This window comes from Paenibacillus sp. J31R30 (genome assembly GCF_059692115.1).
In genome coordinates, this window is record NZ_JCAUAV010000007.1 from 1 (window position 1) to 57,671 (window position 57,671).

General features: G+C 43.8%; 52 protein-coding genes, 1 pseudogene, 1 riboswitch and 1 other annotated feature (1 of these 55 running past the window's edge). Of the genes and pseudogenes, 38 read left to right on the forward strand and 15 right to left on the reverse strand.

Features of this window, described 5'->3' with window-relative positions:
- Nucleotides 1-194, forward strand: a 194-nt coding sequence (locus AC58QO_RS21850) for a hypothetical protein (protein ID WP_497269201.1), incomplete at its 5' end; no start/stop codon positions are given.
- 481 nt (nt 195-675) lie between these two features.
- On the opposite strand, the gene AC58QO_RS21855 is transcribed toward AC58QO_RS21850, so the two are convergent.
- A complete protein-coding gene (locus AC58QO_RS21855) occupies nt 676-3,441 on the reverse strand; it encodes a discoidin domain-containing protein (protein WP_497269203.1) in 2,766 nt (921 codons plus the stop codon).
- A gap of 231 nt (nt 3,442-3,672) precedes the next feature.
- Between AC58QO_RS21855 and AC58QO_RS21860 the strand changes: the two genes are divergently transcribed.
- From AC58QO_RS21860 to AC58QO_RS21885, 6 genes are all read left to right on the forward strand, one after another.
- Complete coding sequence (locus AC58QO_RS21860; protein ID WP_497269205.1) at nt 3,673-5,454, forward strand: cache domain-containing sensor histidine kinase; 1,782 nt, start codon at nt 3,673-3,675, stop codon at nt 5,452-5,454.
- A gap of 1 nt (nt 5,455) precedes the next feature.
- Nucleotides 5,456-6,964: a response regulator gene (locus AC58QO_RS21865; RefSeq protein ID WP_497269206.1), complete on the forward strand. Its 1,509-nt coding sequence runs from the start codon at nt 5,456-5,458 to the stop codon at nt 6,962-6,964.
- Between the two features lie 139 nt (nt 6,965-7,103).
- The gene (locus AC58QO_RS21870; protein ID WP_497269208.1) at nt 7,104-8,420 is read left to right on the forward strand and encodes an ABC transporter substrate-binding protein; all 1,317 of its coding nucleotides are present in this window, start codon (nt 7,104-7,106) and stop codon (nt 8,418-8,420) included.
- A gap of 12 nt (nt 8,421-8,432) precedes the next feature.
- Nucleotides 8,433-9,326: a carbohydrate ABC transporter permease gene (locus AC58QO_RS21875; RefSeq protein WP_497269210.1), complete on the forward strand. Its 894-nt coding sequence runs from the start codon at nt 8,433-8,435 to the stop codon at nt 9,324-9,326.
- Complete coding sequence (locus AC58QO_RS21880; RefSeq protein ID WP_497269212.1) at nt 9,323-10,162, forward strand: carbohydrate ABC transporter permease; 840 nt, start codon at nt 9,323-9,325, stop codon at nt 10,160-10,162. Before AC58QO_RS21875 ends, AC58QO_RS21880 begins: the two co-directional genes overlap by 4 nt.
- A gap of 16 nt (nt 10,163-10,178) precedes the next feature.
- Entirely contained in the window at nt 10,179-13,406 is a 3,228-nt protein-coding gene (locus AC58QO_RS21885) for a glycosyl hydrolase (protein ID WP_497269213.1), read from the forward strand.
- A gap of 75 nt (nt 13,407-13,481) precedes the next feature.
- On the opposite strand, the gene AC58QO_RS21890 is transcribed toward AC58QO_RS21885, so the two are convergent.
- Complete coding sequence (locus AC58QO_RS21890; protein WP_497269215.1) at nt 13,482-14,414, reverse strand: AraC family transcriptional regulator; 933 nt, start codon at nt 14,412-14,414, stop codon at nt 13,482-13,484.
- 196 nt (nt 14,415-14,610) lie between these two features.
- Here AC58QO_RS21890 and AC58QO_RS21895 point away from each other — a divergent pair, with 196 nt between their 5' ends.
- Complete coding sequence (locus AC58QO_RS21895) at nt 14,611-15,408, forward strand: phytanoyl-CoA dioxygenase family protein (protein WP_497269216.1); 798 nt, start codon at nt 14,611-14,613, stop codon at nt 15,406-15,408.
- 404 nt (nt 15,409-15,812) lie between these two features.
- On the opposite strand, the gene AC58QO_RS21900 is transcribed toward AC58QO_RS21895, so the two are convergent.
- A complete protein-coding gene (locus AC58QO_RS21900) occupies nt 15,813-17,873 on the reverse strand; it encodes a beta-galactosidase (RefSeq protein WP_497269218.1) in 2,061 nt (686 codons plus the stop codon).
- A 142-nt stretch (nt 17,874-18,015) separates the two neighbouring features.
- Here AC58QO_RS21900 and AC58QO_RS21905 point away from each other — a divergent pair, with 142 nt between their 5' ends.
- The 4 genes from AC58QO_RS21905 to AC58QO_RS21920 all read left to right on the forward strand — a co-directional run bounded on the left by AC58QO_RS21905 (nt 18,016) and on the right by AC58QO_RS21920 (nt 21,778).
- Entirely contained in the window at nt 18,016-18,846 is an 831-nt protein-coding gene (locus AC58QO_RS21905) for an AraC family transcriptional regulator (protein WP_497269220.1), read from the forward strand.
- 153 nt (nt 18,847-18,999) lie between these two features.
- Nucleotides 19,000-19,164: riboswitch (cyclic di-AMP (ydaO/yuaA leader) on the forward strand.
- A gap of 103 nt (nt 19,165-19,267) precedes the next feature.
- Complete coding sequence (locus tag AC58QO_RS21910) at nt 19,268-20,152, forward strand: ABC transporter ATP-binding protein (RefSeq protein ID WP_497269222.1); 885 nt, start codon at nt 19,268-19,270, stop codon at nt 20,150-20,152.
- Nucleotides 20,153-20,158: 6 nt separating this feature from the next.
- Complete coding sequence (locus AC58QO_RS21915) at nt 20,159-20,956, forward strand: ABC transporter permease subunit (protein WP_497269224.1); 798 nt, start codon at nt 20,159-20,161, stop codon at nt 20,954-20,956.
- 27 nt (nt 20,957-20,983) lie between these two features.
- Entirely contained in the window at nt 20,984-21,778 is a 795-nt protein-coding gene (locus AC58QO_RS21920) for an ABC transporter permease subunit (protein WP_497269225.1), read from the forward strand.
- A 163-nt stretch (nt 21,779-21,941) separates the two neighbouring features.
- On the opposite strand, the gene AC58QO_RS21925 is transcribed toward AC58QO_RS21920, so the two are convergent.
- Together AC58QO_RS21925 and AC58QO_RS21930 are read right to left on the reverse strand one after the other, a co-directional pair.
- Entirely contained in the window at nt 21,942-22,376 is a 435-nt protein-coding gene (locus AC58QO_RS21925) for an SRPBCC family protein (RefSeq protein ID WP_497269226.1), read from the reverse strand.
- A gap of 5 nt (nt 22,377-22,381) precedes the next feature.
- The gene (locus AC58QO_RS21930) at nt 22,382-22,879 is read right to left on the reverse strand and encodes a MerR family transcriptional regulator (protein ID WP_497269228.1); all 498 of its coding nucleotides are present in this window, start codon (nt 22,877-22,879) and stop codon (nt 22,382-22,384) included.
- Nucleotides 22,880-23,063: 184 nt separating this feature from the next.
- Here AC58QO_RS21930 and AC58QO_RS21935 point away from each other — a divergent pair, with 184 nt between their 5' ends.
- The 4 genes from AC58QO_RS21935 (at nt 23,064) to AC58QO_RS21950 (ending at nt 27,021) form a co-directional block, all read left to right on the forward strand.
- Nucleotides 23,064-23,930: an MBL fold metallo-hydrolase gene (locus AC58QO_RS21935; protein WP_497269230.1), complete on the forward strand. Its 867-nt coding sequence runs from the start codon at nt 23,064-23,066 to the stop codon at nt 23,928-23,930.
- Between the two features lie 131 nt (nt 23,931-24,061).
- Entirely contained in the window at nt 24,062-24,934 is an 873-nt protein-coding gene (locus tag AC58QO_RS21940; protein ID WP_497269232.1) for a phosphotransferase, read from the forward strand.
- A 275-nt stretch (nt 24,935-25,209) separates the two neighbouring features.
- Nucleotides 25,210-26,256: a MerR family transcriptional regulator gene (locus AC58QO_RS21945; protein WP_497269234.1), complete on the forward strand. Its 1,047-nt coding sequence runs from the start codon at nt 25,210-25,212 to the stop codon at nt 26,254-26,256.
- A gap of 78 nt (nt 26,257-26,334) precedes the next feature.
- Nucleotides 26,335-27,021 (forward strand): class I SAM-dependent methyltransferase, encoded by a 687-nt coding sequence (locus AC58QO_RS21950; RefSeq protein WP_497269236.1) that lies wholly within the window; start codon nt 26,335-26,337, stop codon nt 27,019-27,021.
- A gap of 34 nt (nt 27,022-27,055) precedes the next feature.
- Here the strand turns inward: AC58QO_RS21950 and AC58QO_RS21955 are convergent, their stop codons facing one another.
- Nucleotides 27,056-27,748: a Dph6-related ATP pyrophosphatase gene (locus AC58QO_RS21955; protein WP_497269238.1), complete on the reverse strand. Its 693-nt coding sequence runs from the start codon at nt 27,746-27,748 to the stop codon at nt 27,056-27,058.
- 174 nt (nt 27,749-27,922) lie between these two features.
- Nucleotides 27,923-28,179, forward strand: a binding site (T-box leader).
- Nucleotides 28,180-28,260: 81 nt separating this feature from the next.
- On the opposite strand from AC58QO_RS21955, the gene ileS reads away from it, so the two are divergent.
- Both ileS and AC58QO_RS21965 read left to right on the forward strand, forming a co-directional pair.
- Nucleotides 28,261-31,341, forward strand: a complete 3,081-nt coding sequence (ileS, locus tag AC58QO_RS21960) for an isoleucine--tRNA ligase (protein WP_497269609.1) — start codon at nt 28,261-28,263, stop codon at nt 31,339-31,341.
- Between the two features lie 180 nt (nt 31,342-31,521).
- Nucleotides 31,522-31,767, forward strand: coding sequence for a hypothetical protein (locus AC58QO_RS21965; protein ID WP_497269240.1), 246 nt, complete (start codon nt 31,522-31,524; stop codon nt 31,765-31,767).
- A gap of 121 nt (nt 31,768-31,888) precedes the next feature.
- On the opposite strand, the gene AC58QO_RS21970 is transcribed toward AC58QO_RS21965, so the two are convergent.
- A complete protein-coding gene (locus tag AC58QO_RS21970) occupies nt 31,889-32,713 on the reverse strand; it encodes an AraC family transcriptional regulator (protein WP_497269611.1) in 825 nt (274 codons plus the stop codon).
- A 162-nt stretch (nt 32,714-32,875) separates the two neighbouring features.
- Between AC58QO_RS21970 and AC58QO_RS21975 the strand changes: the two genes are divergently transcribed.
- The 7 genes from AC58QO_RS21975 to AC58QO_RS22005 all read left to right on the forward strand — a co-directional run bounded on the left by AC58QO_RS21975 (nt 32,876) and on the right by AC58QO_RS22005 (nt 38,624).
- A complete protein-coding gene (locus tag AC58QO_RS21975; RefSeq protein ID WP_497269242.1) occupies nt 32,876-33,730 on the forward strand; it encodes a phytanoyl-CoA dioxygenase family protein in 855 nt (284 codons plus the stop codon).
- A gap of 678 nt (nt 33,731-34,408) precedes the next feature.
- Nucleotides 34,409-34,795 carry a hotdog fold thioesterase gene (locus AC58QO_RS21980; protein WP_497269613.1) on the forward strand — a complete coding sequence of 129 codons (387 nt, stop codon included), beginning with the start codon at nt 34,409-34,411 and terminating at the stop codon, nt 34,793-34,795.
- A 329-nt stretch (nt 34,796-35,124) separates the two neighbouring features.
- The gene (locus AC58QO_RS21985; RefSeq protein ID WP_497269615.1) at nt 35,125-35,670 is read left to right on the forward strand and encodes an O-acetyl-ADP-ribose deacetylase; all 546 of its coding nucleotides are present in this window, start codon (nt 35,125-35,127) and stop codon (nt 35,668-35,670) included.
- A gap of 266 nt (nt 35,671-35,936) precedes the next feature.
- Nucleotides 35,937-36,275 carry a hypothetical protein gene (locus AC58QO_RS21990; protein WP_497269244.1) on the forward strand — a complete coding sequence of 113 codons (339 nt, stop codon included), beginning with the start codon at nt 35,937-35,939 and terminating at the stop codon, nt 36,273-36,275.
- Complete coding sequence (locus AC58QO_RS21995) at nt 36,257-36,586, forward strand: GNAT family N-acetyltransferase (protein ID WP_497269246.1); 330 nt, start codon at nt 36,257-36,259, stop codon at nt 36,584-36,586. The genes AC58QO_RS21990 and AC58QO_RS21995 overlap by 19 nt, the downstream gene beginning before the upstream one ends.
- A 175-nt stretch (nt 36,587-36,761) precedes the next feature.
- Entirely contained in the window at nt 36,762-38,015 is a 1,254-nt protein-coding gene (locus AC58QO_RS22000) for an S-layer homology domain-containing protein (RefSeq protein ID WP_497269248.1), read from the forward strand.
- 123 nt (nt 38,016-38,138) lie between these two features.
- Nucleotides 38,139-38,624 carry a hypothetical protein gene (locus tag AC58QO_RS22005; RefSeq protein ID WP_497269250.1) on the forward strand — a complete coding sequence of 162 codons (486 nt, stop codon included), beginning with the start codon at nt 38,139-38,141 and terminating at the stop codon, nt 38,622-38,624.
- A 62-nt stretch (nt 38,625-38,686) separates the two neighbouring features.
- On the opposite strand, the gene AC58QO_RS22010 is transcribed toward AC58QO_RS22005, so the two are convergent.
- A complete protein-coding gene (locus AC58QO_RS22010) occupies nt 38,687-39,295 on the reverse strand; it encodes a hypothetical protein (RefSeq protein ID WP_497269252.1) in 609 nt (202 codons plus the stop codon).
- Between the two features lie 379 nt (nt 39,296-39,674).
- Here AC58QO_RS22010 and AC58QO_RS22015 point away from each other — a divergent pair.
- Nucleotides 39,675-39,803: pseudogene (locus tag AC58QO_RS22015) on the forward strand (IS3 family transposase); the annotation flags it as partial.
- Between the two features lie 163 nt (nt 39,804-39,966).
- Here AC58QO_RS22015 and AC58QO_RS22020 read toward each other — a convergent pair.
- The 3 genes from AC58QO_RS22020 to AC58QO_RS22030 all read right to left on the reverse strand — a co-directional run bounded on the left by AC58QO_RS22020 (nt 39,967) and on the right by AC58QO_RS22030 (nt 43,120).
- Nucleotides 39,967-40,908, reverse strand: coding sequence for a hypothetical protein (locus tag AC58QO_RS22020; protein WP_497269253.1), 942 nt, complete (start codon nt 40,906-40,908; stop codon nt 39,967-39,969).
- A gap of 178 nt (nt 40,909-41,086) precedes the next feature.
- A complete protein-coding gene (locus AC58QO_RS22025; protein ID WP_497269255.1) occupies nt 41,087-41,317 on the reverse strand; it encodes a hypothetical protein in 231 nt (76 codons plus the stop codon).
- Nucleotides 41,318-41,650: 333 nt separating this feature from the next.
- Nucleotides 41,651-43,120, reverse strand: coding sequence for an aminotransferase-like domain-containing protein (locus AC58QO_RS22030; RefSeq protein ID WP_497269257.1), 1,470 nt, complete (start codon nt 43,118-43,120; stop codon nt 41,651-41,653).
- Nucleotides 43,121-43,224: 104 nt separating this feature from the next.
- Here AC58QO_RS22030 and AC58QO_RS22035 point away from each other — a divergent pair, with 104 nt between their 5' ends.
- The 4 genes from AC58QO_RS22035 to AC58QO_RS22050 all read left to right on the forward strand — a co-directional run bounded on the left by AC58QO_RS22035 (nt 43,225) and on the right by AC58QO_RS22050 (nt 47,436).
- On the forward strand, nt 43,225-44,148 hold the full coding sequence (locus AC58QO_RS22035) for a DMT family transporter (RefSeq protein ID WP_497269258.1): 924 nt from the start codon (nt 43,225-43,227) through the stop codon (nt 44,146-44,148).
- A 364-nt stretch (nt 44,149-44,512) separates the two neighbouring features.
- Nucleotides 44,513-45,538 (forward strand): hypothetical protein, encoded by a 1,026-nt coding sequence (locus AC58QO_RS22040; protein ID WP_497269260.1) that lies wholly within the window; start codon nt 44,513-44,515, stop codon nt 45,536-45,538.
- 153 nt (nt 45,539-45,691) lie between these two features.
- Nucleotides 45,692-46,633, forward strand: a complete 942-nt coding sequence (locus AC58QO_RS22045; protein WP_497269262.1) for a DUF3221 domain-containing protein — start codon at nt 45,692-45,694, stop codon at nt 46,631-46,633.
- A gap of 209 nt (nt 46,634-46,842) precedes the next feature.
- Nucleotides 46,843-47,436: a chloramphenicol phosphotransferase CPT family protein gene (locus AC58QO_RS22050; RefSeq protein WP_497269264.1), complete on the forward strand. Its 594-nt coding sequence runs from the start codon at nt 46,843-46,845 to the stop codon at nt 47,434-47,436.
- A gap of 173 nt (nt 47,437-47,609) precedes the next feature.
- Here AC58QO_RS22050 and AC58QO_RS22055 read toward each other — a convergent pair whose 3' ends face one another.
- Together AC58QO_RS22055 and AC58QO_RS22060 are read right to left on the reverse strand one after the other, a co-directional pair.
- Complete coding sequence (locus AC58QO_RS22055; RefSeq protein WP_497269266.1) at nt 47,610-48,536, reverse strand: SPFH domain-containing protein; 927 nt, start codon at nt 48,534-48,536, stop codon at nt 47,610-47,612.
- Nucleotides 48,536-48,970, reverse strand: coding sequence for an NfeD family protein (locus AC58QO_RS22060; RefSeq protein ID WP_497269268.1), 435 nt, complete (start codon nt 48,968-48,970; stop codon nt 48,536-48,538). The genes AC58QO_RS22055 and AC58QO_RS22060 overlap by 1 nt, the downstream gene beginning before the upstream one ends.
- A gap of 318 nt (nt 48,971-49,288) precedes the next feature.
- Between AC58QO_RS22060 and AC58QO_RS22065 the strand changes: the two genes are divergently transcribed.
- The 6 genes from AC58QO_RS22065 to AC58QO_RS22090 all read left to right on the forward strand — a co-directional run bounded on the left by AC58QO_RS22065 (nt 49,289) and on the right by AC58QO_RS22090 (nt 54,867).
- Nucleotides 49,289-50,320, forward strand: coding sequence for an NADH:flavin oxidoreductase/NADH oxidase (locus tag AC58QO_RS22065; protein WP_497269269.1), 1,032 nt, complete (start codon nt 49,289-49,291; stop codon nt 50,318-50,320).
- A 207-nt stretch (nt 50,321-50,527) separates the two neighbouring features.
- The gene (locus AC58QO_RS22070) at nt 50,528-50,863 is read left to right on the forward strand and encodes a cyclic nucleotide-binding domain-containing protein (RefSeq protein WP_497269271.1); all 336 of its coding nucleotides are present in this window, start codon (nt 50,528-50,530) and stop codon (nt 50,861-50,863) included.
- A gap of 37 nt (nt 50,864-50,900) precedes the next feature.
- Nucleotides 50,901-51,029, forward strand: coding sequence for a helix-turn-helix domain-containing protein (locus AC58QO_RS22075; protein ID WP_497269272.1), 129 nt, complete (start codon nt 50,901-50,903; stop codon nt 51,027-51,029).
- A 110-nt stretch (nt 51,030-51,139) separates the two neighbouring features.
- Entirely contained in the window at nt 51,140-52,621 is a 1,482-nt protein-coding gene (locus AC58QO_RS22080; RefSeq protein WP_497269274.1) for a spore germination protein, read from the forward strand.
- 31 nt (nt 52,622-52,652) lie between these two features.
- Nucleotides 52,653-53,738, forward strand: coding sequence for a Ger(x)C family spore germination protein (locus AC58QO_RS22085; RefSeq protein ID WP_497269276.1), 1,086 nt, complete (start codon nt 52,653-52,655; stop codon nt 53,736-53,738).
- A 37-nt stretch (nt 53,739-53,775) separates the two neighbouring features.
- Nucleotides 53,776-54,867 (forward strand): GerAB/ArcD/ProY family transporter, encoded by a 1,092-nt coding sequence (locus tag AC58QO_RS22090; RefSeq protein WP_497269278.1) that lies wholly within the window; start codon nt 53,776-53,778, stop codon nt 54,865-54,867.
- Nucleotides 54,868-55,022: 155 nt separating this feature from the next.
- Here AC58QO_RS22090 and AC58QO_RS22095 read toward each other — a convergent pair whose 3' ends face one another.
- Together AC58QO_RS22095 and AC58QO_RS22100 are read right to left on the reverse strand one after the other, a co-directional pair.
- Nucleotides 55,023-55,499, reverse strand: coding sequence for a GyrI-like domain-containing protein (locus tag AC58QO_RS22095; protein ID WP_497269280.1), 477 nt, complete (start codon nt 55,497-55,499; stop codon nt 55,023-55,025).
- Between the two features lie 11 nt (nt 55,500-55,510).
- Nucleotides 55,511-55,990 carry a hypothetical protein gene (locus AC58QO_RS22100; RefSeq protein ID WP_497269282.1) on the reverse strand — a complete coding sequence of 160 codons (480 nt, stop codon included), beginning with the start codon at nt 55,988-55,990 and terminating at the stop codon, nt 55,511-55,513.
- Between the two features lie 146 nt (nt 55,991-56,136).
- On the opposite strand from AC58QO_RS22100, the gene AC58QO_RS22105 reads away from it, so the two are divergent.
- Nucleotides 56,137-57,105: a helix-turn-helix transcriptional regulator gene (locus AC58QO_RS22105; RefSeq protein ID WP_497269284.1), complete on the forward strand. Its 969-nt coding sequence runs from the start codon at nt 56,137-56,139 to the stop codon at nt 57,103-57,105.
- Nucleotides 57,106-57,382: 277 nt separating this feature from the next.
- A protein-coding gene (locus AC58QO_RS22110; RefSeq protein ID WP_497269286.1) for a GNAT family N-acetyltransferase crosses the window boundary here: on the forward strand, nt 57,383-57,671 show its start. It continues 440 nt past the right edge of the window; 289 of the gene's 729 nt are visible here — the first part of the coding sequence; its start codon is at nt 57,383-57,385; the stop codon falls past the right edge of the window.

A 57,671-nucleotide genomic window follows, 5' to 3' on the forward strand; every position in this document is an offset into this window, starting at 1 on the left:
GTTGCTTGCTAGCGCACAAAAATTGTGCGCAGGGTCTCGTCGCAGCTGGCAGTTGCTTGCTAGCGCACAAAAATTGTGCGCAGGGTCCTAGTCGCAGCTGGCAGTTGCTTGCTAGCGCACAAAAATTGTGCGCAGGGTCTCGTCGCAGCTGGCAGTTGCTTGCTAGCGCACAAAAATTGTGCGCAGGGTCCTAGTCGCAGCTGGCAGTTGCTTGATAGCGCACAAAATTGTGCGCAGGGTCTCGTCGCAGCTGACAGTTGCTTGCTAGCGCACAAAAATTGAGCGCAAGGTCCTAGAGGCAGCTGACAGTTGCTTGATAGCGCACGATATCCCCAATTGGTTGTATAAGGTATTTATGATAATTAGTAATTAGTTAATCGACAGTCGAATTTGCCGAACTAATCTCAGCGTCCGCGCTGATAAATCTCGAATAGTACGAATTAACCTAACTAAATCGCCTAAATTCAACCACACGTAGGGAAAACGGGCGAATAGTTCGGCAGAATCGAACTATTGGACTGCCGCCGAGGGAAAACCTAGATTTAGTTCGGCAGAATCCAACTAACGCCGGTTTCGCACCGACCTGGGGACGATCTGGACAACGTAAGTGCCAAAAGCAAGGAGCTAAGCGTGAAAATCGCTTAGCTCCTTTGTTTGTAATGCGCGTTAGAATCCTTAGTGTACTTCAACCTCAGCGAATTGCATGCGGTATGGCTGTCCGGCTTCCGTTGTGATTTGCCGAAGCGAAGTGCCTTCGACCTTGACATAACGGGCCGTCAGCGGCGTGAAAGAGAAGCTTTGCGCTAGGTGGTTCGGCATTGCGTAGCTTGTTTGTGTCACGACTGTCGTCCAAGGACCGCCTGCTGCAGACGCAACTTGAACAGTGAAGTTGAGGGGGAAGCCGGAACCAATATTTCCGAAATCACTGCGTGGATAGAGATCGACCCTTCCGACAGCGCGGTTTGTTCCCAAATCGAACGTAACAGACTCCGTATGATTAGACGTTAGGTTGTTGTTACTGGTCCAGCCCATTCGCCCAGGGACGGACTTTCGCAAGCCATCCTTCACTTTATCTGCTCCCCAATCCGCGTTTTCAATGGAGCTTGTAGCAGAAATTGATGCGCCCTTCGCAAAGTCAGGCGAAGCATAGATTTCTACTTCGGCGAGCTGCATGCGATAAGGCTGGCCAGCCTCCGTCGTCACTCTGCGCAGGTTCGTGCCTTCGACTTTGACATAACGCGCTGACACGGGTGTAAAGGCGAACCATTGGCCGGTATTGCTAGGCATGGCATAACCGGTTTTGGTGACAGCCGTCGTCCAAGGACCTCCCGGGTTGGTTGCCGTTTGGATCGTGAAATCGTTCGGGAACCCTTGCCCGACATTCCCAGCGTCGTTGCGAGGGAACAGGTTGACTTCGCCGACGGTCTGAGTGGCTCCGAGATCGAACGTAATCGACTCGTTGTGGTTGCTTCCTGTATTGCTGAAACTCGACCAACCTGCGGATTTGAAAATAACGGAATCGCGTTGATCGTCGTTCGTCTTCGACTTGCCCCAGCCATCTTTGGTGCTCTCGTAAGAGCTGGTTGCAGTGACGACTGCTTCCGCAGCCAAATTATCGTAAGGCACGAATCCGGCAGGAAGCGCGAATAGTCGCCCTTCACCTGGGTTAAGCGTCAGATTAAGTACGCCAGTCGTTGTGTTGTAACCTGGAACACTGACCTCCGCACCCGTTGTTTTGGATATTTCCGTCAAGGATGATGGTTTCGGACTGAAATTGAAATCAAGCGTTCGCGAGCTGCCATAATCCCGGTTCGTCAGCATCATATATTTCCGTCCAGCCGCGTTTGTAAAATAACCGATAATCATCGGTTGAGCGGGATCAGCAGGCTTGACGAAGAAATTGGCTGGTGGGGCAGTGGTGCCAGGCCATAACGAAGATCCTGAATGATAGACCCTTACGGAAGTCAAATCCTTCATAACGGTTCCGAGCTTCTGCATTTCAGCGCTTAGCGCTTGAACGTTTGCATAGCGGGAAAGCTTCGTCCCGTCGGAATCGACCGGACTGTTATAGAACGTTTCCCCCCAGAAGGTGTCCGGGCGCCAGTAAGTGAACCACCAAATCTTCTTGAAGCCGTAGGTGAGATACGTATACACGTTCCAGCGCATTTCGTTCAAGGAAGGCGAGCGCATGACTGTCGCGCCGGCAGCATTGCGGATTTCCATACTCTGCAGGAACCCACCGTAGAATGCGTCATGAGCAAGTGCTCGATCACGTATCATTTCTGCATTTTGAAAATAAGTAGATTCATCATATCCATTCCGGAATGGATAGTTGTCATGAATGACATAATTGGCACCGCTATATTCTAGCCAATCGTCCACGTAATTTTCATAATTCGAGCCCATATTATCCCGTGTGGTGTACATTCGGAAAAAGAAGTCGTAGGGCTTAACCACGCCGTTCTCGTAAGCCGTTCCGCCTGCATAGACGTCTGTGCTTGACCGGACGACCCACCCGACGGTGCCGTTGCCGCCCCCGTTATGGGTCAGCTCCATGTAATAGGTGCCGCCAGGCGTCACATTGGCATTTAACGTGAAATACCTGTAAAAGTCCCATCCATTCCCGGCGCCATTCCCGGTGAGAGACGCTTGCCCGATAAGCGTTGTTTTGGCGCTGCTGTTCCACAATTTTAACGTGAGCGTTTCGCTGGACGACCATTGCAAGGAATCGATGTTTAAGTCAATGCCGTGAACAAACGAAACACTTGCAGGAATCGTCACCGTCTGGCCGATGCTGTTCGCTGGCGTTACGAATGAGCCATCACCACTTGCCTTCGAGTTGGACAGCACAAGTTTGCCAGGAGGCGCTTCCGTTGGCGGGCCGTAGGAATAATAAGGCAGCAGATTCACGTAATAATCGAGATTCGGTGCAAAAGCTTTCGCCTCTCGGTAAGCGTTGGCGATTCCCTCCATTTCGTAAGCGTAAGGCTCGTCTTTGATATTTATGCCTTTCACTCGCGAGTCGTTCTTATATGGCGTCAAGATGCTTTGTAGCGAACTAATGTCGGCCGCCGTATACACGGTTTTACCTGTAATCGAGGAGTCGCTTAGAAATAGGTCTACGCCGTTCGCGGAGCTGTTCGCAATACCTGTTTCATTGGCTGCTTTGTTTAAAGTTTGACCGGACGGAATCCGTACACCAGTGGACACATCAATGTTGGCATCCGCAATGTTGCTCCAGTTCGCGTTCGTGTTGTAATCGCCACCGATATAAATTGGCGGCTGCCAGTAGCTGCCTACTTCAAATTTGCCGATACCCGAGGCGAGTGCACCTGTCGGCACCATGCCTGCTAGTAGCAAACAAACACCAACACCTAATCCAACCCGTTGTAAACCCCACCTTTTGGTTCCTTGCCTGTTAATCTTTTTACTTTTCCTCATCAACTCATCCCCCTCACTCAGATTTGTCAGGCACTTTTAGAAAGCGCTTAACTACGTCTAATCGTAGAGGATTCCAAGACTTCCGAGTAGGACGGAATATTCGGGAAAAGTCTCTTTTTTTCGGCAAAATGGTTAAGAACACGCCCAAGAAGGTATCTGATTATATTCATGGTAGTCACGGTGGATTATAATACAGGCATAGAAAGAATCGCAGCTGGGAGTGTTATAGGCATGGTTAAACGATTCCGCTGGCTCGCTTTTCGCGATCTCGGCATGGGTAAAAAACTAATCCTCATCTATATGCTTATGATTCTAGTGCCCATCGTCGTCGTTACACTTCTTGGGTTTCAACGCTATTACGACAATCTCAAAACTAAAATGGGTGATGTAAGTCTTCAATTGCTTGACCAAGTAGGCAGGAATATCGAGAACTATTTGCAGGAGATCGATCGCATTTCGCTTACTTTCTATTTAAATGAAGATGATGTGCGTGTCATTGCGGATCAAGGAGTTGACGAGAGCCCGGCGCACAAATATGAACAGAAAATATCCATTAACCGCACAATGAACGCCGTGATGAAAGCTTCTTTAAAAGATATTATGGGAGCCTATTTGTTTCAGGATGGCAAAGTTTACGCTCAGTACGGTTCAGGATTCTACGTCGATTACAGCAATTCGACCAAGGAACAATGGTTTACAGATGCGCTGAAGGGTGACGGCAAAGGGATTCTAATTCCGACTCATCGCATTGACATTGCCGGTGAACACGAGAAATACGCTTTATCGCTTGCTCGCAGTTTGATCAACATTAACAACCACGAATCGTTCGGGGTATTGATGTTAGACGTTGGTATCGACGGCATCGCGGATATTATGAACCAGACAGGCCATAGCAATGGCGAAACATTGTTTATTACAGACATGAATGGCCGCATTATCTACCACCCTGATCGGGCCTTATGGACGAAAGATTTCGAGATCGCGTTGCCGAAGGACAGGGACACCTTTTTTACCGACGTGAATGGCGAACAAACGATGGTCAATTACATTACTTCTTCTAAATACGGTTGGAAAATCGTGGGTACGTTCCCCGTCAGTGAGCTGACGAAGGATCTTAGTTTGCTGCGCAGCGTGCTCTGGACGTTGGCGGGTGGAACATTGCTCGTCTCGATCACCATTTCGACACTGCTTACGTCCCACATGTTTAAGCCGCTCACCCGGATTCGGCAATTGATGCGTCGTGTTGAGGAGGGCGACTACATGGTGCAGTACCGGTCCCCCTCAAACGATGAGATCGGTCAGGTCGGCCAGAGCTTCAACGTCATGGTTAAAAAAATAAATGAACTGGTCACCAACGTTCTTAGCATTAACATTTTGAAAAAAGAAGCCGACTTTAAGGCGTTGCAAAGCCAAATCAATCCCCATTTCCTCTATAATACGCTCGAGTCAATTAATATGAAGGCGGAGTTGAACGGGGATTACGAGGTAGCGGACATGATTTCCTTGCTAGGTAAACTTTTCCGTATGTCCGTTAACCAAAGTCTAGAGATGATTCCGATTTCGAAGGAAATGGCATTTATACAGGTGTATGTCAATTTGCAAAAGCTTCGCTATCCGAAGATGTCCATGGACATGGAGATTCCGGATGACGTGCTACGCTCCTGGTCGCTGCCCTGGATCATTCAGCCGCTCGTGGAGAATGCGATTATTCACGGACTCGCACCAAACAAAGGGGCAGGTCTTATTAAAATCGGTGGCCGGCGCGACGGCATTTACACCGTTATCACGGTAACCGATGAAGGCGTCGGTATGGATGCAGAGCGATTGCACCAAATTCGCAGCCAGCTGCTCATCGAAGCCTCCGTGTTGACGGAGCATATCGGCCTCAAGAACGTGCAAGACCGGATTCAAATCCAGCATGGCAAAGAATGCGGATTATCCATCGAGAGCACCCCCGGGGAAGGAACACGGATCGAAGTACGTTTAAAATACATCGACAAGGAGACTATCTAAGATGCCAACACTCATGATTGTTGATGATGAAGAGACGATTCGCCAAGGGCTTGCCCTCGCGATTCGGCGCCTTGCCCCCGGCTGGCATATCGTCTCCCAGGTGGAGGACGGATTGGAAGCAGTTCGCATGCTCGAGAAGGGGCAGCCAGATCTCATGATCGTCGACATCTCCATGCCGGGGATGAATGGTCTGGAATTAACCAGCTATGTAGGTGAGCATTATCCGGACGTATTCCAAATCGTACTATCCGGCCACGATAACTTCTCGTACGTGCAAAGCACCTTGCGCAGCGGGGTTGTCGACTACCTGCTGAAGCCCTTGGATCGCCAAGAGCTTGTAAGCGCCTTAGCTAAAGTGGAAGCGAGAATTGCACGCCGCAAGGAGTCGGAGCGGGAGCGCAGCTCTGGAAAGCGGATGCAGCTAGAGAAAGCTTTTCTAGATTGGCTATCCGACGAAGAAATTGATATGGAACTTTTTAGAGCAAGGCTGCGGGAAATCGGTTGGACAGTATCAGGCGGGCAGTTCGCTGTGATGGTGCTGTTGGGAACTGCTGAGTGCGAGTATCCGGATGCTGGGAAGCTGGACGAATTGCTGAACGGATTTTGGGCACAATTTAGCCAAATCAATCAATTCATCGGATTCGAAGCTGCAGCTCATCATTACGTGCTTTGCATGGAAGGCAGCGCAATGCCGATCGACGTGATGAGTGACTATTGGAAAGATAGGTTTAGCGTCGGTGTCAGCAGCTTATTCGATCAATTGGAGATGCTGCCTGAGGCTTATCGCAAGACGATGCAAGCCGCCTATGCCAAGAATGACAGCTTGTCTGGCAGCTTGGAGGCATGGCAGGAAACCGAAACGAACGAAAGGGAAGAGCGGCTGCTTGCCGCTATTTCGGAAGAAAATGCTGCCTTGACCAAAGCGTTGTTGCGGCAATGGCAGGAAGAACTTCTGAAGGCACCGAGCTATCATACTGGACTCGCCCAACTGAAGTTTTTCCGCTTTTATTCGCTTTTGGGTCAGTCTAGAGGCAAGGACGACTCGGCGCTGGGTCGTCGTATTAGACAAGAGGCACCTTGGCTGCTGGCGCGCATGGCTCCGCCGTTCTCTGCCAGGACGCTCGCTTCGACAATGGCCGAATTCCTTCGCCGAATCGATGGCTTGGCTTTGGATGAACATAAGCCTGATCATCGCAAAGTCGTACGTGAAGCCAAGGCCTACATTCAAATCCATTTCGCCGATCCCGAGCTCAATTTGGATCAGATCGCCCAGCATGTTTACTTGAACGCCAATTACTTAAGCGAGCTGTTCAAGCAAGTAACCGGCGACAATTTCATCGAATATGTAACCTCGACAAGAATGGCGGCAGCCAAGCAGCTGCTTCGAGAGACGCATCTGAAGACCTACGAAGTGGCAGAGAAAGTCGGTTACACGAGCGCCAAATACTTCAGTACGCTTTTCCGCAAACTGAATGGAGTCACGCCCTCAGAATACCGAGATCGCATATGAGAGGTAGTAGGACGGCACATTACACTACCTTCCGAAAAAAACGAACTAAACATGAGTTTTAAGTCATTTTGTGAGCGCTTTACTTTCGGCTACCATGAGGATGCAAGCTAAATCAACTACATAAATGGAGGTCAAAGAAATGAAAAAGTCGTTAACGTTTGTACTTATCCTCATGGTCGGTCTAATGACGATACTGTCCGCATGCGGAGGAAGTAACCAAAGCAGCACATCGAGTCCTGCCGCAAGTGCTACTGCGAAAGCAACCGATGGTAATGCTAAAGTTAAGCAGGTGGAGTTAAAAGTATCGGGCTTCAAATCCGGCTCAGAAATCGGAGCGATCCCGGAACTCAACGAAAAGTTCATGAAGGAAAACCCGGACATTAAAGTGACGTACGAAGGTATGCCTGGTGCACAGTACAGCGACTTCCTCAAGACGAGATTCGTAGCTGGTGACGCATCCGACGTTCTTATGCTTCATCCTGGGTCGGAAATCGCGAATTACGCGAAAGCCGGATATTTAAAGGATTTGAGCGGAGAAGCTTGGGTGAAAAATTTCAATGCCAGCGCGGTTGATGCCGCTTCTGCTGCCGGCAAAGTATACGGAACGCCTAATGATATGGTGATGCTTGGCGTTTACTATAACAAAGATATTTTCGCGAAGTTGGGCATTGCCGTGCCGACGGACTGGGAGCAATTCCTGAAAGCTTGTGACGCGATTAAAAAATCGGGGACTACGCCGATCGCGATCGGGAACAACGACGGCTGGATGACGTTGGCAGCGCTGTTCACGATGGCTCCAGCTATGATCTACGCCAATGATGCAGATTATGACACGAAGCTAAACGCTCGTACGCTGAAATTCTCCGGCACATGGGATGAGATGACGCAAAGCTGGTTTTCCCTGAACGACCAAGGCTACATCACGCCGAAGAGCACAGGGATCAGCCTTGATCAAGCACAAACGGATTTTGCGCAAGGCAAGGCAGCGATGTATATTGACGGCACTTGGTCGCTTGCCAGCATTAAAGGTAAGAATGCTTCGATTAACGCAGGAATGTTTGCCATGCCTTCGAACAAGCCTGGCAAAGACGTATGGGTATCAGCTGCCGTCGGAACAGTATGGGCAATTAATCAAAAAACAGAAAAAGCAGACGCAGCGAAACGTTACTTAGATTTCTGGTCGAAGGAAGAAAACTTGAACACATGGGCGCAAAGCGGTGGCGCGTTCCTTACATTGCAAGGCAAGAAAGGCAAATCGGACCCAGCGTTTGAACAAATCTCAAACGTGTTATCAACGGGCAAAGCATGGCGTTTCCTGAATCAAGCATGGGATCAGGACGGCGTCACAGAAATGATGAAGTCCGCGCAAGGCGTGTATCTCAGTGCTTTGACACCGAAACAAATGTTAAAAAACATGGACGATGCTTGGGACAAAGCCGCCAAGCTGCAGAAGTAAAGGATGTTAGGAATGAAGATCTTAACGTACCGGCATAAAGCTCATTTTGCATACGTGTTGTTCATGGCTCCAGCAATTCTCATTTATGGCCTCTTGTTTTTGGGGCCAGTTCTTAGCAGCTTCTATTATAGTCTGACCAATTGGAACGGTTTCACGTCCACGATGAACTTCATCGGCTTAAGAAATTACAAAGACATGCTAGGAGATGCGGCTTTCGTAGCCGCTCTCAAAAACACCGCTAAATTCGCTTTTTGGGTCGTTATCCTACAAAACGCAATGGCCATTCCCTTGGCCATTGCGTTGGATTCCGGCATCCGAAGCAAAAAAGTTCTGCGTGTGGTCTTCTTTGCACCAGCTGTTCTCAGTCCGCTTGTCGTCGGATATACGTGGCTTTATATTTTCGACCCGAACAACGGCTTATTGAATGCGCTCCTACGTGGAATCGGATTGTCCTCTTGGCAGCAAGTATGGCTTGGCGATCCGAAGTTCGCGTTGTTTGGCATCATCGTCATGGTCATTTGGCAATTTACAGGCTATTCCATGGTCATTTATTTGGCTAATCTTCAGTCGATTCCATCGGAGATTTACGAAGCTGCAGAAATCGATGGGGCGAGCGGCAAAAGTAAATTCCTGAACATCACGTTCCCGTTATTGGCTCCTGCGCTAACCATCAACATGCTGTTATCTACGATAGGCACGCTGAAAGCATTTGACCTGATCTACGTTACGACAAAAGGCGGCCCCTTCCATGCAACGGAGACGCTGACGATACTTGTATTTGACTCTGCTTTTAAAGAGAATAATTTCGGCTACGGCACAGCGATTGGGGTCGTCATGTTCGCGATCATTTTCATCGTGTCGCTCATCCAATTGACGGTTCTTCGTCGAAGAGAGGTGACGGGATGATGGCGAGCTCCTTGAAAAGGCGGATAGCGGGCTTCGGTATCGAGGTGTTGTGCCTTGCGCTGGCGCTTATCGTCGTCTATCCGCTCGTATTTATCGTATCGATGACGTTTAAGACAGCAGAGGAATCCGCGGGTTCCCCGTTTGCGCTACCTTCGAAATTGCATTTCGATTCTTATTTTAGAGCTTGGGACATGATGCATTTTCCGGTTGTTTTTCTGAACACACTGCTCATCACAGCCCTCTCCATTGCACTGTTAATTGTCATTGGGTCAATCGCCGCTTACCCGCTCGCGAGAAGGACGGAGAAGGCGTACGCCGCCGTGTACTTGTATTTCGTATCTGGCATCATGCTCCCTTTCCAGTTGGCTATGATACCACTGTACAAGCTCGTTAACTTTCTACATCTGGTCAATTCTTATCATGGCGCCATTCTGATCTACGTCGCGATCAACTTACCGTTCACGGTATTTGTTTATACTGGTTTTTTGAGAGGAACGCCTCGGGAGCTTGAAGAAGCCGCTTTAATCGACGGCTGCTCGATCTTCCGCAGCTACTGGACGACCGTATTTCCGCTCATGAAGCCCGCAACCGCTACGGTTACTGTGCTTACGGCGCTCGGTGTGTGGAACGACTTCATCGTGCCATTGCTTTTCTTAAGCGACCAAAAGTATCGTACAATTACGATCGAATTGTATACGTTTGTCGGTGAGCACGTGACGGATTGGACGCTGTTGTTCCCAGGGCTTGTCTTGTCTGCCACGCCACTTCTGATCCTCTATTTGTTTCTTCAGAAATTTATGATCAAGGGCATCGCTGCGGGCGCGGTTAAAGGTTGAGGTGAACATATAAGAGATGGATAACAAGATGACTAGGAACGCACAAGTATTCGATAAAGACTTATTTAGGAATCCCTCTTCTGAGTATCGGATGGCCCCTTTCTGGGCATGGAATGATGAAATGACGGAGGAACAAGTCGCCATACAGCTTCAACTCTTGCATGATAATGGCTTCGGAGGAGCGTTCGTTCATCCGAGACCAGGTCTCGTAAACGAATATTTATCCGAAGAATGGTTCAGTTTGTGGCGGTTCGCTCTAGAGCAAGCCAAAGAGCTTGGCATGAAGCTGTACATTTATGATGAAAATTCCTACCCTTCCGGGTTCGGAGGCGGGCATGTGGCTGCGCAGCATCCTGAAAACGCTGCTCGTGCGATTTCTTTGCGATTCGTTGAAGGGGAAGCATCGCCAGAGACGCTTTATCATCCTGCCTATGGAGCGGATTTCCCGCAACGGCCAGTGAAAATATATGCGTGTGAGCTCGAGGCGATAGGGAATGCAGCGGTGGAGCTTGGGACGGATCTGACCGAAGTGCCAGATGAAGAATGGGGAACGTATGGCAGCAATTTTGCCATATTGGAGTGGGAGAAGCCTGACCATTCGCCATGGATGGGCGGCTTCGCGTATCCAGACCTGCTGCGTGAAGAGACAGCGAAGCTGTTTTTACAATCGACCTATGAGCCTTACTTTGAAAAGTTCGGCGCGGATTTCGGCGGGGCCATTCCCGCCATCTTCACCGATGAGCCAGCAATCGCGCCGGGAAGCGTATTTCTCGAGCCATTGAATCGGCTGCCTTTTAGCTACCGACTGGCTCAAGAGTTCGAGGCTAGAAACGGTTACTCGCTGATCGACAATATGATTCTGCTGTTCGTAGATAGCAATGATAGCGGGTTGCCAGGACAGGGAATTCCAGCCGAGAAGGTGCGATACGATTATTATTGCACGCTCCGGGAGCTATGGGTTGAACGTTTCATTCAACCGGTATCCGAGTGGTGTGAGCATCGCGGTATTGCTTGGACGGGACATTATATGGAACATCTGTGGCCATATCCATGGGGGCAATGCTCTCCTGCGGTGATGTCACTTTATGAATACATGCAATGGCCTGCCATTGACATGCTGCTTACAAGGATGCTGAAGCAAGGCGGCACCGATCCGTTGATGGTTACGGTGAAAGAAGTCCAAAGCGCTGCGAACCAATTCGGCAAATCGAGGGTGTTGTGCGAAAGCTACGGCGCTGGCGGGTGGGATGCATCCTTCGATGATTTCAAGCGGATTGGCGATTGGCTTGCAGTGCACGGCATCGACTTTTTCACGCCGCATTTGACGTTCTCGACGATCGTCGGAGCGCGCAAACGGGATCATCCACAGTCCTTCGATTGGCGTCAGCCATGGTGGGAAGAGTTTAAGGTACTCGCGGATTATTTCGGCAGGCTATCGTATGCGATGGCGTCGGGATGCTTAGAGAATCGCATTCTCGTGCTTCACCCTACAACCTCTTGGTTTCTCGATTCGCCGTTAAACGCACAGGGCAATCTCATGTGGGAATGGGATCATGTGCCAGAGGGTGATCCGTTCCGGACGTATATCGATTTCCTAGAACAATTAACCGCACATCAGCTTGATTATGATCTTGGCGACGAATTCATCTTGGAGCGCCATGGTGAAGTGGCTCAAGATAAGCTTCAAGTCGCTCAATGCACCTATGACGCGGTCGTTATTCCAGCTGAAATGCGCCATATGAAATCTTCGACGTTAAAGCTGTTGGAAGCATTCGTCCATGCGGGCGGCAAGCTGCTAGTTGCTGGCGATCCCGTCCAGTGGATCGACGGAATGAAATCGAAGGCACCGCTGGCCCAGCTTGTCTCAGGCGCAGGTCTAGAAAAAATCGCGACATCGGAGGCATTGTGTCGTCGTCTGCGCGATGTTATTCCGCCACGTCTAGAGTGGCAGGGAGCTGACGCTGCTCCTAGCGGAGTTGCGCATTTGGTAAGGAAGCTTGATGATGGCGCCTCCTTGTATTTATTGACGAACGGAGGGCCAGCTGCAGTTACGGGTACCATTATGTTCGATGGTAAGTCGGTAGAAATTTTGGACCTGTTCAGCGGGGAGATGGTTCCACTTACGGCGCAGAGAATCGATAACGGACAACGATTATTGGCGGATGTTCGCATCGAGCCATCAGGGTCTTTGTTACTTCTGGTGCGGAACGAAGCAGCGGAGTCTGAGGATGTGGCGGAAGGGCTAGTCGCATTGGACGTCGATTCTAGCACGCCATATCGTGTGGAGACGCTGGATGTACCAATGGTGGTTCCGCTGGAACCTAACGCGTGGACGCTCGATTACTGCGACTTAGAGCTCGGGGGCCGGACGTACAAAGGTATACATGCGCTCGCCGCCTGCGAGCTGATCTATCGCCGGCACGGTTTCTACCGCAATCCGTGGGATCGCACGATCCAATACAAACGCGCTTATTTGGATCGCGCGAAGTTCGCGTCTGACAGCGGCTTTGCGGCTACGTTCTTTTTTGCTGCAGAGCCGGGAGGCGTGCCGGATTCCTTGCAGCTTGCCGTCGAACGCGGTACGAGTTACCGTCTGTTCGTCAACGGCCATCCCGTGGAGTGGAACGCAGATAGGCACCAGCTCGATCACCACCTGAATATGGCGGAAATCGGAAGCTGCGTGAGGGAAGGCACGAATGAGATCCGGCTTGAAGCCTGTCCGTTCCATCTGCTGCTCGAGCTAGAGCCGATCTACTTGTTCGGCGATTTCCAGCTCGGCATCTGCGAGGGTGCTTTCCAGATGCAAGCATCCGGGAAACAGCAGCTTGCCATGGGTTCCCTAGCGAAGCAGGGATATCCTTTCTATGGCGGCGGGATACGTTACCGTTATCTCGTGAATGCATCTTTTGAAACTACACGGATGACCGTCCTGAGAATGAGGGAGTGGTACGGGACAGTAGGCAAAGTCGAATGCAACGGTCATGAAGTCGGGTTTATTGGCATCGGCAACGGACAGGAGATCGATCTCTCTGAGTACTTGTCTGATGGAGATAACGAACTGGACATCATCATCATCGGCTCGCTCAAAAACGTGCTTGGCCCGCATCATGATGCCGATACTCCCCGTAACTCCGCATGGCCAATCATGTGGAAGAAGGCGCCTCGTTATGGGCCTCCGCCAGCAGAGCGATTCGACTTTATCGATTATGGGATGTTTGGGGCGCCGGAGCTATTGCGGCGTTAAAGGTAAGGTTGGTTATTTAAACAAAGGGCTTGTTCTAAGTTATATTTATAACTTGGACCAAGCCCCTTTATGTCTTTAGAAGGTCTCACTGATATAATGACGAGAATTCAACGAATCAGCATATTTCTTGGGTGACAATCCTTCCGTTTTTTTGAACTGCTTGCTGAAGTAAAAAAGATCGCCGATCCCGACCTGGTCGGCGATTTCTTCGATCGTGAACTTGTTCAGCCTAAGCAATCTTTTGGCTTCTTCCATCCTTAAACGTAATAAGTACTGCGAGACAGATTGCCCAGTTGCCTGCTTAAATAAAGTGCCGAAATATTTAGGGGACAAGTTAGCCCTTGCGGCTAATTCAGGTAAGTCGATTTTTTTCTTATACTGCTGCTGCATGAATTGAATGGCATCCAACATCATATCGGCATGGGAATGATCGATCCATATGCCTTCTTTCGTTGTGAGCTCCTGATGGATAAGACCCAATAAACGCAAAATGGAAGACTTCAGCCAGATTTGCGAATCTGACCTTGATTCTTGGAAATGATAGGTTAACTCTCTGAAAGCATCGTGAAACGGATGGAGACGTTGAGGCACCAGTTGTTCCGGGATTTCCAAATCAACGAATTCTGCATTCGGTCTAGTTTGCAGCCATTTTGCATCGGGGATTCTCTCGTCATGTTTTCGGTCTAAATAGACGGAATAAGGGGAGAAATCCACGGCATCGCCTAGAAACATATAGTCAAAGTGAACAGCGAAGCAATGCAGCGGTTCTTGGTCAGACACGTGCATCTCGTTTAATTTATGAGGACGAATATACAGCAAGCTGCCCTGTTCCATCGCATATTCATTGCTTTCGATTCTAAGTCGGCCTGAACCGCTAACGACATAGATAAACTCGTGATCATAAATATATCTTTCCTGGAGATGGCTTCCTTGCGGAATAACGACTTCGTGCACGAATCTAACGTAAGGGGATAATGTTTTGTAGTCCACCCGATATGCGTTTGCCATTCCTATCAACCCCAGGTTTTCGATTTTCTATAGACTAATCATATCAACATTGGTGCGTTTCTCATAATGTTTTCTTGATTTTTACGAGTCTTTTTCACATTCGACTTTTTTACAAAAAGTTCCGAAGTCTCTTCATTCTTTCCCTCTTCATCCCCTTGTAGAATGAGACTATACCACCACCAAGGAGGAAATAACAATGCGTGTACACACACCAATTACAGCTGAACATATTTCATTTTATCGGGAGAATGGCTTCGTTAAAGTGGAGAACATGCTGACAACCGAAGAGCTGGAACAGCTTCGTGAATATCTGGAGGAGGCCATGCAGGCGGACAGCGATCGTTCGGTTAAAACGGACAAACAGGGCGGTTTATACTACCGAGTATTGAACCAGAAAGTAAATACGTGGAGAGATCACGCCGGCATGGGGAAATTCAGCTTTCATGAAAGATTTGCTGAATCTGCTTTGGCATTGACGGGAGCTAATGAAATTCGATTTTTCCATGATCATGGACTGTGGAAAATGCCGGGCGATTCCAAGCCGACGCCCTGGCACCAAGATACGCCTTACTGGCCGATCAATGAAGCCGAGAAGGGGATGATGTCCATCTGGATCGCTTTGGACGACGTAAACGAGCAAAACGGCTGCATGGCTTTTGTACCAAAGTCGCATAAAGTTGGGAAATTAACCACTATTGATTTAGCAAGTCCTCAAGATATATTCGAGTACGTGGAAGGCGGGCAATTGGATGATCAGAAACCCGTTGTCGTACCGTTGAAAGCGGGCAGTTGCACTTTTCACAATGGCTTAACTTTCCACTATGCCCATAAGAACGAGACGGACAGACCAAGACGAGCTTTAGCCATTATCTATATGCCTGACGGTATCACATTTAGCGGCAAATCCCATACCGTTACGAACGGGTTAAATCTGGAGAAAGACCAGCCTGTCAAAGGTCCCCTGTTCCCGTTATTGGTCAAACGCGATACCTAATACCGAAAAGCCAGGAGGATTTGAAGCTCCATATTGAGCTTCCTGCGAATATGACAGCTCTGGTTTATCTCCCTAATTTACAAGGTTCGCGAGTAAAGGAGTCAGGTATTTTGATACATGATGTCGGTGGTGTAGCCATTGTTGGGGAAAAAAAATGCTAAAATACACTTATTTTCGGCGAAACGGCCAAATATAGAGGAATAAGTGCAAAAGTGCAACCTTTTGGAACGAAAAGGTGCCCAGATGAGGAGTGCGGGCAGAAATAGTTGCACTTTCGCACGCATTTCAGATCGAGAGATCAATGCGATAGAGAAGGTTGCACATTTGCACTTTTGACGTCAAAAGAGGGTCCCTCTGCCGCATATTCGGCTTGTGAGGCACCCTTTTTTTATTCATAGTTGCAATTATAACGCGAAAACCTTCACACCATAAGGAGCAATCTCCAGCTCCCCGACACCAACCTGTTCACCCTCCAACAAGTCTTCCATCTCTTTCAGCAGATTGGCTTTGACTGTTTTGTCGGTGTAGTTCAAGATAAAGGCAAACCGACGATCCTGTTTCACGCGGATAGCAACCTCCACCTCAGGCGGCAGCTTCGCCCAACCTGCCGTAGCGGGCTGCAGCCCAAGGCGGCGGATCAAGGCATCCGCTACTTCGCGGCTGAACGCAGCCCCGAAATAATAGGCTTCACCGCTGCCATAAGGGTTGCGGGTAAGCGCCGGTTTGCCTGCATAATAGTCGCCGTCAAACACGGCTAGTGTCTGTACACTGCCGCTCTCCGGCAGCAGAATGTCGTTGAACAGACGCGCAGGCGTACTGGCTTCATTTCCGCCATCGATCCAGCGCATGTTAGGTGTCGCTGCTTCCTTCACGATGAGCGTAAAGTCTTCGACCGTCACGCCACACAGCTCCGCGACGACACCAGGGAATGGTGTCATACGGCAATGGCCGCGTTGATCCTTATAACCGGAGCGGGCTCCGAAAATAAGCTTGCCTCCTGCGGATACATATTGCTTAAGCAGCTCAGCCGTTTCCTCCGACATAATGGCTGGATGCGGGTAGATGAGTACTTTATAACGAGTAAGGTCATCTAGGATAGTCTTGTTCTGTACATATAAATAATCGTAAGGAATATGGCTGAACTGCAGCGCTTTCCCCCAGCTGTATTCACTCTCGCTTGTTAGAGGACCATGATAGAGGTCAAGTTCCCCATCCCACTCATTGTCATAATCATGCAGAATGGCCACTTCCGCTGTGAAACGAGATCCAGCAATGACCTCTCCGATTTTCCCCAATTCCTGGCCAATTGTTGCGGCTTCGGCAACCCTTCGGTTAGGACGATTATGGTAATCATTGATCCCATGCCAATAAATTTCAGTGCCAAAAGTTGCCGTTCGCCATCTGAAGAACAGAACCATATCCGCCCCGTGAGCAACCGACTGATAAGTCCACAATCGCATTTGGCCCGGTTTAGGTGCAGGTTGTCCCATCCGGTTCACCCAACCGCCAGGGCCTGATTGCTGTTCCATGATGCAGAAAGTAGGGGAGATCGAACGTACCTTGGTGAGTTGATTGGAATTGCTGCGGTCCATGAGCGGATTCTCGCGATCGGCATCGCTCCAAATGGTTGAGAAGTTCGGATACGAGTCGAAAGAAAAGAAATCCAGCAGTTCATCCGTCATGGCATGGCTATCTAAATGACCAAACATGCCGTTGGTTGTGATCCACTGATTTGGCGCTAGCTGACGCAGGATGTCTGCCTGCAAACGAGCGAAGGATATCGTGTTATCCGAGATAAATCGCTTTTCGTCCAGTGCTTGATGAGGGTTAGCGGATTTACTAGGCGCAGGGCGAGTTAAGTGCACCTGCTCCCAGTCCGAATAGCTCTGATTCCAGAAGACGGCTCCCCATGCCTGATTCAAAGCGTCCAAGGTACCGTACTTCTCCTGTACCCATTTCCGAAACGCGGCATGATCTGCCTCCGCATAGAAGACATTTACCTCGCAGTTAAGCTCGTTGTCAATTTGCCAGCCTACGACGCCAGGGTAGTTCGCATAATGAGTTGCCATAGCTTCGGTAATTTTCGCACAATATTCGCGATAAACAGGGCTGCTGTAATTATAGTGACGTCTCACCCCGTGCTGAAACTGCACGCCTTCATAGGTAGCATTCAGAATTTCTGGGTATTTATAGCTCATCCAAGCGGGTGGGGTTGCCGTCGGAGTGCCGAGAATGACCTTCAGTCCATGTTCGTGAGCCAGGTCAATTGCGCGGTCGAACAAATCAAAGGCATAAACCCCTTCTTTAGGTTCAAAAATATTCCATGCAAACTCACCCATTCGCACGATGGTAAAGCCAATTTCCCGCATTCTCCTATAATCATCTGCCCATAGTTGCTCCGCCCAATGCTCAGGATAGTAGCACACGCCTAGATCAAATTTGTCTCCCGGAATGGTCTTTTCCATAAGTAACAACATCCTCGTTTCTATTGACATAGTAATTTATTGTTATTTAAAATCCTTTATGTACTCATTATATTTCTTTATAATATTATGTATATATTAACATTTTGCACCATGTATCAGATTCTTGCGTTTTGGAGGACATATGAAAATCCACTATGTATTACCGGAGCCTATGTACAAACACTACACGGTGTATCCGGATATGATTGGTCAATATGCGGAATTCCCCGAACATCAGGAGCGGCGGTTTAAGGGGCAGCTGCAACAAGCCAATTTGCATATCGTGCTAAGCGGTAAAGGCTATATTAAAGTGAACGGGAAGGAATTCTGTCTGGAAGCAGGACAGGGCTTCTATTACGGGGCGGGTCTCGAGCAGGAGTATCGAGCAGATCCGAATGATCCTTGGCAAGTATTCTGGGTACACCTTGCAGGTGAGGGACTCGACAGGCTGTTGAACGATCAAGGCACTTCAGCTGTGTGGTTGTTTACGTATGGTGATTTACCCAAGCTCCAACAACTGACCGAGGGCTTACTGGAGCTAGCATCCCCTATTGATCGGAACGAGGTGCAATTGGCTGTAAAGCTCTATGAACTGCTTGCTGAGCTTGCCTTACGTGCGGAGACACATGGAACAGCAACCATACTGGATAAGCGAGCACGGATGAGAGAAGTTGCGGAGTATATTCGTACGCACTGCACGAAGCCGCTAGCGCTTCTGCTAATGGCCGAGCAGGCAGGCTTCAGTACCTATTATTTTAGTCGGATGTTTCACGAGGTGATGGGGCGGACTCCGATGGAGTGGCTATTTGAATGTCGTCTTGTTGTAGCCAAGCAACTGCTCATGTCTACCGAATGGACCATTAAGCAAGTGGCCGAGCATATCGGCTTTTCCCAGAGCAGCTACTTTATTGCGCGCTTCCGTGAGCATATCGGATTGACTCCACAGGAGTATCGGCGGTTGTATAACACGTAATAAGTAGCAAAGTATGGGATAATCAACGTCACCATTTGATGAATGCGCTTTCATTGACTGCCAAAGTCAAATAAGCAAGAATTAAAGGCGAATCTACGTTTTACATTCGATAGAGAACGGCGTAAGATTCATTACGACAAGTTGATTTATTGTAAAATTAAACCACTTAATTCCCATTAGGGAAACGGGGGAACCAATCGAAGCCGTATAAGCAACAGATGGCTTCATGGGGTGAATCCTGATGCTCGCAAGCATTAGGTAGGACGCTCTCAAGTCCGAATCCGACAGCTAACCTCGTAGTGCATTGAGAGAGAACCGCACACTCGCCTTCTTATGTAAAGAAGCCCGAGCGTAGAGATTCTCTATGCTTAGGGCTTCTTTTTGCTTGCTTTTAACCTTATAAATTTGAGGAGGCCTTTCCATGCATGCCATTGAAATCAATAATTTGACCAAAACCTATGGGAATGCAAGAGGCATAACCGATGTTAGTTTTACGATCGAAGAAGGGGAGATTTTTGGGTTTATTGGACCGAATGGGGCTGGGAAATCAACCACGATTCGAACGCTGCTGTCTCTAATTTTTCCAACAAGCGGCAGTGCTAAGATTTTCGGGAAAGACTGCATCCAGTTTGCGCCAGAAATTAAGAAGGAAATCGGCTATTTACCGTCCGAAGTTTTTTATTATGACAACATGAAAGTGATCGACCTACTCAAGTATTCGGCCAGCTTTTACAAGAAAGATTGCACCAAAAGAATCAAAGAGCTTGCTGAGATCATGGATCTAGACGTTACGAAGAAGATTGATGATCTGTCTTTGGGAAACAAGAAGAAAGTGGGCATCGTTCAAGGGCTTCTCCACGATCCTAAGCTCATTATCCTGGATGAACCGACAAGTGGACTGGATCCGCTCATGCAGCAGAAGTTTTTCGAATTGCTCGAACAACAGAATAAAAGGGGAGCTACGATTCTTTTTTCCTCTCACATCTTGAGTGAAGTGCAAAGACTATGTGATCGAGTCGCGATTATTAAGGAAGGCAGGATTGTGACGGTTGAGAAGATCAGCACGTTAAAAGAAAACAATTTTAAGCGTTTTAAAATTGATACTGCGCAAACACTCGACCCTAATTTTTTCAAAATGACCGGGGTCAACAACATTGATGTCCAAGGACAGACAACCAGCTTCTTATTTAAAGGCAACATTAATCAAGTGATGCGAAAAATTGCTGAGATTGAAATTGATAATTTGTGGATCGAAGAGCCTGATCTAGAGGAGATCTTTATGCACTACTATGAGAAGGAGGCGTAAAGAGGGATGAATATATTTCTTCATGAATTGAGAGCTTATCGGAAATCCACGATCACGTGGACGTGCTCCTTAATTGCTGTCATCGTCTTATTCTTATCCCTTTTTCCTTCCGTCTCTAAGGATTTTGCTGAATTTTCTTCCGTTCTAGAGGGGTATCCCGAAGGGGTCAGGAAAGCGCTGGGTATTGAAATCGAGACCTTTGGTACCTTACTTGGATTCTATATGTATATCTTTATGTACATTACGCTTTGCGGAGCCATTCAAGCCATGGTTCTGGGAACGTCGATACTCTCCAAGGAAGTTCGTGAGAAAACAGCAGACTTTCTTCTTACGAAACCCGTAACACGTACGAAAATATTGACTTCCAAGCTATTAGCGGCAGTCGCTTCATTAGTGATCACGAGTGTGATCTATATAATTGCAGCCTATCTGATGGCGCTTCAAGTAAAAACGGTTGATTTCGACGTGAACGTATTTCTATTGATTTCATTCACATTACTGTTTATCCAGCTGATGTTTCTGGCGATAGGATTCATCGTTTCAGTCGTGTTTTCTAAAATAAAAGCCGTCTTATCCGTCAGTCTTGGTACGGTGTTTGCCTTTTTCGTGATCGGGATGATCGTTGCTGTAGATGGGGAGGGAGCCAAACGTTATTTCTCGCCATTTAAATACTTCAACGGGAAATACATGCTTGCGCATGCCAGCTATGAAGCATCTTATGTCATTGCAGCCATCGCGATTATCGGCGTTTCGATTGCGGCCAGCTACTTCATCTACACGAAAAAGGATGTTCATGCCGTATAACATGAGGGTGAAAGGAGGGGACAGCATTTGAATATTTTCTGGCGAGAAATGAAGACATTTCGAAAATCGATGATTTTTTGGAGCCTAGGACTCATTTTTCTAGTAGTAAGTGGCATGAACAAGTATCAAGCAACGGCAGCGAACGGTCAGATTAATGATCTGATGGCAGAAATGCCGAAGTCCCTCCAGGTTATTATGGGAGCAGGCGCGTTGGATTTATCGAAGGCTAGCGGCTATTTCGGTATCCTGGTGCTCTATTTCCTTTTGATGGCAACGATACATGCGACTATGCTTGGTGCTAATATCATCGCGAAAGAGGAGCGGGACAAGACGGCGGAGTTTTTATTCGTGAAGCCTTTATCCAGACATGGAATCATCACGTATAAACTGTTAAGCGCTTTAGTGAACATTCTTATTTTTAATCTCGTGTCATGGATTTCGAGTCTGTTGATTGTAGGGGCTTACAGCAAAGGGGAGGCCGTAAATGGGGATATCACCATCGTCATGGTGGGTATGTTTATTCTACAGCTGATCTACCTGGTCATTGGAACTTCCATTGCAGCCGTTTATAAAAATGCCAAAAAGGCAGCCTCTTTGTCAACAGGCATCATGCTCTTCACGTTCATATTATCGATTGCCATTGACTTCAACGATAAGCTGACATTCTTGAAATATGTAACTCCATTTAAATATTATGAAGCGAAAAATGTCATGTATGGCGGTGGATTCGATGCCGTGTATGTCCTGATTTCTACAATCGTAATTGTAGGACTTACGATTGTCACGTACGTCTCCTTTAAAAGAAGAGATTTGCACGTATAGTGAGATTCTGCCTAGGACTTCTATTTAACGTGCTTATTTGTAGTAAAAAAACCACTCCCGATAAAATGGAGTGGTTTTTTTTAGGACTACTATTCTACTCCAAGCCGATCTACGTTTAATTCGTTGGCTTCTGGAGCTGTTTTTTGTGTTCTCTCGCTAGAAGTCACTCCCACAATTTGCCCAGGTTATCCAGCATCACTCTGGTGCCGTGTTCGCGCTGAGCCGGTGAATCGTGGCCGTCTAGGAAGACGCCTTGTTCAGTGAAAATCAACTTCGTACCAGCGCCCTCTGACTTGAACTCGACGGTTGTCACGGAAATCGACATCCGCTTATCGTCCATATCCAACGTGTAGGCATATACAATACGCTCGTTCGGTACAATGTCATGGTACCGGGCATCGAAGGTGAATATCGGTCCGTCGGGAGGACCTCCTTGACTTCTTTCCGCACCGCCGACACGGAAGTCGAATTCATCCGGTTTCGAAAACCATTGCTCTTTCAGCTTGGGATCCGCCCAAGTGGCAAAAACTCGTTCCGGTGAGGCTTTATACACCCGTTCGATGACGAAGGTGTTGTGTACAGCTAATCGTTCGTTCATGCATGTCAGCTCCCTTGATTTGGATCGTCAGAATGTCCGTCTAGGAGCTCGCCAAGCAGATCCAACCGGCGTTCCCACGTCATCTGACGTTCAATGATATATTTTTCATGGCTCTTCTTCATCATTTCCAGTAATTTCGTAAAATCATCTACCGTCACAGGTTGTTTCAACTGCATTAGATTGGACACGTACTCCAATTCGGCCAACAGATTCTGCTCCATCCGAATGTTTTCTTTCAGACGGGCGATTTGCAGCGAGACGATCTCCAGTGGACTGAATTGCTCGCCAGTTAATACGGACTTCACTTCATCCAGCGATAAGCCGAGCTCTTTTAACGATAAAATTTGCTGCAGCCGCGACAGATCCGCTTGGTTGTACAGCCTGTGACCCGAATCGGAATGCGCCGAAGGTGAGAACAAGTCAATTTGGTCGTAAAACCGCAATGTACGTACCGTAAGTCCCGTAAGCTTAGCAAGCTCTCCCACTTTCCAAAGTTGCTTCATGATCATCTCCTTTTTGCTGCGCGAGCTGTTTACCGGTAACTATACTATAAAACATGACGTAACGTCAGGTTCAAGTAGTTAGGTCATTTTTTTATTGTGTCAAAGAACCATTTATCGGAAAGGATTTCGTTGATAGGTGTGGAACCCTCTAGTTATGACTAATTGAGAGTGGGAGTGTAGCCGCATGGCAAGAGAACGTTTAAGACCTATTTACAACGCTGGTGAATCGCTGCTGAAGGATATTCAAAGAACGAATGTTCCTGAAGGCGCGGCAGCAATATGGAGTTTGGGTCAGGCCGGAGTACTGATCAAAGGCGGCAGTTCTGACGAAATCATTTGTGTAGACCCGTACTTAAGTTATTCTATTGAATTGGAAAATCCAGATACCGAATTTAAGCGGGAAATTCCCCCTCCACTCTCTCCACAGGAGCTGGACGTAGACACGGTATTGATCACGCATTTTCATGGCGATCACTTGGATTTGACTACGATAAGAGGTGTTTCACAGGCTCATCCGGAGACGGATTTCGTCGTTCCAGCGTCACATGTGTATATGCTGCAAGACATTGAGCTGGACGTGCGCCGCATCATACCTGCCAAGCAGGAGCAAGTGATTTCCAAAAAGGGAGTAACCATTACGCCAGTAGCGGGAGCGCACACAGCGTATGAGACGGATCAGCATGGTAATCAGTATTATTTGGGTTATTTTATTGAAATCAACGGAGTGCGAATTTTCCATACAGGAGATACCATTGTCAAGCCGGAGCTAATCGAGCAGGCCAAGAAATTCCAGCCTCACATATCGCTGCTGCCGATTAACGGAGGGGATTATGCGCGAACCTCAAGGGGGATTGTGGGCAACATGAACTTCCGTGAAGCGGCGGACTTCGGCGTTGAGATCGGTACGGATCTTCTCGTTCCTATCCATTTCGATATGTTCTCCAATAATACTGATAATCCGTCCTACTTTGTCGATTATTTGTTTCACACGTATCCTGCGCAAAAATTTCATATGATGACGGCTGGAGAGCGATTGATCTATTTTAAATGATAGGCAAGATTAGTAAGTAGATTAAAACAAAACTTTATCTTGTATACCCTCCAAAACCACCCTATTATGTAAGGGGATGAAATAGTAAAAATTTACATTCCATTTAATTGTGGGCCAAGGGGAAATGAATCATGTTAGAAAAAGCGGATGTTAACAGTATCATCAATACTCTTCATGAAGAAGGCATAATTGATAACAAGGTAATTGCAACTCATACTAAGACCGGATCAACGGATGGTATTGTTTATTTTCTTTCAGAGCATGAAGAACCAAACTACGTTCTGAAAATTGACCATCCACTTCAAATCGCTTTGACCGAACAATTTCTAAGAACTTATCGGCATTTGAAACTTTTGCCCAAAATTCTCTATACTGATCCTGAAAAAGGGTACATCGTGTATACCTACATTGCAGGTACAACTCATTATAATCGTGGATTAAAAATAAATTGGCTGACCATCTTGGTGAAAGAACTTTTCAATCATTACGAAAAATATGTACGAACGGACCAATGGGGAAGGCTTGGATCTCCGATTCAATCTTGGCGTGAATGGAACTACCGTAGTTTGGTGGATACGAGAAATGATTGGGGAGGCCTTTTATCCATTGAGGATTACAATAGAGTGGAGTCAATATGTCAGAACATATCGGAGAACGAAGATCAAAAAGTAAGATATATGCTACATGGGGATACGGGTGTGCATAATTTTGTTTTTGATGAACGCTCAGTAGTTGGCGTTATCGATCCATCACCGATGATTGGTCCTATGCTGTATGATTTCACTTATGCTTTTTGCTCTTCTCCAGATGATTTGAACCTAGAAACTTTACAAGCAGCCTTTGATTTACTCCAACATGAGCCGATTGAAAAATCCAGGTTGATAGAAGAAGTCATCTTTCAACTGTATTGTCGAATTGGCATCTGTATACGATTGCATCCGCATGATTTAGAGGATTACTTAAAAGCTTGGGAATATTGGAAGTCGGTGCAACGGAACCACTAATGTGAATGCGGCAGTCCAAGATGATGGGATGGCTCAAATTTGGCCGAAGAGGGAGGTCTCCGACAAAAAGGTATCGGGGATAACAGAGGAAGAAATACGAGCCTGGTACGTCCCAGCAGCTGCTCGTTCAATCACATCGGGAGCATTAGCTGAAGAACAAATTGCAAGACTTATCTCAATGATTCGAGAAAAACTAAGTATTTCCTAATAGTAATCCCTATTTACTTTTACCTTAGGTTAAGGTTTATTTAACGAGGGAGGATTGATTACACGTAATGAAAATCAAAGATTTAGCAGCAAAACTGAACATTTCTCCAAGAGCAATTCGCTTTTATGAAGAAAAGGGGCTTATCTCTCCAAACAAACAAGAACACAATTTATATAGAACATTTACTGAAAAAGAAGTATGGCGTTTACAAACAATTATTTCGCTTAGAGAAGCTGGAATGTCCATTGAAGATATTAAAAAAGCATTACCAAAAGTTCAAGACGAAGATAAGGAACAACTTAAATATTATTTAGAGATACAACGTTCTGTCATCTTTTCGCAATGGCTGGAGTTAAAACAAATTATTGAAACAACGGATACGATGATTGACCTTTTAACACATAGAAACGAACTTCCTTTAGATGATATTTTTTTACTTGCTGAGGGGTCAAAAAGACTTAGGGAAATCAGGAAAACTTGGAGTGATAAGTGGAATTTCGATGATCAAGCAAGTACCCATGACGAACGTGTATTTAATAATGAGAACGAATATAAGGACTATGAGGAAGCCCTCGATATAACTTTGAAATGGGTTGCGCCAAAGGTTGGAGAAAGAGGGTTAGACATTGGTACAGGAACTGGTAATTTAGCAGGAAAGTTTCTGGACAAGGGAATACAAATGGCTGGTATTGACCAATCGATAGAAATGTTGAAACAATGCCAACTTAAGCATCCACAAATGGATCTTAAACTCGGTAATTTTCTTGCTATTCCTTACTTGGATGGGCAATTTGATTTTATTGTGACAAGCTTTGCTTTACACCATATATCAGATGATCAAAAGATATTGGCTCTTGACGAAATGCGTCGTGTATTAAAGCCACACGGAAGAATCTGTATTACGGATCTGATGTTCGAAAATGAAGCCCAGAAAGAACTGTATCTAACAGATTTGAGCCAACAAGGGAAAACAGATGTCATCCAAAGTATTCAAAATGATTATTACGCAATAACGTCCACATTACTGAATTGGTTTGACGAAAACGCTTATATCACTAAACATAGACAACTAAACGACTTGCTTTATATTGTTTATGCAGTTCCAATTAGATAAATAAACTGTCTTGACCTTCTCCTTACGTCAACCCTTACGATAATAAGGTAAACACGATCTTAAGGAGGAAATTCAAGAATGCCCAACCATGAAGACATATATCAAACGCAGGCCGAAACGTATGAACTTCTCATTTCGAAACAACCAAGTCTATATGAGGTAATCGAAACAATTAGGCCAGTTGAAGGTTTAGACATAGTAGATATGGGAGCAGGTTCAGGAAGACTTACATGTATGTTAGCCCCAAAAGCTAAATCAATGTTGGCACTCGACGAGTCAGAAGCAATGTTGAAAGTAACGGCAAATAAACTGCAAAAAGCTGGATTACAAAATTGGCGTACACAAGTTGCTGACCATAGAAATCTCCCTGTTGAAGATAAAAGTGTAGATTTAATCGTTTCTGGTTGGAGTATATGTTATTTAGGTAGTACTAACGTTCAAAATTGGAAAGAAAATATCCATCAAGTCATGATGGATATTAAACGTGTTCTTCGACCTGGCGGTAGTGTCATTATTTTTGAAAATTTCGGAACAGGTTCAGAAATACCCAATCCTCCAAGTTTTTTAAAAGGATATTTTGAACTACTTGAAAGTGAATATGGTTTTTCTCATACATGGATACGAACAGATTATGATTTTGATAGCATGGATGAAGCTGAAAGACTTACAAGGTTTTTCTTTGGAGATCATTTAGCTGACAAAGTTATTAAAGAACAAATGACTCATTTACCTGAGTGTGCCGGAGTTTGGTGGCTAAACGTATAAAGCCTTAATTAGGGGTGATAATCACTTCACACAGTTAAATGCCGAGTAGCTCTAGAGGTAAAAAGGCATAATCTCCGTTCTTAACAATGCTGCCTCTGCGAACGGGAATACGATGTTTGAAGATGGGGCCATCGATGACTGTTGTATGGAACTCGCCGCCTTCTCCGCACGGGTCAATACCACGAGCTTGTAGTTCTTTTACGTAGTCGAGAGTTAACGTTCGGCCCAGATCTTCTTCCCGCATCCCTAACGATAAATTTACTGTGACGAGGATAGATACAAATCCTAGATCTATAAACTCTGTGATAGCTTCAACATGGTCCATTTCCCATAGCGGCATGCCAAGCTTTAAGCCGGTAGCTTGGGTAACCTTGTCATGCCAGCAGCCAACAACTGGCATATCCAAGTCTCCTGTAACTAATACTTCTGCGCCTTGACGTTTCGCTTCTTCCAAAAGGCCCATAAACACGTTTTCGTAGTCATCCCAACTTGCAGCCGCCGTATAAACGGATAAGCCGATAGATTCGGCTTGGGCGCGGATCAGCTCAGGAGGCATTCCGTGGGATCTAGAACGTTTCCCTTCTTCCTCCAGCATGACGATGAGTCCGATTGGTTCTCCAACCTTCATTGATTTATAAAGTGCCAGGACGCTATCCTTTCCCCCGCTAAAAGAAGCTATAAATTTTTGCCCGTGAGCGCCATTTTTCCAGTTTACAATGCTGTTCATTCCTATCGTTCTCCTTTGTTTTTAAGCTCTAATAATTATATCATGACTTGCTTTGGAATAATTCTCGATCTCCGCTCTCAACGTAGGGGCTACGATAGCTAATTACTGTATAGGTTCCAACCGATATTGACATTTATTGATTTTGATGTAAGATTGAATTAACTGAATGTTCGAATAAATTCATTGACGAGAAAGAGTACACTAAGCCCTTGTTCCACAGAGAGTTGGCACACGCTGAAAGCCAACGTTCAAGCCTTAGTCGAAAATCCTCTCCGAGAAGGAAAGCTGAAGTAGTTCAGTAAGCTGACCCGGGATCCAGCCGTTACAATGGACGCGTATGATGGTACGTAGTGAGAGGTGTCGTAGGATTATGTTTTTCATAATCTGTGCGGAACTAGGGTGGTATCGCGAGATGAAATCTCGTCCCTTATGGGGCGGGATTTTTTTGCGTTTTGGGGGTGGTTCCGTCAATGAATGAACTTCAAGTTGTATCCAGAGAGAGGATGGGAAGTATGAGAAAAGTTGATGTGAAAGAATTGGCAAGGGCCCGCGACCTTCGTGTGCTTGAACAGTGGAAACAGAACGATACATTCAGAAAATCGATTGAAAACCGGGAGAGTAAACCGAATTTTGTGTTCTACGAAGGACCTCCGACTGCGAATGGGGAGCCACATATCGGGCACGTACTTGGGCGTGTTATCAAGGACTTCATTGGCCGTTACAAAACGATGTCCGGTTACCGCGTCGTCCGCAAAGCGGGCTGGGATACGCATGGTCTTCCTGTCGAGCTAGGTGTGGAGAAAAGATTAGGTATTTCCGGCAAACAGGAAATCGAGACATACGGAGTCGCCGAATTCGTGGAGAAGTGCAAAAGCAGTGTGTTCGAATATGAGAAACAGTGGCGTGAAATGACCGAAGCGATCGCCTACTGGACAGACATGGAGAACCCGTATGTGACGCTGACGAACGCGTATATCGAGAGTGTATGGCACATTTTAGCCACGATTCATCGAAAAGGGCTGCTGTATAAAGGACATCGCGTAAGCCCGTATTGCCCTGATTGTCAGACAACGCTTAGCTCTCACGAAGTTGCGCAAGGTTATGAAGATGTCAAAGATTTGAGTGCCACCGTGAAATTTACTAGCACGAATAGTCGAGAGCATTTTCTGGCATGGACGACAACGCCTTGGACGTTGCCTGCCAACGTCGCTTTGGCTGTTAATAAAGATTTGGATTATGCCAAAGTTAAGCAGAATGGTGACGTATATATCGTGGCCAGCAATCTAGTTAAAAAGGTCATGAAAGAGAACTATGAGATCCTATCCACGCATAAAGGTTCTGAGTTTGTAGGCACTACGTATGTGGCGCCATTTGGCTATATGCGTGTGAATAAAGGGCATATCGTTGTAGACGCGGACTATGTCAGCGACACCAGCGGAACTGGCATCGTCCACATTGCGCCAGCTCATGGAGAGGATGACTATCGCACCGTTCGGCAGCACGAATTGGATTTCGTGAATGTCGTGAACATGGCTGGTCGATATACCGATCAGATCACAGATTTTGCAGGAAGGTTTGTGAAAGATTGCGACATCGATATTGTTAAAAACTTGTCTGAGCGTCATCTATTGTTTTCCAAAGAACGTTATGAACATAGCTATCCATTCTGCTGGCGCTGTAAATCACCGCTTCTCTATTACGCGACGGAGAGTTGGTTCATCCAAACGACAGCCATCAAGGAGCAGTTGATCGAGAACAATCGTCAGATCTCCTGGTATCCATCACATCTTCGTGAAGGACGATTTGGAAAATTTCTGGAAGAACTCGTCGATTGGAATATCAGTCGGAATCGCTACTGGGGGACGCCGCTAAATGTGTGGGTTTGCCAAGATTGTTCAGCGGAATATGCACCGGGCAGCCATCAGGATATGCGTGATCGGTCCATCGATCCCATTGAGGAAAGTCTTGAGCTGCATAAGCCCTACGTGGATGATGTGAAGCTTCGGTGCTCTTGCGGCGGTACTATGGATAGAACTTCAGAAGTGATTGACGTCTGGTTCGATAGCGGGTCCATGCCTTTTGCTCAGTATCATCAGCCTTTTGAAAATATAGAGCAATTCCACGAACAGTATCCTGCTGATATGATCTGCGAGGGGATTGATCAAACGAGAGGTTGGTTTTTCAGCTTACTGGCTGTCTCCACACTATATAATGGGAAAGCTCCCTATAAGGCCGTCCTATCAACAGGTCATGTACTGGATGAGAATGGTCAAAAGATGTCCAAGAGCAAGGGCAACGGTATTGATCCTTGGGAAATCATTAACGAATTTGGAGCCGATGCTTTCCGATGGGCATTGTTATCCGACAGCGCACCCTGGAATAGTAAACGGTTCTCAAAGCAAATCGTAGCCGAAGCGAAATCAAAAGTCATCGATACGATCACGAACACACATGCTTTCTATACGTTGTACGCGATGATTGATCGATATAAACCCGAAGAACATCCGCGGCAGATCTCTGTAAATGTATTGGATCGCTGGATCGTGTCAAGATTGAATAGCACCTTGCTGGACGTTGTAAAAGGGTTGGAGATCTACGATTTCTTGAATCCAGCGAAGCATATCGAATCTTTTGTAGATGAACTAAGCAATTGGTATATCCGGCGTTCTCGGGATCGTTTTTGGGGGAGCGGATTAACCGCTGATAAACTATCAGCGTATCAAACATTACGTGACGTTCTGCTGACGCTTGCACAAATGATCGCACCGTATGCCCCGCTTATCGCAGATGATTTGTATGATAATTTGGGAGGCGTGGCAAGTGTTCACCTTACCGATTATCCAACGATGAACGAGTCCGTACGTGATTTGTCACTCGAAAATGATATGGAAGCTGTGCGGCAAATCGTAGAATTGGCACGCAATATTCGGAATGAAACAGGAATCAAGACCCGTATGCCGCTGTCCGAGCTGCTCATTTCATTTGACCGTGTCTGTAACCTTGAACAATTCGAAGACATCATCAAAGAGGAGATCAACGTTAAAGAAATTCGGGTCGTGCAGAGTGATGCCGGCTTTGTACACTTCAATTTCAAATTAAATTTGAAGACAGCAGGCAAAAAGTATGGCAAGTTCGTAGGACCCGTACAAAATCATTTGAAGCAGCTTTCAGCTGAACAAACGAAAGTTGCCTTCGACAACGGCTTTCTGGATATTACAATCGATGGTGAAACATTTCATGTTCTGCTCGATGATTTACTTGTGGAGAAACAAGCAAATGATGGCTTCGCATCAGCAACGGGTTACCAAATGACAGTCGCCTTGAATACGACAATTACCGAGAAGTTGGAACAGGAAGGTGTTGTTAGAGAGGTCATACGTACCGTTCAGGATTATCGTAAAAGGCTTGGGCTCCCTATCGAAAAACGTGTCAATCTCGTTCTCGATGTAGATGAGAAGTTGAAAGCAGCGTTAATGCGTTTTGAGCATGTTTTGCAGGAAAACGTATTACTGACCGGTGTTAGATATGCGAAAGAAGCCGATATGGAATTCGTTTCGTTCGGGGAATATCATTTTGGTTTGCTGATTGAGTAATAAAGCAAAAAATCAAACAGGCTGCCAGTACATGGGCTGCCTGTTTGAATTGTGAATGAATATTGAACATTGGTGAATTATCGATGAAGAATGGCAAAATACGACAAATTTCTAAAAAAATCTATTTTATTATATTATTGTAAGTCACAAATTCTGCAATACAAAAGGAGTTAGATTTTAATGCAACAAGTATCTGATTATCTGTTTATGAGTTCTTTAATTCTATTAGTAGTAACTTTAATTTTTAAAGGTTTAGGTTCAACAGGAGCTTCTAACGCTACAGGAAATATTGATTTACAAATGCAACAAAACCACAGGAATGACTTAGTAAAGCAGGATTCAATTATTTCTAGGATTTATAAGTCTTATTTCGTATGGATTTCAATTGCTGGGATTGTAATTTCAATAGTCCTATCTAAAGTTTAAGTGAGTAATGCTGTAGGGCTTGCTTGCAGCGTTGAATCAATCAAAATGAGCAGGTTGCCGAGGCAGCCTGCTCATTTTTTTAATCGAAGGGCAGTTCAACGGAACATATATATCACCCTTATTAACGTTGCGAATTCCTGTACTGCAAAGGCGACAGATCGGTCCAACGGCGGAACTGTCTGCTGAAACTGCCTAAACACGAGAAGCCTAGCTTATCACTTATAGCTTCCATTGAAAGTCCGGAGTGCAGAATTAATGCCTCCGCCTTTTTTACTTTAAGCATACTTAAATACTGACGAGGGGCGATACCATAAACCTTCTTAAATACTTCATTACAATGGCTTCTACTAATATATAATTTTTCAGCAATTCCATTAATAGTGATGGTGGATTCCATGAATTCATGGAGCATCCGTTCAATGGTATTGGCTAGTTCAATTTCTCCTTTATTCAGCATCTTGTTATTGAGAATAATGCGATCATTAGGATGTGATACCAGTTGAAGTACTTCTTTTAACAACCGGAGAAACAGGGATTGAATGAGTAATTTTTGAATCGTATTTAAATTGCCATTCTCCGACGGGTTTTCTGCGATCTCTCTTTGAATGTCCGTAAACAAGGTTTGTAAAATGGAAATGGGACCTCTTAGATGAACAAAATTCATATTTTTCAGTTCATTTCGAGCCTCAACATCTTCTACATCAAAATGCATCGAAAAATAAGCAAGCGCATCTTTGGATACATTTATCGTGCTGTGGTTAACTCCTGGACCAATCAATAACCAATCTCCACTCTTCATTTCTATAGATTCCCCATGAATCCATTCCATGAAGTTTCCTGTATGACAATATAGAAGTTCATAACCTTTATGATTATGCAGATGATACGACCACCCTGGCTCTACGATTGTAAAATGGCTAGATCCTATCAGGATAGGATTGTTCATTGCACGCACCTTAAATGGCTGTTCCAAATGTAATCACTCTCCAAATCGTCTATTCTAAGTATTAACGACAAAAGGTTAAATTTCAAGCTCGTTCTGTTGTATGCACAGTGATTTCGTGACGTTACAATAACATTAACAAACATCAAAAGGAGAAATGTGACGATGACAATCTTACTCACGAATGAGCAAATCGAATTTTACAGGAAGAACCATTACTTGCATGTGAAAGGTGTAATCCCATCAGATTTATTGGATCTGGCTACCAGGATCATCATGAATTGGGTTGATGAATTGGTAGAGAAGTGGTGCCAAGAAGGATTGTTGCAGGATAAACATGAGGAACTAGATTTTCAACATCGTCTTGTCGAGCTATGGCGATTAGCTGGTAAACCTAAATATAGCCGTAGTCCTAGAAGAGATCTTGTCGGACCGGATATGTACAATTTCTTCATACATCCTGTTATGTTGAATGTGGCTTCGGATCTACTAAGGACGTCGGAACTTTCTGTCCATGGCATCTTTAATGCAAGACCAAAGCTACCGGACCAGAAGTGGACCGATACACCTTGGCATCAAGATGCCCAATACTACAGGGATGCTGAGAATATACACGTCCTATCGATGTGGATGCCTTTACAAAAGGTGACCGAGGCCAACAGCTGCTTGCAGGTTGCCCCTGGCTTTTTTACAGACACTTTATTAGAAGGTGCGATTGACGAAGAAACCAATTTCCTCGGGCTGCGCAAAGAAGATGCTAAGCATTTGAATGGCCTTTCCATAGAGATGGAGCCAGGAGATGTACTCTGTTTTAATCAATTGCTTCCTCATAGGGCTCTTCCTAATAAATCCGATCAAGTACGATGGTCCATGGATATTCGTTATGAAGCAACGCCTACAGCAACGGCAACCGGGAAGGCTCAGGGTTTTGTAGCACACAGCCTTTCCAATCCCGAATCTGTAGAAACTTATGAGCAGTGGTTAGAGAAATGGTCGAATATACCTATCGGAGCGTATTAGAGGACAGCCTATCTGTTTGCTTTCTACATTTCCTTTTGGATGAGCATTCAATAAACGGAGAACGATAGCAACATAACAAACAGGCTACCAGCATTGGTAGCCTGTTCAACTATCAGGCAGATTAGTTGAAAGAAGATATTTGCTACATAAAAAGAACAGAAGATATTCTACACTGGGAACAAGGCTTCTATGAGTCAGTAGGATATACACCACAAACTAATAGAGGGTTTAAAAAGAAGCTCAAATAATTGTAGTGAATTTACAATTGTTAAGTTCTGTTGACGAAACTATATCGTCTGGTCGAAATCAACATTTGGATGTGACAAAGCCTTAATTTTTCTTGTCAGTACATAACTCAAGGTGATAAAATATAGCATATAATGAATGAGTATTCATTCACTATTTTGATGATTTGTAAGCGCTTTTATGTTTTCCCGGAATTACTTATCTTGTGAGGATGGGGTAAATTGTTAACCGATACTTTCCAGACGTTATCCTATTTCTTCCGGCGATTCCGAAAACCCTCAGTCGGGAAGTTTTTGATGTTTTTGAAGCGCAGCTTGCGGGAGGAGCTCGAGCTTCACTATAAGACGAATAAAGGAGAGGTTGGTTAAAATGATTGTCGCAGATGACATATTGACAAACTTTGGAATGGACAAGGAAGCCTTTCTACGGCACATGGAAGAAGGAAGAAGAAATTCGGCGATTGAGACACTAGGCATAGAGTATTTGGAATTCCACCCGGATCACGTCGTATTGACAATGCCTGTTTGTCCGAAGACCCATCAACCAGCGGGCATACTGCACGGCGGCGCTTCGGTATTGTTGGCGGAAACGGCGGCTTCCATCGCGTCCTACATTAATATCGACAACCAAAAATATGCGGCAGTAGGGTTGGAGATTAATGCTAACCACATTAGGAGCAAAAGCAATGGTATCGTGACCGCGATAGCTACCCCTGTTCACAAAGGACGCAAAACAATGGTTTGGGATATTAGGATTACCGATGAGCAGGATAAACTGATCTGTATCTCCCGCTGCACCGTAGCTATTATTGATAAGTAATGAATGCCCTACGAATAAGACACGGATCCTACATGGTCCGTGTCTATGTATTTTTGACGGAATTCTGTTTGACAAAAGATTTGATAAATAGAACGGCATTTTGATATTAATTACCGCGTAAATAGCAGTTTTTTTTATGGGATCAAGTTCTTGTCAAAACCCAATGATAAGAACTTGATCCCATTCCCGACAGAGCCATTAAAGAGAATTATTGTTACACTAACGGGAGGATAGTGAAATAGAAAAGACGCGGAGACCGATTGTCCAAATTATGGTAATATCAAATAAGTCATGGACAAAGCATTTAGTGCCGGAGGGATTATTTGAAGATGGAAATCAGAGTGAAATCAGTATATATAGAGGTTATTAAGGAAGATATAACAAAATTAAAAACGGACTGCATAGTAAATGCTGCAAATACAAGTTTACTTGGCGGTGGAGGTGTTGATGGTGCTATCCACAGAGCAGGGGGAAAGGAAATTCTTATAGAATGCATGAAAATAAGAGATAGACAAGGAGGATGCCCAGTTGGCGAGGCTGTAATCACTACAGCGGGGAAGTTAGATGCCAAATTCGTTATTCATACGGTTGGACCTGTATGGAATAATGGAAAAAGTAATGAGGAAGAGAAACTAAAAGACTGTTACATGAATACATTAGTTCTTGCTAACCAATATAATATTGAAAGTATCGCGTTCCCCAACATAAGTACAGGCATATATAAATTTCCGAAAAAGAGAGCTGCCGAAATTGCCATTAGTTCATTTAGGGAATTTATTGAAGGAAATAACTATTCTTTTAAAAGAATTCAGTTCGTTTGCTTCGATGATGAGAATTATCAGATATATGTAAAAACCATTAAAGATTTAGTTTAAATGGTGTTTGTGTTAGACTCACGCATTATTGTAATCACATTTATCAGACTATCCATTGAGCTAACGCAGAACTATAGTTCAAATGGCAAAGAGCTGCAGAGTAAATTTACTGAAAGAAAAGATGCTAACGCGAATGTATTAATAAGATTTGTATGAGGGGTTCGTCTGGAAATTGGGCTAGCAAAAGAAAATGTGAAAAGCGTAAATCTTATTATTGATAGGGAAAGTAAGGTCCCAATTCCAATGCCGAGAGGATAGTGATTGATTTGTTAACTACCGAGAGACAGCTGCAAGAAGCCATTCGAGATAACATGGTCAAGTTCATGCTGGAGATTGGTGATCACAACACGGATGTTGAATTTGAACACAATGACCAAATAACCCGGTACTTGATCAACATTCCCCATCCCATGCTGAATCGGGTACTTCGATCAGAAGCTTCCTCCAAAGAAGAGTTAACCGATCAAGTGCGTCATACAATTGATCGTTATCGACAACATGCATTGCCCATCATGTGGTACAACTGGACTTTGAATGAGCCTACAGAACTCGTATCTCACTTAGAAGAGAATGGATTTCAAAAGATGTGGCAGATAAGTTCCTGAAAATAATGGAGCGTGTCGGATTTGGAGAAGATGCCGCTATCCGCCATTATCTTGGCTGGTTAGACGGAAATCCTGTTTCTACCATAAGCTCATACTGTCATGATAGCATTGTTGGCCTCTATAATGTGGCAACGTTAGAACAAGCTCGCGGGAAAGGCATCGGTAGAGCGACAACTTTGCATCCGATGTTCAAAGAGAAAGAAAACGGCTGCAAAACCGCGATACTGCATGCGACTGCACTAGGATATAACGTTTATAAGAAGATAGGCTTTCAAGATTTCGTTGAGGTCGAGATGTACTTGCTTGCTTAATGTGAGTCTGACCGCTTCCGGTTATAAGCATGGAGGCTGTCTCAAAAGTAACTACTAATAGTGATTCAATCGTTGGAAAAGGTAAATAATTAAATGAAAAAGGAGCTAAGCGACTGTAGTTATATTATAGAAATATAGAATCTAAGATAGAGGAGTAATTATTCTAGGAGATGTAATGATGAACGCTCTACGACTAAAAAGCATAGTAATATTGTTAATTATCTGCTTATTCTTTGGAATATTTCATCTGACCAGTAACGCTGAGGGAACAACAAAATCATTAAACAGCCCCATAACCCGTGGAGAATTTGCATCGTTTATAGCTCAGTTTCTAAAATTATCTGAAACTGCACCGGGCGGTTTCACTGATCTAGATTCTAATCACCCATACTATGAAGAAATAAGGAAATGTCTGGCGTCAGGTATTATTAGTGGATACGAGGATGGTACATTTTTGCCTGACCAGTTCATTCAACGCCAAGAAGTTGCAAGCATTATTGTTAGAGTATTGAACAATTATGAGATAAATATCGATATTGTAGAAAAAGATTTCAGTGACAAGTCAGATATTCAAGAATATGCTCTTGTGGCGGTTAATACTGTTGACGCCTATCATATTATGAAACCCGGCGAGGATAATCGCTTTCGTCCAGATGAACCGATAACACGACAAGAATGGATGTCTGCATATTTACAAATGTCTGACATTATTATGAACAAACTTTATACACCACCGCAGTATGTTTCAAAATTGGAAGAAATCAGACAACCAACTAACTTTACACGAAGTGAAATGACTCCGGAGCAAATCATGGAAAGGGTATCATCTGAATTAATAAATATACCAAACTATTCGTTTTCATATGATCTTGAAGTTGAAAATTATATTGACGGACTTAAAGATGGATCGTTTTCCCATCTAGAAGGAGATGTTTCGACTAAGCCATTAAAAGCTCTATATACTTATCAAAATGGAAGTACACATACGCAAATTTATAGAGATGATAAGCAGATGTTTGTAAAGACGGTAGGTACTAATAACTGGAATAATGTAGGACTTTACAACGACACAAGAGACAGTATACTGAGTCCATACCGGTTAGACAGAGATTTAATTTTAATGAAACAATTATCTAACAGAGTGGAAGCATATCAAGAACATGACCTTATACTTCTAAGTCTCTCCTTAGATGGAGACAATGAGATTAAGTTAGCATCCAAAATATGGACGGAAATACCTGAAATCAAGGATTTTCAAGAGCAGGTTGTTATTGACTCCAAAACTAATCGGATACTTAGCAGAAAGACGGTTATCAAGACACCTGTAATCCAAACATTTCATAGGGAGTATGTTTATAAAATGGAAGCAAAGTACAGCTATGGCGAAGCTAGGGTAATACCAGATATTCCAGCATTTTTGCATAAGTGATTCGACCATGATTATTAAGCTAACGGATTACTATAGCTCAACCAGAAACGAGGCTGCCGGTATGAATCGGTGGCCTCGTTAAGCTATCGGGCAGATAGTTACAAAAAAGAGGAGAAAAGTAAAATGAAGAGTCTTTTCTTAAATCAAGCAATTGAAAATATAAACACCATTAATTGGATGAATAATCATGAAAGAACCGAAGAAGAGTGTAATATGGACGTTTTTTTTGTAAAGGAGTTTTTCAAGCGATTGTCTATTTTTCTTGATTTTCTTTCGGTGGAATCAAAATACCCATATATCGATCCTGTTAAATTGATCAATAAGGAAAGTAAGATTGATTATGATAAGGTTTTTGAGTTATGTCCCAATCTCATTATTGCACCAAATGGAGTAACTAAAGCGTTATGCGTGAATCATGTTATTTGGAGTTCATTAGCAGATGAAGGAGATCCAATTGCAATTCAATTTAATGATCTATTCAAACCGATAATTGATCTTTTTAATGGTGGAGGCTCTTGGAGAACTCATCATGGCATGTTAGATATAAGCGATAAATTCCTTTGTTTCCTCTCAGATTGGAAGGACTTTTATACGATAACGTTGGATTGAAGAAAATGGTTACAGACATTCTAAAGGTTGGGAACTTTAACCTACAGGTTAAGTTATAATTATTACACTTGGGTTCCAATATTAAGCCTATTGGTTATTTGATTATAGGTCAAACGATATTCTTTTCCATTCTTCAGCCCGAATTTTAACGCGTTATTAGACGTTAACTGGAAGAATAAATCAGGTGTCTCTACATTACTCTTCAAAATTTTAAATGTTTTACATCTACCTCCGCGAATAACGGTTATCGTTGTTCTTGTACTGTAAATTCCTAAGTTATCTATGAATGGACCGCCTAAAGTGATGTTATCTCCGTGAAGTTTATTCGGGTCAAGTTTAAAAAGGGCCTGCGAACGGGTAACAGGTGCTCGAAACATTCCCATAATTCTCGTTTTCTCATTAAATACAAGTAAAAAACGTTGTTCCTTTTTCACTCTAAATAACTGAGCTGTTTTGGGATTTAATGAAGCCATACTGAAATCACATTCGGAAGCATCTCCCTTAACAACACGGACCTTTTTCTTTATGGCTCCTCGTTGAAGTATAACTACAGAACCGTCAGGAATTTGAAACAAATTACCTCCGGGTCCTCCACCGCATTCATTAATAAAAAGAATGTTTTGAGCTTGGTTTGGATCAATGCCGAAATCAACAAGTCCTCGAAGAATCATATTATCCGCCTCCAATGTACTATAAATCTATCTTTTGATGTTGCGCTTATTGCGTTGAATGCTGCTTTGTGGGCCAAAGATGACCGTTACATTTGACAAAGGGATTAATTGGATTGAGTTACCATTTACTGTTATTTCCAAAAAAAATCTTTGCCTATCTGAACGATCCGTCTAATCTCTGTTGCAATGTTATAGGCGTTTGTCGTGTTTGACGTATTCTATAAGGGGCAGATTTGACCATCTTTGTTCCCAACTTTCTATATCAATGTATGTTAGAGATTCATAGAGTGTCTGGATGTTATAATTATTAAATTGCTACATTTCTGTTGAAAAGAAAACAAAGAGCCTCCCCCGCGCTGCGAGAAGTATTATTTGCTGTCGTAATTACCCAACCTTCGAGGAACTTCATAAGGACATCGATGCGTACATTTATTTTTATAATAACGAACGTTTGCAGGCAAATCTAAACGGCCTTAGTCCGATAGAATTCAGGACCAAGGCCGCTTAACTGATTTTTATTATAATGTCTAACCTGTTTTGGGCACATTCAACCGCTGAAAGTGGGGGGAGTGGGCCTCTTTCCATCTATGACGGCCAAGTTCCCTGAATTCGCAAACACGAAATAAATCCGATTTTTTAAATTGAAAATAACGCATCTTCGATATCTACCACTAGACAAGCAACAAATGAAATTCTGTGCAGTACACAACCTCGCCTAGGCGTAGGCATATGCGAAGCCGGTTAATTCGACTGCGGGGAGTGTTAGGGATGCGATCGTTGGGCGGCAGTGTAACCGTAAGGAATGGGGAATTAATCGTCTGACGAATAAGAGAGCGGGCTTTTGCCACATTCTTCGAAAAGATCGCGCTCGTTAATGTTTTGGCATAATTGCTATCCTGGGCAATTCTTCTGTATAACGGAATTAATGTTTTGGCTAATGCTCGAACATGGGAAGGGCGTAACGCAGAACGTCCGATTACGAGATCGAAGGCATTGCAGAAACTCGTCAAGAATGCAGCGCCCATGCAAGCAGAGAAATTTCCCGGTGTTCCTGCCTCTAATCGTAACAATTTATTATTGCCAAAAGAAAATGGACCTAGGGTATCTTCTAATAAATCAAGCAACCGCTCTTGCTTGCCAAGCTTCAGAACACGGGTTAACGCACCTGCGAAGCGGGGATTTGACACAATGCGATTCAATAGACTTCTCATCAGTACAACATTTGCAACCAAGTTTCTCCTATATAAATCCATGTTAATTTCTTGTGAAGGTTTTAAGCGAGCTAGGATTTTTGTTCTTTGGGTGGAACTGGTATTGTTTATTCGTCTTCCGATACGGAATATGTTCTTTCTAGTATCATACTGTACGATATAGGTCGCGTTGTTTCTTAGTTTAAATAATCTCTGGTTGGATCCCGTTAATTTGAAAGCCGGTTGGATATCGTCTTCAAATGCTTCAAAAACGACGGAGAGGTTGCGTCGAATCTGGGTTCCACGTTTCACGATTATTTTTTGTCCATCTTTTAGAAATCCGAAAACATCGTCCGTAAATCCAATTTCGTCCGGAGTTACAAAGGTGTTGTTCGTAAATTGATCTATCGTTCTTATGAGCATTCCAGAACCTCCATAACATGAAATTATTTCAAATTATGTACGGATTACTTGGATTGCTACTACTAATGCCCATTTGTCCTTTTGCTTCAAGCGGAGTATTAAAAAAGCTACTTAGATGCCATCGGTATTTACGTAATATCCAGGGTAACGTTCTATGTTCGATTCAACAGAAAAACCGTTAGCCGGTGATTTTACCAGACAAAAAGTTGTAAAGCATCCACATCAGAAATAAAGTAATCAATATCCCAATTAGTATCATTGTTTTTATATTTCTGGATAAACCGGACCTCTCAATTTCTACCCATAGATCTTTAATATCTCTAGGAAGAATCCCGAAATTCAACATGAATACGATAAACAGAATCAAAAAAGCTATAAGTCCAACAATAATGCCCATTATAACGCCCAATAAGCCCCCTCCATAGTTTTCTTTTAATTTGGTATTCTCCAAATAGTCCGTACAAATATTTCGGTTGAATAAATGGCAGATTACTTCAGTAGTAGAATATTGAGGGATTATAAGAACAATGTTCATTAAGGGCCGCGTGAATCGCGGCTTTTTTCTTTTATTGGATAAGGTTCTTTTCAAAACCCAATGACAAGTACCTTATTCTATTCCCGATTTTGACAAGAAAAATATCTCATTCCCGACAGCTTGCAGGAAAATTAGAGATTATAACGATTAACGGAGGGAAATTATCATTTACATGCCGTGTATGCGTAAAATAGTCCCTTTCTTATTTCAATCCGGATCGACATTATGCAAAAGCTGGCAGAGCGTTAGAATAGCCTCGTGAATCTGCGATTCTGGGAGGGTTGCAAAACCAATTCTTAGACTGTTTCTCTCGGGATTTCCTGAATAGAAGAAAGAGCCTGGGAAGAATAGAACTCCTTGGCTTTCGGCCTCGACAAACAAGGCGTCCGTGTTCACGCCAACTGTCGATGTCAGCCAAAAAAAGGGGCCGGCAGCCGGGGGCGTCCAGGTCCAAACGGAGGGGGCATGACGCTTTAAAAGTCGATGTATCTCGTCACGTCTCTTTTTTAATTGACCACGGACCTTGTAATAATGTTCATTCATGTTCTGTTCAAACAGGTGTAGTAAAATGCGCTGGTTAAATAAAGGGGTAGATAAATCGGTCACTGCTTTTGCATGGAGTAAACGTTGGTACACAGAACCTCTTGCCGCGATTACGGATAGACGGAGTCCCGGTGCGAGTGATTTGCTAAATCCATGCATATAGATCACATGTCCGGTTTGATCCAAACTAAAAATGGAACGCGGTGGCAGATCCTCGAAGTAAAGCTCCTCCCAGGGATCATCTTCCACAATCAGGGTGTTGTAGCTCTGAGCGATTTCCAGCAAAGTCTGGCGTTTTTGAATTGACATGACACTACCTGTCGGATTTTGACCTGTGGGCAGTGTGTAGATCATTTTCGGGGGATGAATGTCGCACAACTGCTGAAGAATATCGAGTCTCATGCCTGTATGGTCAGTAGGAATGGAAATCAGGGTGACACCACGCGAGCGAAAAGCATCCAATGCACCGGGGTATGTAGGAGATTCAACTGCGACAAGATCCCCAGGTCCAAGAAACGTTCGCGCGACGAGATCAATGGCTTGCTGGGTTCCCGTTGTTATCAACAGTTCGGATGCTGTGAGCGCAGAACTCTTGTGCTGGAAAAAAGAAGCAAGCTTTATACGCAATGCTTCGTCTCCAGCGGCCGGTGCATAATCGCCAATCGACGATCGATCGGATGAAGCATGTTGAAGTGCCCGTTGAAAGTTTTGAATGGGTAAGAGTTCCTCTGTATGTAGTTTGATCCTGTGCAGGGGGTATTTCACATCTTTGCGATTTACAGCCCCTACATGCCGGAACATCGACCTTCCTAAATAGTCGGGAATCGCTAACTGCCAATCATACGAAAGTTTTGGGTTGATTTTCTCTAAAATCTCGTCTTTTTCTGAACTCGGGATTCTGACGAATGTGCCTTTGCCGTGATGTCGATGTGCATATCCAGATGTTTCTAACTTCTCGTAAGCAAGGACTGCTGTCATCAAACTAACCCCAATCTCACGGCTCAATTCTCTGACGGATGGAAGCGGATCGCCTGCTTGATACAAGCCCGAACGAATGCGCTCTGCCAAGGCCAATTGAATTTGTTCAGCCAGTGGAATACGTGATTTGCGATCTAATGAAATATTCATCTTCATCCCTCACTCACTCCTTTCTGCCAACTGTTATAACATTTCATTTACTGTTCTAGCAAGTTTCTGTTTTGATAAAGGTGAATCTAAGACCTACAGGATGGGAGCAAATGAAGATGATGATCGCGTACATGGCTATGTGTTTGATTTTCGGGACGACCTTTCTGTCGATCAAGATTGGAATTGAAGGAGGAATGCCTCCTTTTTTCTTTGCAGGCGCTCGTTTTTTCCTCGCAGGGATAATTATTTTGTTCTTGCTTGGGGGAGCTAAATCACTCAAGCAACTTACCCGGCAACAAGTGAAAGAGATCACTCTCGGAGGGTTGGGATTGACAGGGATTCAGTTTGGTGCTGTGTATTGGGCAGAACAGTACTTGTCTTCTGGAACAGTAGCAATACTGGCAGGTACGAGCCCGATTTTCACAACGTTGCTAGCAGTGTGGACAGGTCAGAAAAAAAGAAGTTTACATCTTATGATCGGAATTGCACTTGGCTTTTTGGGCACGTACTTGGTCGCAACAGGTACTAGCCATGAGACGTCAAACGGAGAACAGAAACTGGCTTATGTGGGGATTGCATTGGTTTTGCTTGTGAAATTGATATATGCGCTCGCACTGACTCGGTTTCAAAAGCATACAAGCTCTGTACCTTCCATGACCAGTAATGGTTTGCAGATGATAATAGGTGGTTTGTTTTTACTGTTGCTCTCTCTCTGCCTTGAGCATGTGACTCCAAGTGAGTATTCCCCAGCAGCTTTCGGGGCACTCGTGTACTTGATCATTTTTGGTTCCGTAGTAGGCTATTCCATTTTTTATTGGTTACTTCGTGTCACGAACACTGTCTTTCCTACCACATTTACGTTTGTTTCACCTGTGATCGCGATGTATGTAGGAGCGCTGTTCATGAACGAAGAACTCACCTTTGCGATGGAAATAGGGGCGGGAAGTGTCATTTCCAGCGTGGTGTTTTTGAATTGGGGGTTACGGAAGAATTCCAAACGCCAGCAAATCGATATGATCAAGAGTGCTAGATAAGCAGTTCATCGTGTAATTATGTATCAAGGAAAGTTACGAAAATCACCCTAAATTCAAGTAACGGGCAGATATCTAACAAGTTGTGTAGCAACATTTGTTTGCGAAATACATCTAAAATGTCAATAAAGGTAATACGATGAGTAAAATCGTTCTGGCATTATTTGTTTTATGTTTGCTGTTTAGTTTCAAACTGAACGAGCCAGTTAGCGCACTTTCATGCGCACCTCCACAAGCAGGCTGCTGGCACGATCGGCAGCCTTTCGCTAAACTAACGGGCAGAATTGTTAAGTTGAAAATTTTGGAACAAGATAAATTATTTTCTATTTGCTATAGTTAACAAAAGTGAAATTTAAGGAGTAAGGTCATGGAAAAGGCGATATTTATGAATTACAGAGTGAGGCTGTTAATTGCTACGGTTAGTATCCTGCTTCTAACTATAATAGTCACTGGTTGCGAAGAGCGAGATTTGATAAAAGGAATAGGAGCTGCTTTCCAGTCAAAGACACATGAGAAAGCGAGCAGTTCGGAAAATACGACTCCACCCAATGTCGTTTCACCTGACAAATTCCTAGATCAAGATAAAAAAATACTAAATACTTCAGAACATGAAGCACCCAAGGAAATTATAGACATACATAAAATTATATCAGATGAATTAATGCAACACTTCCCAAAGTACGTGAAGGCTAACGAAACCGAGTACAGAACGATTTTAGATATGGATAAAATGAATGAGTATGGAACTTATTATTGGGATTATAAAAATCCAAATCCAAAGTATGTTATTTTGGTGGATCAAGAAAATTCCGAGGTAATGAAAGAAATTAGAAGAGATTTGGAAGAAGCCATTGGCGACTATGTTGAGTTTAAAAAATCTAAATACAGCCAACAAATGCTACGAAATGTGCAAGAGGAAATTGCGACAATGTTCCTGAAAAAGATTGATGGTGTCGGCGTTGACGTATGGAAAGAAAAAGTGGTCGTAAATGCATATTTAGATGAAACTGTTAAATCCGAATTAATCCATAAATATGGTGAAGATCTTGTGGAAGTACAGATGCAAACTACTAGCATCGGACTTGCTGGATATGTAATTGATAAAAAAGAAGATAAGATTCTTGTGGTTAACCCTTACAAACAGCAAAATGAACTACTATACCCAGCTACTTGGTTCTCCAATGCTCCATCTAATATTGAAATAGGAAATGAAGTCGAAGTTACGGTGGTTAACGGTGCACGAGATTTGATGATGCGATACCCTGACGTTGATGAAGCTTTGGAAGTGAAGGTCATTCAAACAAAGTTAAAGGGTCCAGAATTGGCTAAATTTAAGAAAATCCGGGAGGACGTTTTCTCTAAAGCAAATGGTTCAATTGTTCCAGGCAATTAGCGTCGGCAGGGAGAAGGATTCCTCACTAGGGGACAGTGGTGTTACGTTGACAGATACCATTGAAATCATTGATAAATCCAAGAGTTAAACTAAGCGAAGAACGAGAGTTCAATAACAACATGAAATGGCAGCCAACACATGAGGGGAAACAATATGAAAAAACTAAAAAAATGGATATTGCCAATTGTACTGGCATTTTTAACAACCAGTTGTGATGAGAAAGCGGTAGTTAATGAAAGAATAAACGAAAAAACAGTTGATTTATTAACATTGGACGACTTTAAACAAGCAATGCAAGAAGAAGGTGCTATTCTTTCGTCAAAAGGTCAAGGGACTCATGAGATGTTTGTGCTTTCAGATACCAGGCCTTCAATGTTTTCAATGTCATTAATGTTCCATGAAGATGGAAGACAAAGAACAAACAAAAACCTTTATTTTTATGAATTTAAAACAGTTGAGGAAAGGGAAAGAGGGCTGGAGGATTTCAATCAAATCAAGGAGATTTTAAAGTTCTCTGCACAACCCCAGGTTAGCTTTCATAAAAATTTAGCCGTTATATATTGGAATGATACACCAGACTTAAATACCGATGAGATTGTAACCGACCCTGCTGGAGAAAGTGTTCTTTATGCAATGGAAAGATTATCTGGACCTGAAATTGCAGGTTATATTGTTGATAAGAAACCAGGGGAAGTGCTCGTCGTAAGTGGTGAAGCAACTGATTATGGACATGGAGGAAATCGAGAGCATTACGAAGCGGTCTGGTTTTCAAATGTTTCGGATACATTGGTCATTGGCGATAAAGTTAAAGTGTGGTCAGAGCACGGAGCTTATATATTACCTTACCCAGGCCAGCGAATTGCCCACAAAGTGATAGAACAATATAGTGTTCGTCCTGAAGGAGCCGATCGTACAGAGGAGTATATGCTGCAACTAGCACTTCAAGATGAAAAATTTAAGCATAAATTAACGGACATGCGCAAGATTATTGCAGTGAAATCTGTTAATTATAATGCGAAGGAAGACACGTGGTATTTACATCTTAAAGATGCCCAAATGCTAGAAGACTTTTACTTTAAGTTAGATGATATATAAGAATTTATATACACTTTAGGAAGCTAAAGCAAAACGATAATAGATATTGAGGAGCTTGCCTCGCGGCAGCTTTTTTGTTCATTCAAGTAACGGGCAGGATAATTCAATCGTTTCTCGAATATTTTCTGAGTTGGATAATTTTACAAACTTTGTGAATATAACGTTATCTGCAAAATATGCAAAGATTATTTTTTGAAGGGATGATTAAATTGAAGCAAGGGATATTAGTTTATCTAAATGGAACTTCAAGTTCTGGAAAGACCTCCATATCGACTGAACTGATAAATCAGAAAGAGATTCCTTTTTATCATTTATCAATTGATGATTTTTTTAATAATTACAATGATTTTATTAATAATAAATTTCCAGATGAACCTCCAAGAGAAATAGATCATCAAGTTGTTTCACAAATACTTGATGATTCCATATTCTCAGTTTACCATTCGACAATTAAATTGTTATCAGAACTGGGTTTTAATGTAATAGTAGATACCATAATCGTCAATGACAAGAGGTTTAATGAGTTTGTTGATCAATTCTTCGATCAGCCTACGTTATTTATAGGTGTAATATGCTCGAAAGAAGAACTCATAAGAAGAGAGCAAACAAGAGGAGATAGACAGATTGGACTGGCAGCTTCACAGTTTAGTAAAGTATATTGCTTTGATGAATATGACCTCGAAGTAAATACGGAAGAGATGAATCCAACAGAATGTGCCGAAAAGATATTAAGTTTTATTAAGTCCAATAAGGAATACACGGTATTTAAAAAACTAAGTAAAAGAAATGTTAGTGTTTCCTAGATGGCGTATCCATCAGACAACATCATATCAAGAATTGGAACTATCACCCCTTCGGGCTGCCAAGGGATTACGGGATTAAGCTAACGGAGCACAAGATTTCAATAAGCTAAGTCAGGTAGCTCTGCTACTTTGACTTAGCTTATTTCATTTTAGGGATATTATTTAATAAGAACTTATTCCTTAGATTTAAACATTTCACCAATTGCTCCAACAGTTCCAAGTGTTTCCACAACTTTGGAAGGAATAAAGACCTTGTTCGCAGGACCTTTCGCAATTTCTGCAAGAGCCTCGAAGGACTTGTAAGCGAGTATTTTTTCGTCAAGACCCGCTTCTCTAAGCATTTCTATTCGCGTTTTCTCTGCTGCTGCGACCGTCTGTATAGCCTTTGCTTGCCCCATAGATTCTAGTTCCTGAGCCTGCCTTAATCCCTCTGCTTGCCGTATGCGTGCTTCCTTATCGCCCTCGGCTCTTAGAATCTTACTTTGTTTATCGCCTTCTGACCGAAGAATCATATCCTGTTTAGCGGCTTCAGCTTCCAGTACAACCGCACGCTTGGTACGTTCGGCCTTCATTTGTTTATCCATCGCGTCTTGAATATCGGTCGGAGGCTTGATGTCAAGAACCTCAACACGCTCAATACGTACCCCCCACTTCTCCGTTGCCTCGTCCAGGGCAATTCGGATCTCTGACGAAATTTTCTCACGCCCTGATAAGGTTTCGTCCAGTTCAAGCTTTCCAATAATTTGACGCATAGTAGCTGTTGTAATGTTGCGGACACCAAATACGTAATCAGAAATCCCATATGTGGCCAGATCGGGGGCAATGATTTGATAGAAAATTATCGTATCTATATGCACTTGGACATTATCTTTCGTAATTACCGTCTGAGGGGGGACGTTGGCTTGTTGTATACGTAAGTCGTGATAGACGCGGACATGATCAATTACAGGAATAAGAATATTAACACCAGGTGTCAGTAACCTATTGAATTTACCAAGCCGCTCGACGACACCCACCCTTTGTTGTGGAACAATCTTGATAGAAAGCACTATGGCTACAATGAGGATAATGATGATGACGATGCCGAAAAAAACACCCATTACTCTTCGCCTCCTATTTTCTGAACTTCAATAATCGTTGTTCCACGGTTAATGATGATTACTAATTGGTTTACCTCAAGCGGCTGTTTTGCTGTGGCGCTCCATGACTCACTTCCTATTCTTACGATACCAGGCTTCTCTCGAGTGATTGCTTGAATGACAATCCCTTCCTTACCGACTAAATTATCATAGGAATCCCGATACTTGTTTCCCAATCCTAACCTACGAGTCAGCGGTTTTGTGAAAATTGTCAGCAGCAACGAAGCAAAAGCACCTGATAATAGTTGAACGGTAAGAAGATCAGGAAAGATCAAGCTGATCAGGCACGCTACAACAGCACCAATCGATAGCCACAATAAGTAAAAAGTTAACGTAAGCATCTCAACGACAATAAGAACAGCAGCAACAGTAAGCCATACGATCCACCCTACCAAATCACACACCCCCTTGAGAAATAACAGATCAAACTATATACAACTTTATTAATGAATTCCCAAAAGAATGATAGCTAATTTTTTAAGGGGGAAAACGGCCTCTCTGTCTTGATCTGGTGGAATAAAATGGAGAATCCCTAGTGTAACAAAGTCACGGTTCATTTTTATCAGACCTGATAAGATCATTACTGTGAGAAATAATAAAACAAATAAGAAAGGAGAAATGTTTCATTTTGACCAAGGAACTATTGCCATGTACATTTTTCGTGGAATAGTTCTAATGGAAATTACAAATACACAACATGAGGAGAAGAGATAATGGATCATTTATTTACACCATTCAAGATCAAAGGATTAGAATTGAAAAACCGAGTCGTTATGCCGCCGATGTGCCAATATGCAGTTAAGAATAAGGACGGGATAGTAAACGATTGGCATTATCACCACTATGTTAGCCGTGCAATCGGAGGCGCAAGCCTCATTATTATTGAGATGACAGATATTGAGCCGGATGGCCGAATTACTGACCTCGACCTCGGGCTTTGGTCAGACGAGCAAATCGCCCCTTTAAAACGTATTGTCGATGCAGTTCATCAATACGGCGCAAAAGTGGGCATTCAGATTGCCCATGCCGGACGAAAAGCGGAAGATGCAAAAGTTCCAGTAGCGCCATCCGCTATTCCGTTTGATGATAAAACTAAGATGCCGCGCGCTCTGACAACGGACGAAACGAAGCAAATGGTAGATAAATTCCGTTTGGCTGCGGAACGCGCTGTCAAAGCTGGGGTGGATACGATTGAACTTCACGGAGCTCATGGCTACTTGATCCATCAATTCCAGTCTTCGTATACGAATAAACGTACGGATGAATATGGCCAAGATTTGACGTTGTTTGGTCAACAAGTCATTCGAGCCGTTAAAAGCGTCATGCCTGATCATATGCCGCTCATAATGCGTATTTCGGCCAGAGAATATGTCGAAGATGGTTATGGTTTGAAGGAAAGTACTGCGTTTTCCAAAGTATACAAGGATGCAGGAGTTGATGTTTTTCATGTCAGCTCGGGAGGAGAAGGCCCTATACTTGCACATGGAAGACCAGGCACTCATGCAGCGTATCAAGTACCCATGGCAAGAGAAATTAGGAACGCACTGAACGTCCCTGTCATTGCTGTCGGACGGTTGGATGAACCAGCATTAGCAAATGCCGTTATCGGCAACGAAGAAGCGGATCTCGTGGCCGTAGGTCGCGGGATGTTAAGAAATCCCTATTGGGCTCTTGAGGCAGCCGCTAAGCTTGGCAAAGAAACCAATATTCCAGGTGTTTATGACCTTGGTTTTAAACTTAAGTAAAAAGGCCAGGGCAATACGACGAATCGAGAAACCAAAAGAAAGAAGCACTTGCCTAGAGCAGTGCTTCTTTTGGTTTTCTAAATCGAATAGAACAATATCGATCCGCACAAAATAAACACTTAATCCTAAAAGTAATTTAGTCACAGGTTTTTACTTCGTCCTTTATATAAAAATAAGCATCGCCAAATGACAAAGGAGATGAACCGGTTGACTCCAAATCTCGCAGAACATTTGACTTTAATACACTCGAAATTCCCGAGTTTGAATGAAATTATTAATCAGGATTGGGATCAACAAGGCATAAGAGTCATCCAAACGGAACCCAATTATAGAATTAAAGAAGGACAATTTTTGGACAATGCCTTTATGATTTTAGATGGTACAGTCAGAATGTATAAAATAAGCGCCAGCGGAAGGGAAGTTACGTTGTATAGGATTCATAGCGGAGAATGTTGTCCTTTGATGACTTCAAGTATACTAGGCGAGAGCGAATATGAAGCTTCCGCATGCGTAGAAACGGCAGGCTTGGTCCTGTTGATCTGAGACGCTTCATATTACTCATGACAGCATTGCAGTTGAGTTGGGTACGGCTCGAGAGGTGATCAGCAGAACATTGAAAACTCTGGAGAAGGAGGAAATCCTTCAACTTTCTAGAGGGAAAATTACGGTTAGAAATCTTAACGCTCTCGAACAATATGTTGAATCATAAGTGAAGCCAGTCTTAATACAACGCGAATGAATTAGGGTGTTAGATGAATTAACAACATTATTTTGTGCATAATACTGCATATACCTAAATGTTGGGAGATCGAGATTCGCATGCTGAAAACGGAGCAAACGGACATCGAAGAATTGCTGCGATTGTCGAGCCAATCGAGTGATTTTAGAACGGGCAAAATCTCTTTCTCAAATCAGCAGATATACATAGCCTATTACAGTACTTTAATCGATCAGACATTGCTTCAGGAGCATGTTCTTCGACCCTTAAAGCAATGCTCCTTGGCTGCTATCCAGACGCTCGAAGAGCTTCGGGAATTGATTCCAATCGACGAAATCGAGATTACGGATCAGATCGATGTCATTCAGTCCAAGCTGTTCAAAGGCTCTGTCATTGTTCGGCTTCACGAAGTGGGTCCGGTATGCGCCTTAATTCATTTGGCAAACAAAAACGGAATGCGGAAAAATAACGATACGGAGAACGAGTTCAGCGTTGTTGGACCTAAAGTGGGTTTTGTCGAGGATCTTGATACGAACCTTTGCCTATTAAGAGCGCAGATCAATATTCCAAATCTAATTGTCAAGGAAATCTCAATCGGTTCTGTGTCCAAAACGAAAGTAGCGATTGTATATATCAATGGTGTGACAAACGAACAGAACGTTCAAACGATTGAGCAAAGATTGCGGGCGATCGACTGCGATGTTGTATTTGACTCCTCCGAGCTCGATCAAATCATTTCGGACAACTCTGCCTCGCCTTTTCCGTTGTTTGTAAGCACCGAACGCAGGGATCGGGTTGTGTATGCACTCATTTCGGGACAAGTCGCCGTGATCAGTGATGGATCGCCTTATTTTATTACTGGTCCTTCGAGCTTGTTCGATTTTTTTATTTCCCCGGAAGACTATTATATGCCTTGGATATTAGGGTCGTTTTTTCGTATCATTCGGATTCTAGGAGTTATCTTTTCTTTGTTTGCATCCTCCATGTATGTCGCAGTGATGACGTACCATTATGAGGTCATTCCACATAATTTGTTAGGACCTCTTGTATTTTCGAGGCTTAATGTGCCTTTCCCGCCCGTGCTTGAAGTGCTGTTTCTGGAAATGACGATCGAGTTTCTTCGCGAAGCTGGAGCCCGATTACCGAGCAAGATCGGCCAAACATTGGGCATCGTCGGAGGAATCGTAGTCGGCCAGGCAGCGGTCGAAGCTGCATTAACTAGCAATATTCTAATCATTATCGTATCTCTGTCGGCATTAGCCTCCTTCACCACACCGATTTACAAGATGTCGAATACGATTCGCTTCCTACGCTTTCCGATTATTCTTTTATCCGCCGTCTGGGGCTCTTTGGGAATGTTTATCGTGATCTGCTTCTTGATTGTCCATATCACCAGGCTGCAATCGTTGGGATATCCGTACACGGTGCCGTTATATCCTTTGCGAATTAAAGATTTTCGAGACAGCTTTATCCGTTCTTCATTTCAATATACGGAAAACAGGCCGAGCTATCTAAGGACGAGATCAAAGCAACGATACAAGTCAAAACCTGTAAAACGGCGCTTTGAGTGGGACGAAAAATGACGTTCGATTACAAAAAGGAGGCCGGCCGGTATTGCTAGTTAAAAACCTTCTTGCCACCCTGCTGGCTGCGGGACTCCTCACTGGATGCAGCGATCAGAGAGTAGTGAATAAAATCAATCTTATCCAAACCATGGGTCTGGATTCCTCCGAGCAGGGCGTGAAAAGTACAGTGCTTATCGGAAGCTTCAAGAAAAAGGGAGAGACTGATATTCAAGTCCTGAATACGGTAGCGGATACCACTTTTGACATCGCTCCGAAATTAAGCTTGCAATCGAAAAATATAATAGAATACGGCCAACTCGGTCTGGTAATCTTCAGCCAAAGCTATGCCCGGCAGGGTATCGGGCCAGCTCTGGAGAGCCTCTGCCGTAGCCAAAAAATATCTAGCAGTTTGCTGCTAGGAGTAACGGATTCAACGGCCTCAGAACTGTTAGCCAAAGCACAGAAATCCCAGGATTCGTATTATCTATGCGATATGATCGATCAAAATATTAAATACGGCATTTTGCCGAGAAATAACCTGCAGGAGACGTTGTTTCAATATTTCGGCGAAGGCCGCGATCTGTATTTGCCGTATTTCGTGTCGGAAGGGGACGATATCCGGATCGAAGGATTGGCCTTATTTAGAGATGACAAATTTGTAACCAAAATCGGAAACAATAAGGTGTTTTTATTAAAGCTGCTTATGCAAACCACGAAGAACGGGAATTTTTTAGTGCCTTTAGCAGGGGCGGACCATAAGGAAGAAAATTATATTCAATTCAGTAGTACGGGTTCCAAAGCAGCTTATAGGTTGGATCGATTGAAGCCGGTTCCTTCCATCAATATCAATGTGCGACTGAGCGCTCAAGCCAAACAATACCCTAGCCGTATCGATTTCAACTCCAAGGAACAAATAGCTAAGCTCGAATCGGACATCGGTGCGTACTTTGAAGACGAATTGCAACAGCTTCTTGCTTTCTGCCAAAAAAAAAGTTTGGACCCGGCAGGCATCGGAGACTTCGTCCGAAGCAAAACGAAGGATTGGAACGCCGAGCAATTTGGTGAAATATACCCAAAAGTGGAGTTAAAAGTGAATGTTCATTTTACTATCGTCCAACCCGTCATGACCCAATAAAATGAACGACAGTGGCGAATACCTGCAGGAGGCTTCGATGAGACAACCCGCGACCAATGAATGGACAGTATCACCATTCCTCGTATTCTTCCTGCTTTACGCCAGTATGGTCGAGGTTGGGGTATTGAATTATCAGAAAGCTTTGATGCAGTATGCAGGCTATAATGCTTGGATGTCCATTCCGATAACGGGAATTAGCATTCATATCATCATCTGGATGATTTATCAAATCTGCTCATCCAACGGGGAAATGGGCATTTACGAAATTAATCAGCATTACTTCGGCAAATGGATCGGCAGAGCCCTTAATGCAGCCATCGTTTGCTACTTCGCCTTTGGAGCGTTCATAACCTTCAGAGTTTATTTGGCTATTATCCAATATATGCTTTTCCCGGAAATGAACCTGTTACCAATAAGCTTAATATTTGCTATTCTATTGTATTACACAGTATCAGGAGGATTTCGTACCATTGTAGGGATCTGCTTCTGGGGGGTGCTTTTCTCTTTAGCCTTCGTCATCCCGTTAAATTTCTTAGGTCTTTCATATTTGCATCTTCAGAATCTGTTTCCGTTGTGGAACCATTCGGCAGCTGACCTGCTTCTTTCCGCCAAAAGCATGGTGCTTCAATATTTGGGTATCGAAGCTTTACTTGTTTATTACCCATTTATTCAGACACCGGCCAAATCACAAAAATGGGCCCATTGGACGGTATTAATAGTAACCGTTTATTATTTGATCACGATCTTGATTACTTTTATGTATTATAGCGAAATCCAACTGCAGAAAGTCATCTGGCCGACTCTGCATAGGGTTGCGTTACTAAAACTTCCGTTGATTCAAAGGTTGGAGTATTTAGTTGTGTCCGTATTGTTTATCAAAATCGTAGCCTGTATAGCTCTTGGATTATGGGCCGCTTGCCGTGGAGCAAAGCTGAGCCTGCGCATGAAACAGCCTGTCAGCTTAATCTTGATTCTGGCTGCATTTCTTCTTCTGGCGGTTTTTATAAAAGACATGATATTGATCAAACGTATGTCCGGTTTCTATGAATCAGCCGGATTTTATTTTATTTATGCGTATGTCCCGCTATTGTTTGTACTTACCCGCATCAGAAAAATAGGGAAATCCTAATGAATGCGATATACTGAATCAACCAAGCTAAGCAAAGATAAAAAAGTAAAACGACATAGAGATCACAAAAAAGAACCTTGATTTATCAAGTTCTTTTTCATTTGTGGAGATCTTCTAGTCGTTTTTTTCATGGGCTATTTGTCTTCCAAATACCCTTATTTTTTAACCACAGGCACCCAAAATTCGCCGTAGAAAGTGCCATCGCCGTTATTTTTACGATAAGTTGCATTTGGACCACCGATGTAAGCATAATCAGTGATTTGGGCCAAGACTTCGCCAAAAGCAGAGTAAGTCAGCTGATCAAACAAAGTTTCCTTGTCGCCATTTCCTGCGACCACGATATACTCGCTCTCTGGAAACTCGATAATGCGCGTTGCGTCAGCCACTGATTTACCAGCCTCTACCGCGAAATAATTCCACGGTTTTCCTTGATAAACCTCATTGACTGACCATTCGCGATCATCTTTTGCGGCGTCTTTGAGCTTATTAAAACGCCCGTCAGCCTTGAGTCTGTCCCAAAACTCAGTTTTTTCTTTTTGCAAAGCTGGCATGTCTTGAAAATTCGACCGAATTGAAAAACCATAAGCGGTCAATGTGAATGATTTTTTGTGTTCAAGTGTGTAATCTGCCATGTAAGTGCTCCTTAGTTTTCGACTTTATTTGCACGAAGCCACATTTCGCCGTAGTATTCACCTGTTTCATTTGCTTTAACGAACGTTGAGTTACCAGGACCAACATATTTGTATTCTGTGATTTCTTGGATCAGGCCGCCGAAAACTTTGCCTGTGATTTCGTCAGCAAGGCGGTCTTTGTCAGCACCTGTCCCAGGCACGACGAGGTAATCGCCAGCGAGGAAATCGAGGACGACCGCGCCTTCCACGTTGAACTCACCGATTACGCCGAAGCCTCGCCAAGGCTTGCGGTCGAGGTTGTAGTTGATTTGATATTCTTGTCCGTCAGCGAGTGCGAGAAGTTCAGCAAGCTTGCCGTTTTCAGTGATTTCAGCTTTTTTTGCTGCAGTTTTTGCTGCATTACCTGCCCAGTCGTTGTAGTCATCAAATGAAACACCGAAAGCAGTCATTTTGTAGTCTTCTGAGATTGTTTTGATAGAGTAGTTAGACATTTTGTTCTCTCCTTTGTGGGATTTATTCTTTACAAGACTGATTCTATTTGCCAAATGTATCAAAAATTGATACTCTTTATTGAAAATAGAACATGAAAATCCGTCAGTGCTGACATTTTATGCTACATTTTTGATATAATAAAATCATGAAGAAAACAGAACGAGTGAGCCTGATCATGCGTTACATCAATAACCGCGCGCATTTTACGATTGCCGAGATTCAGCGAGAGTTCAAGATTTCCCGCGCGACGGCGATCCGCGACATAAACGAGATTCAGGCGATGGGTTTTCCGCTGACGTCCGAGCTTGGACGCGGTGGCGGATACAATGTCCTGCAAAATCAATATCTGCCCGCCGCCCGATTCACGCCAGAAGAGCTGAAGGCGATTTTTATCAGCTTTATTGCCTCGAAAAATTCGCAGCTGCCTTATCTGCAAAATCGCCGCTCGATCACTGAAAAACTTATCGGCATCGCGTCGCAAACCCAGCAAGACGAGCTGATCGAGCTGAATAATATCTTGCTTTTCGAAAATACAAATCCCGCCAATCCGCATCTTTTGGAGCTCGATGATGCGGCGCCTGCGGAGCTAAACCAGCTGATTTCGCTTGCTGTGCAGGATAAACATTTACGCGTGACTTATGAGCTGAGTCTTGGCTGGCCGCAGTTGCTGGACGTTTTTTTACTGCATATATTTAACTCGAACGCTCGGTGGCTGGTCGAGGTTTATGATTTTGATACGGATGAGTTTCGTTATTTGCCTGTTGAGATGCTGCGGGATTCGGCAATTTCTGAGCAGGGGATGAAGTGGTCTGAACAAGAGATTTTAAACAAAAAACTGCTTCGTGCACGTGAATCCAATCTTGTTGTGAAACTTGATACGATTGGAATTCAGCGCTTTAAGCGTATGCACCCGCCTGGAATAATTTTGTCCTTAACTGGGATGTTTCAGTCGAGCGGGATATTCAATGTTCAATTGGATGTGACCGATGTTGAGGCGCTGGCGTATTATGCGGATTGGCTTTTGTTTTTGGGAAAAGGGGTCGAGTTTGAGCGGATTCCTGATGAACTGCGTGTGATTTTACAAGAGCGTTTAGCCACTTTAAGATTCTCTTGAGTCTTATCTGAGATTTTTCTTTTTGCGATAAATCAGTAGGTGAATAAGATGCTGTCTGGTGACAATACAACGAAAGTCGCATAATACGCGGCTTTTTTTATTGATTGTATAGAAGTTTTTGTCGTATGTTCAAGACAAGTACTTCTATAAAAGCTTTAAGGGAGCCACCAAAATCATATTTCATCATTGAAACAACCATTGCAAGCGTTTACGCATTAATTAGCAAGAATCCTGTTTTAAATAAAAGGGTATTTTATCCAAAATGGGGGTGTGTTAGTTGGATGTAGAAACTAGATTTAAAGTATATAAGTATTGGGCAGAGCGATTTGATTGTGATATTTCATCAATGACTATTCCGAACGTCATAGTTTGTGAACACTCCAAGACTTTGAAAGGATATAATGGTATTTATTGCTTTTTTAATGGAACGACAAGCATGATATCGTCTCCCGCTAAGTATACCTCATATATAAAAAGGGCCATCAGTGGTAGACATCCAATGGAAACTTTTGATGCGAATTTTCTTGCAAAGTCAATTGATATAGGTAAATACAAGGTTATTGGTC

Bases quoted from the DNA above. Each gene is read 5' to 3' on its own strand.
- AC58QO_RS21855 (WP_497269203.1), bottom strand. From the start codon at position 3,441: ATGAGGAAAAGTAAAAAGATTAACAGGCAAGGAACCAAAAGGTGGGGT.
- AC58QO_RS21860 (WP_497269205.1), top strand. From the start codon at position 3,673: ATGGTTAAACGATTCCGCTGGCTCGCTTTTCGCGATCTCGGCATGGGT.
- AC58QO_RS21865 (WP_497269206.1), top strand. From the start codon at position 5,456: ATGCCAACACTCATGATTGTTGATGATGAAGAGACGATTCGCCAAGGG.
- AC58QO_RS21870 (WP_497269208.1), top strand. From the start codon at position 7,104: ATGAAAAAGTCGTTAACGTTTGTACTTATCCTCATGGTCGGTCTAATG.
- AC58QO_RS21875 (WP_497269210.1), top strand. From the start codon at position 8,433: ATGAAGATCTTAACGTACCGGCATAAAGCTCATTTTGCATACGTGTTG.
- AC58QO_RS21880 (WP_497269212.1), top strand. From the start codon at position 9,323: ATGATGGCGAGCTCCTTGAAAAGGCGGATAGCGGGCTTCGGTATCGAG.
- AC58QO_RS21885 (WP_497269213.1), top strand. From the start codon at position 10,179: ATGGATAACAAGATGACTAGGAACGCACAAGTATTCGATAAAGACTTA.
- AC58QO_RS21890 (WP_497269215.1), bottom strand. From the start codon at position 14,414: ATGGCAAACGCATATCGGGTGGACTACAAAACATTATCCCCTTACGTT.
- AC58QO_RS21895 (WP_497269216.1), top strand. From the start codon at position 14,611: ATGCGTGTACACACACCAATTACAGCTGAACATATTTCATTTTATCGG.
- AC58QO_RS21900 (WP_497269218.1), bottom strand. From the start codon at position 17,873: ATGGAAAAGACCATTCCGGGAGACAAATTTGATCTAGGCGTGTGCTAC.
- AC58QO_RS21905 (WP_497269220.1), top strand. From the start codon at position 18,016: ATGAAAATCCACTATGTATTACCGGAGCCTATGTACAAACACTACACG.
- AC58QO_RS21910 (WP_497269222.1), top strand. From the start codon at position 19,268: ATGCATGCCATTGAAATCAATAATTTGACCAAAACCTATGGGAATGCA.
- AC58QO_RS21915 (WP_497269224.1), top strand. From the start codon at position 20,159: ATGAATATATTTCTTCATGAATTGAGAGCTTATCGGAAATCCACGATC.
- AC58QO_RS21925 (WP_497269226.1), bottom strand. From the start codon at position 22,376: ATGAACGAACGATTAGCTGTACACAACACCTTCGTCATCGAACGGGTG.
- AC58QO_RS21930 (WP_497269228.1), bottom strand. From the start codon at position 22,879: ATGAAGCAACTTTGGAAAGTGGGAGAGCTTGCTAAGCTTACGGGACTT.
- AC58QO_RS21935 (WP_497269230.1), top strand. From the start codon at position 23,064: ATGGCAAGAGAACGTTTAAGACCTATTTACAACGCTGGTGAATCGCTG.
- AC58QO_RS21940 (WP_497269232.1), top strand. From the start codon at position 24,062: ATGTTAGAAAAAGCGGATGTTAACAGTATCATCAATACTCTTCATGAA.
- AC58QO_RS21945 (WP_497269234.1), top strand. From the start codon at position 25,210: ATGAAAATCAAAGATTTAGCAGCAAAACTGAACATTTCTCCAAGAGCA.
- AC58QO_RS21950 (WP_497269236.1), top strand. From the start codon at position 26,335: ATGCCCAACCATGAAGACATATATCAAACGCAGGCCGAAACGTATGAA.
- AC58QO_RS21955 (WP_497269238.1), bottom strand. From the start codon at position 27,748: ATGAACAGCATTGTAAACTGGAAAAATGGCGCTCACGGGCAAAAATTT.
- ileS (WP_497269609.1), top strand. From the start codon at position 28,261: ATGAGAAAAGTTGATGTGAAAGAATTGGCAAGGGCCCGCGACCTTCGT.
- AC58QO_RS21965 (WP_497269240.1), top strand. From the start codon at position 31,522: ATGCAACAAGTATCTGATTATCTGTTTATGAGTTCTTTAATTCTATTA.
- AC58QO_RS21970 (WP_497269611.1), bottom strand. From the start codon at position 32,713: ATGAACAATCCTATCCTGATAGGATCTAGCCATTTTACAATCGTAGAG.
- AC58QO_RS21975 (WP_497269242.1), top strand. From the start codon at position 32,876: ATGACAATCTTACTCACGAATGAGCAAATCGAATTTTACAGGAAGAAC.
- AC58QO_RS21980 (WP_497269613.1), top strand. From the start codon at position 34,409: ATGGAAGAAGGAAGAAGAAATTCGGCGATTGAGACACTAGGCATAGAG.
- AC58QO_RS21985 (WP_497269615.1), top strand. From the start codon at position 35,125: ATGGAAATCAGAGTGAAATCAGTATATATAGAGGTTATTAAGGAAGAT.
- AC58QO_RS22000 (WP_497269248.1), top strand. From the start codon at position 36,762: ATGATGAACGCTCTACGACTAAAAAGCATAGTAATATTGTTAATTATC.
- AC58QO_RS22005 (WP_497269250.1), top strand. From the start codon at position 38,139: ATGAAGAGTCTTTTCTTAAATCAAGCAATTGAAAATATAAACACCATT.
- AC58QO_RS22010 (WP_497269252.1), bottom strand. From the start codon at position 39,295: ATGATTCTTCGAGGACTTGTTGATTTCGGCATTGATCCAAACCAAGCT.
- AC58QO_RS22020 (WP_497269253.1), bottom strand. From the start codon at position 40,908: ATGCTCATAAGAACGATAGATCAATTTACGAACAACACCTTTGTAACT.
- AC58QO_RS22030 (WP_497269257.1), bottom strand. From the start codon at position 43,120: ATGAAGATGAATATTTCATTAGATCGCAAATCACGTATTCCACTGGCT.
- AC58QO_RS22035 (WP_497269258.1), top strand. From the start codon at position 43,225: ATGAAGATGATGATCGCGTACATGGCTATGTGTTTGATTTTCGGGACG.
- AC58QO_RS22040 (WP_497269260.1), top strand. From the start codon at position 44,513: ATGGAAAAGGCGATATTTATGAATTACAGAGTGAGGCTGTTAATTGCT.
- AC58QO_RS22045 (WP_497269262.1), top strand. From the start codon at position 45,692: ATGAAAAAACTAAAAAAATGGATATTGCCAATTGTACTGGCATTTTTA.
- AC58QO_RS22055 (WP_497269266.1), bottom strand. From the start codon at position 48,536: ATGGGTGTTTTTTTCGGCATCGTCATCATCATTATCCTCATTGTAGCC.
- AC58QO_RS22065 (WP_497269269.1), top strand. From the start codon at position 49,289: ATGGATCATTTATTTACACCATTCAAGATCAAAGGATTAGAATTGAAA.
- AC58QO_RS22080 (WP_497269274.1), top strand. From the start codon at position 51,140: ATGCTGAAAACGGAGCAAACGGACATCGAAGAATTGCTGCGATTGTCG.
- AC58QO_RS22090 (WP_497269278.1), top strand. From the start codon at position 53,776: ATGAGACAACCCGCGACCAATGAATGGACAGTATCACCATTCCTCGTA.
- AC58QO_RS22095 (WP_497269280.1), bottom strand. From the start codon at position 55,499: ATGGCAGATTACACACTTGAACACAAAAAATCATTCACATTGACCGCT.
- AC58QO_RS22100 (WP_497269282.1), bottom strand. From the start codon at position 55,990: ATGTCTAACTACTCTATCAAAACAATCTCAGAAGACTACAAAATGACT.
- AC58QO_RS22105 (WP_497269284.1), top strand. From the start codon at position 56,137: ATGAAGAAAACAGAACGAGTGAGCCTGATCATGCGTTACATCAATAAC.